Annotated in this window: 42 protein-coding genes (2 of these 42 running past the window's edge); 14 read left to right on the forward strand and 28 right to left on the reverse strand. The window is 58.6% G+C overall.

Annotation, left to right across the window (positions count from 1 at the left end):
* Both ACYASS_RS05440 and ACYASS_RS05445 read left to right on the forward strand, forming a co-directional pair.
* A protein-coding gene (locus ACYASS_RS05440; RefSeq protein WP_463585358.1) for an SDR family oxidoreductase crosses the window boundary here: on the forward strand, positions 1 to 432 show its 3' portion. 306 nt of this gene lie to the left of the window's left edge; 432 of the gene's 738 nt are visible here — the last part of the coding sequence; the start codon falls outside the window, past its left edge; its stop codon occupies positions 430 to 432.
* A gap of 140 nt (positions 433 to 572) precedes the next feature.
* A complete protein-coding gene (locus ACYASS_RS05445) occupies positions 573 to 1,670 on the forward strand; it encodes an SMP-30/gluconolactonase/LRE family protein (protein WP_463585359.1) in 1,098 nt (365 codons plus the stop codon).
* Positions 1,671 to 1,902: 232 nt separating this feature from the next.
* Here the strand turns inward: ACYASS_RS05445 and ACYASS_RS05450 are convergent, their stop codons facing one another.
* From ACYASS_RS05450 to ACYASS_RS05470, 5 genes are all read right to left on the reverse strand, one after another.
* Positions 1,903 to 4,188 (reverse strand): Orn/Lys/Arg family decarboxylase, encoded by a 2,286-nt coding sequence (locus ACYASS_RS05450; protein WP_463585360.1) that lies wholly within the window; start codon positions 4,186 to 4,188, stop codon positions 1,903 to 1,905.
* Entirely contained in the window at positions 4,185 to 5,594 is a 1,410-nt protein-coding gene (potE, locus tag ACYASS_RS05455; protein ID WP_463585361.1) for a putrescine-ornithine antiporter, read from the reverse strand. Before potE ends, ACYASS_RS05450 begins: the two co-directional genes overlap by 4 nt.
* A gap of 263 nt (positions 5,595 to 5,857) precedes the next feature.
* On the reverse strand, positions 5,858 to 6,187 hold the full coding sequence (locus tag ACYASS_RS05460) for a hypothetical protein (protein WP_243248305.1): 330 nt from the start codon (positions 6,185 to 6,187) through the stop codon (positions 5,858 to 5,860).
* Positions 6,188 to 6,298: 111 nt separating this feature from the next.
* Positions 6,299 to 7,129, reverse strand: a complete 831-nt coding sequence (locus tag ACYASS_RS05465) for a DUF1206 domain-containing protein (protein ID WP_463585362.1) — start codon at positions 7,127 to 7,129, stop codon at positions 6,299 to 6,301.
* Between the two features lie 294 nt (positions 7,130 to 7,423).
* The gene (locus ACYASS_RS05470) at positions 7,424 to 8,509 is read right to left on the reverse strand and encodes a tartrate dehydrogenase (RefSeq protein ID WP_463585363.1); all 1,086 of its coding nucleotides are present in this window, start codon (positions 8,507 to 8,509) and stop codon (positions 7,424 to 7,426) included.
* A gap of 107 nt (positions 8,510 to 8,616) precedes the next feature.
* On the opposite strand from ACYASS_RS05470, the gene ACYASS_RS05475 reads away from it, so the two are divergent.
* Positions 8,617 to 9,528 carry a LysR family transcriptional regulator gene (locus ACYASS_RS05475; RefSeq protein ID WP_463585364.1) on the forward strand — a complete coding sequence of 304 codons (912 nt, stop codon included), beginning with the start codon at positions 8,617 to 8,619 and terminating at the stop codon, positions 9,526 to 9,528.
* Between the two features lie 165 nt (positions 9,529 to 9,693).
* Here ACYASS_RS05475 and ACYASS_RS05480 read toward each other — a convergent pair whose 3' ends face one another.
* Positions 9,694 to 9,990: a hypothetical protein gene (locus ACYASS_RS05480; RefSeq protein ID WP_463585365.1), complete on the reverse strand. Its 297-nt coding sequence runs from the start codon at positions 9,988 to 9,990 to the stop codon at positions 9,694 to 9,696.
* A 172-nt stretch (positions 9,991 to 10,162) separates the two neighbouring features.
* On the opposite strand from ACYASS_RS05480, the gene ACYASS_RS05485 reads away from it, so the two are divergent.
* Both ACYASS_RS05485 and ACYASS_RS05490 read left to right on the forward strand, forming a co-directional pair.
* Entirely contained in the window at positions 10,163 to 11,200 is a 1,038-nt protein-coding gene (locus ACYASS_RS05485) for an ABC transporter substrate-binding protein (RefSeq protein ID WP_463585366.1), read from the forward strand.
* Positions 11,201 to 11,209: 9 nt separating this feature from the next.
* Entirely contained in the window at positions 11,210 to 12,913 is a 1,704-nt protein-coding gene (locus ACYASS_RS05490) for a GMC family oxidoreductase (protein ID WP_463585367.1), read from the forward strand.
* Between the two features lie 165 nt (positions 12,914 to 13,078).
* Here ACYASS_RS05490 and ACYASS_RS05495 read toward each other — a convergent pair whose 3' ends face one another.
* Positions 13,079 to 14,506, reverse strand: coding sequence for an aldehyde dehydrogenase family protein (locus ACYASS_RS05495; RefSeq protein WP_463585453.1), 1,428 nt, complete (start codon positions 14,504 to 14,506; stop codon positions 13,079 to 13,081).
* 150 nt (positions 14,507 to 14,656) lie between these two features.
* On the opposite strand from ACYASS_RS05495, the gene ACYASS_RS05500 reads away from it, so the two are divergent.
* From ACYASS_RS05500 to ACYASS_RS05510, 3 genes are all read left to right on the forward strand, one after another.
* Positions 14,657 to 15,592, forward strand: a complete 936-nt coding sequence (locus ACYASS_RS05500; protein ID WP_463585368.1) for a LysR family transcriptional regulator — start codon at positions 14,657 to 14,659, stop codon at positions 15,590 to 15,592.
* Positions 15,593 to 15,747: 155 nt separating this feature from the next.
* Complete coding sequence (locus tag ACYASS_RS05505; protein WP_243248291.1) at positions 15,748 to 16,452, forward strand: HAD-IA family hydrolase; 705 nt, start codon at positions 15,748 to 15,750, stop codon at positions 16,450 to 16,452.
* Positions 16,453 to 16,512: 60 nt separating this feature from the next.
* Positions 16,513 to 17,796, forward strand: a complete 1,284-nt coding sequence (locus ACYASS_RS05510; RefSeq protein WP_463585369.1) for an NAD(P)/FAD-dependent oxidoreductase — start codon at positions 16,513 to 16,515, stop codon at positions 17,794 to 17,796.
* Between the two features lie 168 nt (positions 17,797 to 17,964).
* On the opposite strand, the gene ACYASS_RS05515 is transcribed toward ACYASS_RS05510, so the two are convergent.
* The 14 genes from ACYASS_RS05515 to ACYASS_RS05580 form a co-directional block, all read right to left on the reverse strand.
* Positions 17,965 to 18,456: an Lrp/AsnC family transcriptional regulator gene (locus ACYASS_RS05515; RefSeq protein WP_027900155.1), complete on the reverse strand. Its 492-nt coding sequence runs from the start codon at positions 18,454 to 18,456 to the stop codon at positions 17,965 to 17,967.
* Between the two features lie 40 nt (positions 18,457 to 18,496).
* Positions 18,497 to 19,183 (reverse strand): HAD family hydrolase, encoded by a 687-nt coding sequence (locus ACYASS_RS05520; RefSeq protein WP_243248288.1) that lies wholly within the window; start codon positions 19,181 to 19,183, stop codon positions 18,497 to 18,499.
* Positions 19,184 to 19,292: 109 nt separating this feature from the next.
* Complete coding sequence (gabT, locus tag ACYASS_RS05525) at positions 19,293 to 20,582, reverse strand: 4-aminobutyrate--2-oxoglutarate transaminase (protein WP_463585370.1); 1,290 nt, start codon at positions 20,580 to 20,582, stop codon at positions 19,293 to 19,295.
* Between the two features lie 349 nt (positions 20,583 to 20,931).
* Positions 20,932 to 22,017 (reverse strand): ABC transporter ATP-binding protein, encoded by a 1,086-nt coding sequence (locus tag ACYASS_RS05530; RefSeq protein ID WP_463585371.1) that lies wholly within the window; start codon positions 22,015 to 22,017, stop codon positions 20,932 to 20,934.
* A gap of 130 nt (positions 22,018 to 22,147) precedes the next feature.
* Positions 22,148 to 23,608 (reverse strand): NAD-dependent succinate-semialdehyde dehydrogenase, encoded by a 1,461-nt coding sequence (locus ACYASS_RS05535; RefSeq protein ID WP_463585372.1) that lies wholly within the window; start codon positions 23,606 to 23,608, stop codon positions 22,148 to 22,150.
* Between the two features lie 224 nt (positions 23,609 to 23,832).
* Entirely contained in the window at positions 23,833 to 24,630 is a 798-nt protein-coding gene (locus tag ACYASS_RS05540; RefSeq protein ID WP_122664731.1) for an ABC transporter permease, read from the reverse strand.
* Positions 24,631 to 25,560: an ABC transporter permease gene (locus tag ACYASS_RS05545; RefSeq protein ID WP_243248281.1), complete on the reverse strand. Its 930-nt coding sequence runs from the start codon at positions 25,558 to 25,560 to the stop codon at positions 24,631 to 24,633. It lies immediately after the preceding gene.
* A gap of 593 nt (positions 25,561 to 26,153) precedes the next feature.
* Entirely contained in the window at positions 26,154 to 27,206 is a 1,053-nt protein-coding gene (locus ACYASS_RS05550) for an ABC transporter substrate-binding protein (RefSeq protein ID WP_463585373.1), read from the reverse strand.
* A 281-nt stretch (positions 27,207 to 27,487) separates the two neighbouring features.
* Positions 27,488 to 28,276: an ABC transporter ATP-binding protein gene (locus ACYASS_RS05555; RefSeq protein ID WP_463585374.1), complete on the reverse strand. Its 789-nt coding sequence runs from the start codon at positions 28,274 to 28,276 to the stop codon at positions 27,488 to 27,490.
* Positions 28,273 to 29,358 carry a FecCD family ABC transporter permease gene (locus tag ACYASS_RS05560; protein ID WP_122664727.1) on the reverse strand — a complete coding sequence of 362 codons (1,086 nt, stop codon included), beginning with the start codon at positions 29,356 to 29,358 and terminating at the stop codon, positions 28,273 to 28,275. The genes ACYASS_RS05555 and ACYASS_RS05560 overlap by 4 nt, the downstream gene beginning before the upstream one ends.
* 9 nt (positions 29,359 to 29,367) lie before the next feature.
* Positions 29,368 to 30,513 carry an ABC transporter substrate-binding protein gene (locus ACYASS_RS05565; protein WP_463585375.1) on the reverse strand — a complete coding sequence of 382 codons (1,146 nt, stop codon included), beginning with the start codon at positions 30,511 to 30,513 and terminating at the stop codon, positions 29,368 to 29,370.
* A gap of 345 nt (positions 30,514 to 30,858) precedes the next feature.
* Entirely contained in the window at positions 30,859 to 32,655 is a 1,797-nt protein-coding gene (locus ACYASS_RS05570; RefSeq protein ID WP_463585376.1) for a methyl-accepting chemotaxis protein, read from the reverse strand.
* A 107-nt stretch (positions 32,656 to 32,762) separates the two neighbouring features.
* On the reverse strand, positions 32,763 to 34,457 hold the full coding sequence (locus ACYASS_RS05575; protein WP_463585377.1) for a sensor domain-containing diguanylate cyclase: 1,695 nt from the start codon (positions 34,455 to 34,457) through the stop codon (positions 32,763 to 32,765).
* A 75-nt stretch (positions 34,458 to 34,532) separates the two neighbouring features.
* Entirely contained in the window at positions 34,533 to 34,961 is a 429-nt protein-coding gene (locus ACYASS_RS05580; protein ID WP_463585378.1) for an NUDIX hydrolase, read from the reverse strand.
* A 486-nt stretch (positions 34,962 to 35,447) separates the two neighbouring features.
* On the opposite strand from ACYASS_RS05580, the gene ACYASS_RS05585 reads away from it, so the two are divergent.
* The 4 genes from ACYASS_RS05585 (at position 35,448) to ACYASS_RS05600 (ending at position 39,794) form a co-directional block, all read left to right on the forward strand.
* Complete coding sequence (locus ACYASS_RS05585; protein ID WP_243248270.1) at positions 35,448 to 36,011, forward strand: TRAP transporter small permease; 564 nt, start codon at positions 35,448 to 35,450, stop codon at positions 36,009 to 36,011.
* Positions 36,008 to 37,288 (forward strand): TRAP transporter large permease subunit, encoded by a 1,281-nt coding sequence (locus ACYASS_RS05590; RefSeq protein ID WP_243248269.1) that lies wholly within the window; start codon positions 36,008 to 36,010, stop codon positions 37,286 to 37,288. The genes ACYASS_RS05585 and ACYASS_RS05590 overlap by 4 nt, the downstream gene beginning before the upstream one ends.
* Positions 37,289 to 37,340: 52 nt before the next feature.
* The gene (locus ACYASS_RS05595; RefSeq protein ID WP_463585379.1) at positions 37,341 to 38,366 is read left to right on the forward strand and encodes a TRAP transporter substrate-binding protein; all 1,026 of its coding nucleotides are present in this window, start codon (positions 37,341 to 37,343) and stop codon (positions 38,364 to 38,366) included.
* 174 nt (positions 38,367 to 38,540) lie between these two features.
* Complete coding sequence (locus ACYASS_RS05600; RefSeq protein WP_243248266.1) at positions 38,541 to 39,794, forward strand: OprD family porin; 1,254 nt, start codon at positions 38,541 to 38,543, stop codon at positions 39,792 to 39,794.
* Between the two features lie 145 nt (positions 39,795 to 39,939).
* On the opposite strand, the gene ACYASS_RS05605 is transcribed toward ACYASS_RS05600, so the two are convergent.
* The 7 genes from ACYASS_RS05605 to wecB form a co-directional block, all read right to left on the reverse strand.
* The gene (locus ACYASS_RS05605; protein ID WP_463585380.1) at positions 39,940 to 40,722 is read right to left on the reverse strand and encodes an alpha-amylase family protein; all 783 of its coding nucleotides are present in this window, start codon (positions 40,720 to 40,722) and stop codon (positions 39,940 to 39,942) included.
* 77 nt (positions 40,723 to 40,799) lie between these two features.
* Entirely contained in the window at positions 40,800 to 41,774 is a 975-nt protein-coding gene (locus ACYASS_RS05610) for an alginate O-acetyltransferase AlgX-related protein (RefSeq protein WP_463585381.1), read from the reverse strand.
* Positions 41,775 to 41,788: 14 nt separating this feature from the next.
* The gene (locus ACYASS_RS05615; RefSeq protein WP_463585382.1) at positions 41,789 to 42,442 is read right to left on the reverse strand and encodes an alginate O-acetyltransferase AlgF; all 654 of its coding nucleotides are present in this window, start codon (positions 42,440 to 42,442) and stop codon (positions 41,789 to 41,791) included.
* A gap of 8 nt (positions 42,443 to 42,450) precedes the next feature.
* Entirely contained in the window at positions 42,451 to 45,018 is a 2,568-nt protein-coding gene (locus tag ACYASS_RS05620; protein WP_463585383.1) for an NfrA family protein, read from the reverse strand.
* Positions 45,015 to 47,129: a glycosyl transferase family protein gene (locus ACYASS_RS05625; RefSeq protein WP_463585384.1), complete on the reverse strand. Its 2,115-nt coding sequence runs from the start codon at positions 47,127 to 47,129 to the stop codon at positions 45,015 to 45,017. The genes ACYASS_RS05620 and ACYASS_RS05625 overlap by 4 nt, the downstream gene beginning before the upstream one ends.
* A 12-nt stretch (positions 47,130 to 47,141) precedes the next feature.
* Positions 47,142 to 49,352 carry a hypothetical protein gene (locus tag ACYASS_RS05630; RefSeq protein WP_463585385.1) on the reverse strand — a complete coding sequence of 737 codons (2,211 nt, stop codon included), beginning with the start codon at positions 49,350 to 49,352 and terminating at the stop codon, positions 47,142 to 47,144.
* A 40-nt stretch (positions 49,353 to 49,392) separates the two neighbouring features.
* Positions 49,393 to 50,625 carry a non-hydrolyzing UDP-N-acetylglucosamine 2-epimerase gene (gene wecB, locus ACYASS_RS05635; protein WP_463585454.1) on the reverse strand — a complete coding sequence of 411 codons (1,233 nt, stop codon included), beginning with the start codon at positions 50,623 to 50,625 and terminating at the stop codon, positions 49,393 to 49,395.
* Positions 50,626 to 52,209: 1,584 nt separating this feature from the next.
* Here wecB and ACYASS_RS05640 point away from each other — a divergent pair.
* Positions 52,210 to 53,910 carry a ShlB/FhaC/HecB family hemolysin secretion/activation protein gene (locus ACYASS_RS05640; protein WP_463585386.1) on the forward strand — a complete coding sequence of 567 codons (1,701 nt, stop codon included), beginning with the start codon at positions 52,210 to 52,212 and terminating at the stop codon, positions 53,908 to 53,910.
* 21 nt (positions 53,911 to 53,931) lie between these two features.
* Positions 53,932 to 57,671, forward strand: the 5' end (the start) of a protein-coding gene (locus tag ACYASS_RS05645) for a hemagglutinin repeat-containing protein (protein WP_463585387.1). Its footprint extends 4,984 nt past the window's final position; only the first 3,740 of its 8,724 coding nucleotides appear in the window; the start codon lies at positions 53,932 to 53,934; its stop codon lies off the right edge, out of view.

The raw sequence follows: 57,671 nt of genomic DNA on the forward strand, positions 1-57,671 counted from the left end.
AAAGTCTCGGAATGGGACCGGATGATCGACGTCAATATTCGTGGCGTGCTGCACGGTATTGCGGCGGGGTTGCCGCTGATGCAGAAACAGCAATCGGGGCAATTCATCAACATTGCGTCCATTGGTGCCTACACCGTCAGCCCGACTGCTGCCGTCTACTGCGCAACCAAGTTTGCTGTGCGGGCGATTTCCGAAGGCTTGCGTCAGGAGGCGGGCGCAGACATTCGCGTCACGGTGATTTCGCCAGGCGTTACGGAGTCGGAGCTGGCGGACAGTATTTCCGACGAGGGCGGACGAGCGGAAATGCGCGAGTTTCGCAAGATTGCCATACCGGCACAGGCCATCGCCCGGGCAATTGCCTATGCAGTAGAGCAGCCCGCCGACGTCGACGTCAGTGAGCTGATTGTGCGCCCAACCGCCAGCCCTTACTGATTCGCTTGGCCTGCGTCCCGCCATCAAGGGTTAGCTGGACAATATTTATCCTGCAAACCCTTGTTCTTAACACTTGTACGATGACTTGAGTCGATGTACAACGAGCGTCCCGTCCAACAATAAAATAATGGAGATGCACGATGGATTCATCGCAACGGGATACAAGTGCCGACCATGGCCGCAGAACATTCCTCAAAACTTCGCTGGCGGTATCGGCCGGTTTGGCTGCCCTTGGCAGCGCTGCGTTGCCTCGTCTGGCAAGCGCCGAGCCACTGAGTCAGCGTTATCCGGATCCGCTGGTCAATATCCTTGATGACAGCTTCATGGAGTTGCGCATCTTCAATGCCAGCGTTGAGCGCCTGGCCACCGGCTTGCGTTGGGTCGAAGGTCCGGTCTGGGTCGGTGACGGCCGCTACCTGCTGGTCAGCGACATCCCCAACAACCGCATCATGCGCTGGGACGAAGTGACCGGAGGCTTGTCGGTTTATCGCGATAACTCCAATTTCTCCAATGGCATGTGCCGTGATCGCCAAGGCCGCCTGTTGGTTTGCGAGGGCTCGACGACCTCTAAAGAAGGCCGCCGCGTGACTCGCACCGAGTACAACGGCAGCATCACCGTGCTGGCCGATAACTACGAGGGCAAGCCGTTCAACTCGCCTAACGATATCGTCTGCAAACGTGATGGGTCGGTCTGGTTCACCGATCCGCCATTTCAGACCGGCAATAACTATGAAGGCCATAAAGTCACCCCGGAACTGCCTCACGCGGTGTATCGCATCGACGGCGCCAACGGCAAAGTCACTCGGGTGATTGATGATCTGGCAGGCCCGAACGGACTGTGTTTTTCGCCAGATGAAAAAATCCTTTATGTCGTTGAGGGGCGGGCCAAGCCCAATCGCATCATCTGGGCAATTGCCGTGAATGACGACGGCACGCTGGGGCTGCGTCGCAAGCACATCGAAGGTTTGGAGTTCGCGGGCATCGACGGCATCAAGTGCGATGAGAGCGGCAATCTGTGGTGTGGCTGGGGCAGCAACAGTGACCCTAAAGCGGATCCGGAAAAACTCGATGGTGTGCGTGTATTCAACCCGGAGGGCAAGGCCATCGGGCACATCTCTCTGCCCGAGCGTTGCCCGAATCTGTGCTTTGGCGGTCGTGAAGGCAACCGGCTGTTCATGGCTGGCAGCCACTCGATTTACTCATTGTTCGTGAACACCCGCGGCGCGACCTTCGTTTGATGGGAAAGAAGCTGCCGTGCCTTCGCGCAGCAAACAGAGACCCGTAGGACCGGCCAGTCCTACGCAGCGCCTATTTATCCAGTGGGTTAGTTTTTGTTTGAAGAGAGCTGCCGAAGGCTGCGAAGCAAGCGTCCTGACACAACGCCATCGCAGCCTTCGGCAGCTCCTACAGGCAATGCATTCCAAATTGAACGGATTGATTGCTGTTCGACAGATCCCTTCATCCCCTCCATCACTTCAGCACCAGCAACCGGTAAACCCCCGCGTCACTTTCGATGCCGTGGGTGTCATGGGTAAAGCCCGGAAAGGACGTATCAAAACTCTCCAGCGCTTTCAGGTAGGCCAACAACGGCCCATCGGCAGGCCCTGCGTTTTCGCCGGGCATCAGCAGGGGAATACCTGGTGGATAGGGCACGATGCCGGTCGCCACGATACGCCCCGCAGCCTGCTCCAGGGTCACCAGTTCAACCTGGTTCTTGACCAGTTTCTCGTATGCCTGCACCGGGCTGAATTCCGCTTGCGGCAACATGCCGAAGGCCTGCGCCATGGTTGCGGTGGTGCGATGTTTCTTCATGGCGGTGAAGATTTCTTCGGCCAGATCTCTGAGGCCCATGCCGGTGTAGCGTTGCTGGTTGGCGGCCAGCAAATCGGGCAGGCACAGTTCCAGTTCGAGATTGCTGTCGTAGTCGCGTTTGAAATCCAGCAGCGCATTGACCAGCGTTCCCCATTTACCTTTGGTGATGCCAATGGAGAACAGGAACAGGATGGTGAAGTCGGTGGTTTTTTCCACCACGATGCCCTGGCGGCCCAGATACGCACTCAGCACGCAGGCCGGAATGCCGAAGTCGAGTAACTGCCCATCGTCGCCCATGCCCGGGCTGAGTACCGAGACCTTGATCGGGTCGAGCATGCAGTAGCCATCCTCGATGTCACCAAAGCCATGCCAGACTTCGTCAGGGTGCAACACCCAGCAATCGGGTTCGCTCTTGAGTACGACCGGGTCGACCTGGTGAAACGGTACGGCGGTGCCCTTTACGCGAACGCTAGGTGGCTGCCAGCATGAGAAGAACCAGTCATCCTCCTTGAGCATCTCGCTTTTCATCCGCGAAATGACCTGGCGGAAAGCGATCGCCTCCTCGATGGATTCAGTGGTCAGGATTTCGCCGCTGGGCGCTTCCATCATGGCCGAGCTGACGTCGCAGGAGGCCATGATCGCGTAATTGGGCGACGTCGAGGCATGCATCATGAATGACTCATTGAAGCGCCCGTGAGGTATCGGATTGCGTCCGTTGCGCACATGGATCATTGAGGCCTGCGAGAGCGCTGCCAGCAGTTTGTGGGTGGACTGCGTCGCAAATACCGTCGGCCTCGATTCATCATGATCGTCAGGGCTGCCGTGCATGGCGAAGCGGTCACGGTACAGCGGGTTGAAGCGTGCGTAGCCGTACCAGGCTTCATCGAAGTGCAGGCGGTCGACACTTTGCCCGAGCAGTTCCTCAACCCGCGTCACGTTGTACGTCAAGCCGTCGTACGTCGAGTTGGTGACGATGGCGTGGATCGGCGTCGGGTCGATGCCTTCACGGACCAGCGGGTTATTGGCGATCGCTGCCTGCACGCCCTCACGACTGAGGGTTTGCGGCAGGATCGGACCAATAATCCCGTAGCGATTGCGGGTTGGCACCAGATAGGTAGGAATCGCGCCAGACAAGGTCATCGCATGCTCGGCGGACTTGTGGCAATTACGGTCGCACAGGGCAATCTGATCCCGGGTCACGCTGGCCATGAGGATGACCCGGTTGGAGGTCGATGAGCCGTTGGTCACGTAATACGTGCGATGCGCGCCAAAGACTTTCGCCGCGTAACGTTCGCCCTGACCGATGGGGCCGGAATGGTCGAGCAGCGAACCCAGCTCGCCGACTGAAATCGACAGGTCGGAACGCAGCAGGTTTTCCCCAAAAAACTCGTAAAAGGCACGTCCCGCCGTGCTTTTCAGAAAAGCGGTACCGCCCGCGTGGCCGGGGGTGTGCCATGAATATTCATAGCTGCGGGCAAACTTCAGCAGGGCGCCGAACATCGGTGGCAATACTGCCTGGCGATATCGCTCGATGGCGGCGAGTATCCGCCCGCTGAGAAAGCGACTGGTGTCTTCGGGCAGCCAGATGAAGTCGTCGGCATGCTGCATCACCACCAACGGAATATTCGAAGCGGTGCTGCGATCACTGATCAGAAACACCGGGACCCGCGTGTTGCGTTCGCGCAGATTGGTCAGCAGTTTGATGCATTCTTCATGGTTGTCGCTTTTGTCCATTTCCCAACTGAGCAATACACATTGAACGGCCGGGTCAGAGCGCAGAATCGAGTTGGCATCGGCCAGACTTTCGGAAACCAGCACGCTGATCGAGCGCTCTTCAACGTCACTGAGCAGTTGATTCAAGGCACGGCCAAACACTGTGCGTTTGTCGGGTGCGCTGCTGACCAACAGTGCAAGCATGCCGAGCAGGTGGCGGTATTCGGTCATGGTCTTGCCTCCAGTGGCGTGGAATTCAGGCTGTTCACAGGAATGGGTTCTGCGTTGAGGTGCTGAGCGCTAACGGTCTGTACCGGCACGCTGTTATTGATCGCTTCCAGGCGAATCAGGCGATTGTTGACGAAGCCGAAAAGGGTGTAGCCGAAGATGGTGGCCACGCCGCCGAGCATCAGTGCCTGTGCGCCGGAACTGTAGAGCGCCAGGTAGCTGTATGCGGCAGCGATGGTTGCGACGATGTTGGTGATCAGTGCGGTGTTGGGCGGTACGTTGGAAACTTTCTGCATCGTCAGCAATGCCGCCATCGACAGGATGTACGGCACCAGATTGGTCACCACTGCCAGGTTGACCAGCGTGTCGAACTGTTTACTGAGGTCCGGGCTTATCGTCAGGAAGCCCAGTGCCGTCTGCGCCGCCAGTAATATCAGCATGCCGATAATGGGGGTGCCGGCTTTGTTGGCCTTGGAAAAGATGGGGATGAAGTAGCCGGTGTCTGCCGAGCTTTTGAATACTTGCGCGATGGTGAATTGCCAACCCAGCAAGGAGCCAATGCAGGCCAGCACCATCAGGCCCATGACAATGCTGCCAATCATGGGGTTGAACATCTTGGCGAATACCAGACCAAATGGCGCGGTAGAGGCCGCCAGTTCCGGGTTATCGACAATACCGGCGATCACGTTGGTGGAGACGATGTAGATGACTGCGGCACCCAACGTACCGCCCAGGACCGCAATCGGGACGTTCTTTTCCGGATTTTCCACTGCGTCGGTGTTGGCGCACGCCGACTCCAGCCCGAGAAATGCCCAGAGGGTAATTGCCACTGATGCGCCTGCGGCTTCAAACCATCCTTTGTCATGAGGGTTCCAGCCCGCGGCGTAGACGCTACTGTCGAACCAGAACCAGCCGATGGTCGACACTAATACCACCGGCGCAATAACTCCCCACACAGTCACGGCGCCTATTTTGCCGGTGATGCTGGCGCCGCCAAAGTTGGCAAAGGTGGTAACCCATAGCAAGGCAATAGTTGCCAGCCCGACTTGCATGGAATCAAGTTGCACATTGAACAGTACCTGGATATAGCCTACGGCAGTAATGCTGATTGCTACGTTGGCGATAAGTAGCGATAGGCCATAAGTGTAGTTGGTCAGGTAGTTACCGGCTTTACCGAAAGTATATTCGGCGTAACCGCCCATGCCACCGGTCTTTCGGCTGAGCATGCCGCAACGCGCGAAAGCGTAGGCCAAAGCAAGAGACCCCGTGGCGGTGACGAGCCAGGAGAGAATCGAGATAGCGCCAACTTCGGCAAGTTTGGAAGGGAGTAACACAATGCCAGAGCCTAACATGTTGACGGCAGTCAACATTGTTAGTTGGCTAACGCTCATTTTCTTCGCGGCTGACATTCCATTGCCTCTGTGAGAGAAAGCGGGGAAGTGTTAGCTATAGCAGAGCATTGAAGCGGTGCAAGTAATTAGTTGGTTAGTGGGAGAGGGGGCCTGTCAAATAACACGAACCTGGAAGTTGAACCCTGTTCTGTAGGAGCTCACCGAGGTTACGAGGCCAGCGATGGCAGTGTGTCAGGCAAGCCGCTATCGCTGGCCTCGTAACCTCGGTGAGCCCCTACGGGTCCTGTGCTGTGCGAAAGCGGCGCTTCAGGAGAGAGGAATCAGCGTTTCGCCAGCTCGTGCTTGATGCATTGCTCGTAGTAGGTCTGTTTGATGGCCGCAGGTTTTAGCCGCGAGGCGCTTTTGTAGGTCTGTTCGGTAATGCCCATGGCTGTCATGCGCATCCAGGGTTGGTTGAACTTGCGACCCTGAAGTTTCTTGCGTGCACCGTAAAGGGTGATGCCAGCCAGTTTCGATTCCTGAGCGCCTGCCGCGATACCTGAACCCCACGTGCATATCGAACGGCCGCTGGAGGTGACATCTTTGGCTTGGGCCACCCACGAAATACTGGCCAGCACAAACGCCGCTACGGTTAAAACAAGAATCCGCATAAATGCCAGCCCCTAAGCTTCTGAAAAGAAAGCAAGTTTGCCAAGCTCGGCTGGAGGCTAGGGGCCAGCAATTGGTTTTATTTCGGGACAAAATCAGCCAGGACTTTTACGTTAGCTGAAATGCCTGGTGACGGCATGTGGCGCATCGGGTACGTCCATATTGATCTTGCGCCACGCGGCTTCGGCGAAGCTGTAAACCGAAAATGCGATCAGACCCAAGGCCACGATCATCAACACCATGCCGCCTGCGGGTAGATCCTGCAGGCCGTTCAGCGCATCTTTCAGGCCGGGCGGGTGCATGGCCTGGTAGCTGGAACCGCTTATCGCCAGCAATGCAGCGATTTCGATAAACGCCACGCCACGGGCAATCAGGCCAAAGCGCGATACCGGACGCACGTAGCGCATGACGTCTTCATCGGCGTCGAAGTACTTTTCAAAACTGGCTTTCCAGCCCTTGATGATGTGAGTGATACCCACGCCGAGCGGTATCAGCGCGGCTAGGTACACCAGGATGTTCGAATGGTCCCAGGACAGAATGGACGCGAGCAGGTCCTCGGTTTTGCCACCTGAATCGCCAGAGCTTTTGAGTGCGCTGATTAACAGTCCCAAGGCGAAGAACGCCAGTGCGCCATAGGTCACGCCACCCACCAGCAGGCCCGTGCGAATGACCAGGCCTTTGACTTCCGTCCCGTGGTGATCCACATCACGCGTGGCTTGCAGGACTCGCCATGCAGCGAAGGCCAGCAGGCCGACCACCACAATCGCGACCATGACATTGCCAAAGGGCTGGCTCAACAAGGCTTCAAGGCTACTGTGACTGTCTTTCGGCTGCGACGACCCTTGAGCGGCAAGCAGGGCGAAGATACCAATGATCAGATACACGACGCCGCGAGCGGCATAGCCGCCGCGAGCGAGAAGAGTGAGGCTGCGTTGCGCGGACATAAAGGGGATCTTCCTGAAAGAGATACAGGAGCAGACCGATGTCGGCACGCGGGGTTCGCTTTAATTGGTGTGTAGCCGGTTCTACAAACCATCCCCGTGGAGCTCGCCCAGTGCTCCTGACATAACTCGGTTCCCATGTGGGAGCGGTGCTTGCCCGCGATACATGAGACGCAGCTCGAAGACATACCGCGTTATCGTTTATCGTCGGAATGCCGCCCAGGGCAAGCACCGCTCACACAAGATCGTATCTATCCCGTGGTTTGCATTTTGTTCGATAGCATATGCCGATCTTCCCTATCCGGCACACGCAGCCGCGATGGCTTTGCCCAGTGCTTCAGTATTGCCCTTGCCGCCAATATCAGCCGTCAGCGGTGCATTTTCCGGCCCCATAGCCAGTACGGTTTCGATAGCGTTGAGCACTGCCGCTCCGGCTTCCGGGTGGCCAAGGTGTTCAAGCATCATCGCCCCACACCAGATTTGTCCGATCGGATTGGCGATGCCTTTGCCTGCGATGTCCGGAGCTGAGCCATGCACAGGCTCGAACAGGCTCGGGAAGTTGCGTTCAGGGTTGATGTTGGCCGAAGGCGCGATGCCAATGGTGCCCGTGCAGGCCGGACCCAGGTCAGAAAGAATATCGCCGAACAGGTTGCTGGCCACGACGACGTCAAACCAGTCCGGGTGCAGGACAAAGTTCGCGGTGAGAATGTCGATGTGATACTTGTCGACGTTGACCTCCGGGTAGTTCTTGCCCATTTCCACGACGCGCTCGTCCCAATACGGCATGGTGATCGCTATCCCGTTGGATTTGGTCGCGGAGGTCAGGTGCTTTTTCGGCCGGCTCTGGGCCAGCTCATAGGCAAACTTGAGAATACGGTCGACGCCCACCCGGGTCATGACGGTTTCCTGCAGGACGATTTCCCGGTCGGTACCCGGGAACATCTTGCCGCCGACACTGGAATACTCACCCTCAGTGTTTTCCCGCACGACCCAGAAATCGATGTCACCCGGTTTGCGATTGGCCAGCGGCGCTTTAACGCCCGGCATCAAACGGCAAGGGCGCAGGTTCACATACTGGTCGAACTCGCGACGGAACTGCAGCAGCGAATCCCACAGGGAAATATGATCAGGCACGACGTCCGGCCAGCCCACCGCGCCGAAGTAAATCGCGTCGTAGCCTTTGAGAATCTCGAACCAGTTGTCGGGCATCATTTTGCCGTGGGCCAGGTAGTAGTCGGCACTGGCAAAGTCGAACCAGTCCCACTGCAACTCCAGATTGTGCTGTGCGGCCACCACGTCCAGCACGCGAACGCCTTCGGGCATGACTTCCTTGCCTATGCCATCGCCAGGGATGACGGCAATTTTGTAATGGGGCTTGCTCATGAATTCGACTCCAGGGTTGATGGTGGACGAAGCTCAGTGTATGCAGTGTCTCTGACTTAATAATTAGTCATTTGCGAAAGCCATTCTTAGATTCAAGGAAACAATCGATGAGCATGATCGATGACCTGAGCTTCTTCCAGCAGGTGGCTACACGGGGCAGCCTGACGGAAGTGGCGCGGCAACTGGGGTTGTCGCTGCCAGCGGTAAGCAAGCGCCTGAGCCAGCTGGAAGCGCGCCTTGGCGTGCAACTGTTGCAGCGCACGACGCGCCGGTTATCGTTGACTCCCGAAGGTGTGCTTTATCTGGAAGGCGGGCGGCCGATCCTGCGTCAGCTCGACGAACTGGAAAGCGCGCTCAATAATCGCCAGCCGACCTTGCAGGGGCGCTTGCGAATCAACGGCACACTGGGTTTCGGACGACGGCATCTGGCACCGGTTGTGTCGAGCTTCGCCCGGTTGCATCCGGCGCTGGAGATCTCTCTGGAGCTGACCAGTCAGCCGGTGAGCCTGCTGGATGATCAGTTCGATATCGGCGTCTTCATGGGCGAGCCTCCGGATTCGCGGCTTATCGGCATTCGCCTCCTGGAAAATCCGCGGATCCTCTGTGCGTCACCCAATTATCTGGAGGGCAGGGCGCCATTGACTCGGGTGGCTGATCTGGCTGAACACAACTGCATCTTGCTGCGTCAGTTCGGCAGTGACTACGCGATCTGGCGCTTTCGCAAGGAGGGGCAGGATTACGCCCATAAAGTCAGCGGCACGCTGTCGAGTAACGATGGTGAGGTGGCGTTGAGTCTTGCGCTCGACGGGCACGGTCTGATCCTGCGTTCGCGCTGGGATGTGCAAGCGCATCTGGAGAGCGGACGGCTACAGGCGGTGCTGGAGGATTATCAGCCGCCACGGGGCGATATCTTTGCGGTCTACCAACACCGACGGCATATCCCGCAGCGCATCTCGCTGTTCACCCAATACCTGGCTCAGGAACTGGTCCGGCGCCTGCCGTTTGCCGATCCAGGGTGAATGGCGCACCTTGGCCGACTGTAGGAGCCGCGCTTGCTCGCGATGAACGATGATGCGGTCTTGCCTGAAGCTGTGGTGTTCTTATCGCGAGCAAGCTCGGCTCCCACAGATTCGGGATAACTGAAGATCATGTCAGCAATGTTTGCCTGGCAGGCCCGGCCGGTGTTACGCAGTAGCGCTGTCTTTGTAGGAGCCGCGCTTGCTCGCGATGAACGATGATGCGGTCTTGCTTGAAACTTCGGTGTTCTTATCGCGAGCAAGCTTTGCTCCCACAGATTCGGGATAACTGAAGATCATGTCAGCAATGTTTGCCTGGCAGGCCCGGCCGGTGTTACGCAGTAGCGCTATCTTGTAGGAGCCGAGCTTGCTCGCGATGAACGATGATGCGGTCTTGCTTGAAGCTGCGGTGTCCGTATCGGAAGCAAGCTGTGCTCCCACAGATTTGTCATAACCGCAGATCATGTCAGCAATGATTATTCGTGCATTGCCGGATTGCCCCGGGCTCTTGTAACGTCCAGCCGACCCGCTCGGTCACTATAAAAATTCAAACCTGAGCATGCACGAGGGTTTTTACAGGGTGTTCAGGAAAGGTTTTTGAAGCTGCCGATCATTTCTACGTTCAGGAAGATTTGCCATGAAAACCGTTTCATTGGGTTCAGTCTTATCCCTGTTGTGCGTGTCGGTGTCGTTTGCGATGTCAGTCTCGGCAGAAGAAATCACCTTTGTTTCACAGGGCGGGGTGTATCAGGAGGCCCAGACCAAGGCGATCCTGGATCCGGCAGCCAAACGCCTGAACATCACCATCAAGCAAGACAGCGTCCCCGATGCCTTACCCATGGTCAAAGCCCAGGGTTCAGCAGGCAAGCCGGTCTGGGACGTCATCGATACACCGCCCTCCAACTGCATTCGCGGGGGTAACGAAGGCCTGATCGAGAAACTCGACCTGAGCAAAATGCCCAATGTTCAGGCGATGCCGGAAGCCTATCGCACACCTTACTCCGTCGCTTACGAGTTCTATTCGTCGGTGTTGGGCTATAACACCAAAACATTGAAGAAGGTTCCGCAGAGTTGGGCCGATTTCTGGAACGTGAAAGATTTTCCGGGTACACGCTCATTGCGCAATGACCCGATGGGAACCCTCGAAGCAGCGCTGTTATCGGACGGTGTGCCTCGCGACAAGTTGTACCCGCTGGATGTCGACCGTGCCTACAAGCGCCTCGAACAGATCAAGCCGGATATCGCGGTCTGGTGGAGTTCAGGCGGGCAGTCGGCACAACTGCTCAACGATGGTGAAGTCGACATGCTGATGATCTGGAACGGTCGCGCCAGTGCGGTGCGCAAGGACAACCCTGACGTCGCTTTCACCTATAACGACGGCATCCTGCAAAACACCCAGCTGTGCATCCTCAAAGGTGCTCCGAATTACGCCACAGCGGTCAAGTTCGTGAACGAAGCGCTGTCGCCGGATCTGCAGGCTAACTTGCCGCTCTACATCGACTATGGCCCTGGCAATCCGGCTGCGTTCAGTACCGGGAAACTCACCGCAGAGCGGGCCAAAGAGCTGCCGAGTTCCCCGGATAACGCTGCGAAGCAGGCATTGATGTCCGAGGAGTGGTGGTCATCGCCTGCCGGTATCGCGGCCAAGGATCGCTGGCTCAAGTTTGTTCAGTAGGCTGAGCGCGTGAAGGTGATCGACTATCTGATCCTTGGCGGCGGTTCGGCAGGCTGCGTGCTGGCGGCACGACTGTCCGAAGATCCTGACAAGCGGGTGTGCCTGATTGAGGCGGGGCGTGATATCTCGGCGGGCAATATGCCTGCCGAAATTCGCAGCCGTTATCCCGGTCGCGCCTATCTGGACGCGAGCAACATCTGGCGTCAGTTGACGGCACTGATGGGCAAGCGTTCCAGCGAGCGCCGATACGAACAGGCACGATTGTTGGGCGGTGGCTCGGCTATCAATGCGCTGATGACCAACCGCGGCGCTCCTGACGATTACGATGAGTGGGAGCGACTTGGTGCCAGCGGCTGGAACTGGGACAGCTGTCTGCCGTACTTTCGCAAGCTGGAAACGGATACCGATTTTGACGGACCGTTGCACGGTAGTCAGGGACCGCTGAGGATCCGCCGTACAGCGCAGGCGTTTCTTTCACCCTTCGTCAGGGCCGTCATGAGTGCGTTGGGCGACGGCGGGCTGGCGACGAAACCGGACCAGAACGGACTCTGGGAGCCTGGCGTGTTTGTCGGCGCCATTGGCGTCAGTCCTGAAGGGGAGCGAATTCCCACCTCCGTGTGCTATCTCTCTGATGAGGTGCGTCAACGCAGCAATCTGAACATACGCACTGAATGCCTGGTCGACCGTGTGCTGTTCAAGTCTCATCAGGCCGTGGGGGCAAGGATTATCGCTGCGGACGGCACCACAAGTGATGTTTTCGCCAAGGAGGTTATTGTTTGCTCAGGGGCAATCCACAGCCCGGCAGTGTTAATGCGCAGCGGTATAGGCCCCGCGGATGAGCTGATTCAACTGGGGATTTTTGTCGTGGCGGATCGTCCGGGTGTCGGCGGCAATCTCATGGAACATCCCTCAATTGCGGTCTCCGCCTTGCTCAACAAAGCGGGCCGCACTGCGTTCGTCAATGAACATCACGAGCAGGCTATCGTGCGCTTTTCCTCGGGCCTGCCGGACACCGTGCCTTGCGACATGCACGGTGCGATTCTGTCGCGCTCAGGTTGGCATTCGCTGGGCTATCGCCTGGGGACGATGTTCTTCTGGGTCAACAAGTCGTTTTCCAGAGGTCGCCTGCGTTTACGGTCCAGTGATCCGGCTGAGGAGCCTGAGGTGAGCTTCAACATGCTCTCTGATACCCGGGATCTGGAGCGCCTTAAACAGGCAATGAAGTTTGGCGCCGCGACCTTGTCAGCGTCTTCGCTCAAGACGCAGTGCAGCGTGGTTTTCCCGTCCAGTTATTCGCCCCGAGTGGCCAAAGTTGCGCAGCCAGGTGTGCTCAATGGCATGCTGCGCGGTGCCTTGAGCTTGCTGCTGGATGTCGCGGGACCGCTTAGGGCGTGGCTGATTCACGGCCTGGTTACTCAAGGGGTCACGCTGAAGAAACTGGTTGCCGATGACGCGGCTTTGACCGAGTTCGTGCGGCGCAATGTCGGCGGTACCTGGCATCCTTCCGGCACCTGTCGTATGGGGCGCGTTGATGACTCGCAGGCCGTTACCGACAGCGATGGGCGCGTGATTGGCGTCCGCGGGTTGCGGGTGTGTGACGCTTCGTTGATGCCGTCGATTCCGTGCGCCAACACCAACGTGCCGACGATCATGATTGCCGAGCGCATGGCTGATTTGATCAAGGCTGAAAGCGCGCGGAACACATCCCGGTAGACGACTTGCGCGAAGCTACCATGGGACCTGTAGGAGCTCACCGAGGTTACGAGGCCAGCGATGGCGGAGTGTCAGGTAAACCGCTATCGCTGGCCTCGTAACCTCGGTGAGCTCCTACAGGATCGGCTTGATTCTGGAAGATTTCAGTTCGATGTCTTGGGACCCTCAGGGGTGGAAGCCCACAATTGCCTTGGTCTCCAAAAACGCTTCCAGCCCCCATTCGGCATATTCCCGGCCATTGCCCGATTGTTTGTAGCCGCCAAAAGGTGCTCCGGGGTTCCAGTCGGGATGGTTGATGTACACGCCGCCGACCCGCAGTTGCAAGGCAATGCCTCGTGCCCGCTGCAGGTTGGACGACTGCACATATCCGGCCAGACCAAACACGCTGTCGTTGGCCAGAGCGACCGCATGCTCATCGTTGTCATAGGCCTGAATGACCAGCACCGGGCCGAAGATTTCTTCCCGCGCGATGGTCATTTCCGGCGTTACCCCGGCGAATACCGTGGGTTTCACGTAATAACCACGCTCCAGACCTTCAGGCTTGCCCAGCCCGCCGCAGACCAGTTGCGCACCTTCTTCAATGCCGATCGCAATCATTCGCTGAATGGCCTGGAACTGTCGTTCGCTGATGACCGGCCCCATTGTCGATTGCTCATCCGTAGGCGCGCCGACGTGATGGGCGAGGGCAGCACGACGCGCAATTTGCACCGCCTGATCATGCAGCGCAGCGGGCACCAGCATGCGAGTGGGGGCGTTGCACGACTGGCCACTGTTGCCAAAGCAGCCGTTGACGCCGGAGGTCACGGCTTTCTCCAGGTCCACATCATCAAGGAGGATGTTGGCCGATTTGCCGCCCAGTTCCTGATGGACGCGTTTGACCGTTGGCGCAGCCAGGCGCGCGACTTCAATGCCCGCGCGGGTCGAACCGGTGAATGACACCATGTCCACGTCGGGGTGGGCTGCCAACGCTGCGCCTACGGTAGGGCCGTCGCCATTGATCAGATTGAACACCCCGGCCGGGACGCCCGCTTCGTGCATGACTTCAGCAAACAGCAGTGCGTTCAGTGGTGCAATCTCGCTGGGCTTGAGAACCATGGTGCAGCCCGCGGCCAGCGCCGGTGCAACTTTGCACACGATCTGATTGATGGGCCAGTTCCATGGCGTGATCAGCGCAACGACACCCACGGGTTCCAGATTGATCAGGGTGTTGCCGTTGGTTTTTTGAAAGGCAAACGTGTCCAGCGTGCGCAGTAACTGTTGCAGGTGACGTTTGCCGATCCCCGCTTGCCAGTCATAAGCCAGAGCTCTGGGCGCGCCGACTTCGGCCATGATCGCCTCGGCAATCTCGTTATAACGCTGCATGAACACGTCCAGCACCTGTTCAAGCAGGGTGATTCTCTCGGCCGGTGAAGTGCTGGCGAAGGCCGGGAACGCGCGACGGGCCGCACTCACGGCGGCGTCCACGTCGGTCTGGCTTCCCATGGCAATCTGGCTGAATGGCTGTTCAGTCGCCGGATTGATCACCGGCAATTGAAAGTCGCTCGCCGGGTTTACCCAGCGGCCATCGATATAAAACTTCAGGGTGTTTTCGATCATCTGGTGCAGCCTCATCAAGGCGAGCGAAAAAAGGGCGCGCAGCGGGTTAACGGTTTCTGAAAACTGCACCCGGTCGCTCGCAAGAATAAGCACCTGTTTACGCATCCGGCAATTTACTAATAGTTGTTTCAGGCATAAGCTCAGATCATGTCTAATCTTCGTCGAAAGCTCCCCAGTTCCAGTTCTCTATTCGTCTTCGAGGCGGCTGCGCGGTGTGGCAGCTTCACACGGGCGGCGGATGAATTGTGCGTCAGTCAGCCAGCGGTTAGCCGCATGTTGTCCCGGCTTGAGGAGCATCTCGGCGTGCAGCTATTCGAACGCACTCGCAGTGGTGCGCGACTTACCGAAAGCGGCAGCATTTTGTACCGCAGGGTGCAGGAAGGCTTCAGCACTATCGAGTCGGCTATCAGCGAAATTGAATCCCGTGCCACTGGCATAGAAACGGTGACACTGTCAGTTTCAACCGCGTTTACCACCCATTGGTTGATGCCGCGCATGAGCCGTTTCAGTCAACGCTTTCCCAGTGTGGACATGCGTTTTCAGTTGATGTCCGGGCGGATTGGCGGCCCGTTGGTGGACGTGGATCTGGGCATGCGCTACATCGACGCAGGCAGTCTGAAGGCCACGGATACACTGGTTCTACCTGAAATAACCTTACCTGTCTGCAACCCGCTGTACCTCAAGCAAGTGCTGCGTGATGAGGCTAAAAAGCAGTCCCCCACGCTGATCTGCATGGACAATCAGGATCGCGACTGGACGCTGGAATTCGGTTCGTCAGGGCGTACGGAAAATGCCTTGATATTCTCTGATTATGCGGTGGTCGTGCAGGCTGCCTTGTTAGGGCAGGGAATGGCCCTGGGCTGGTTGACGGTGGTGTCGAACAGCCTGGTCAAAGGCGAATTGGTGCCTGCTACCGAACAAATCCGGATCTCGAATCGGCGCTGTTGCCTGGTCACTCCGGCGAATCGTCCGGTGCGTCCGGTGGTGGAAAATATCCGCGACTGGATCATCGAAGAGATGCGTTCCGACATCGCTCAAGTGCATGAGCTTTACCCCGATTTAGGCTTGGCGAAGCTGCTCTGATCAAGGCCCTGAGTCAAGGTGTGCCGCGCATCCTGAAAAAACCGTAGGTTATGCTTCGAGGTGCGCTCAAAACGGAATATTTCACGAGAAGTCAGGGCAGATAATACCTCTAGCCAGACAGCTTTCCCCTCATGAATAATCTTGCGGAGCGCCTTATGTCATTCAAGCAGTTCAAAGCCCTGACGTTCGATGTCGTCGGCACGCTCATTGATTTCGAAGCCGGCATTCTTGCTCACGTGCGTGAAGTCGCGGGCGAAGCGGGTAAAAACCACAGTGACGACGACATCCTCAAGGCTTATCGCGAAGCGCGTGCCTCGACTGATTCGGGATGGTGGCCGGATGACCTCGAACGCTGCTACCACGTCATCGCTTCGAAGCTGAATCTGCCGGATAATGATGAGTACGCCAAAGGCCTCAGCCTGGCGGTGAAGAACTTCCCGGCGTTCCCGGATTCGGTTGAAGCACTGAAACGTCTGCGCAAGCATTTCAAACTGGTGGCCACCACCAACTCGCGGATCTGGGCACTGGATTTCATGGCCAAGACTCTGGATGAGCCGTTTGATGTTCGCGTAACCGTGGACGATGTTCGCTTCGAAAAACCCGACCCGCAGTTTTTTGCCTACACCCGTGGTGTGCTGGCAACTCAGGGCATCCTGTTTGAAAACATCCTGCATGTCGCGCAAAGCCAGTACCACGATATCGGCGTGGCGATGCGTCTGGGCTATCAGACCTGCTGGATCGAGCGTCGCTTTGCACAGAAGGGCACCGGCGGTACGCTGGAGTCCGAGCGCGTCGAACCGCATTATCACTTCACTTCGCTGGCGCAACTGGCCGACGCAGTCGAGAAAGAACTGGGTTGATGACCTGGACGCCCGGTTTTCGTCGCGGGCGTCATTCCTCTTTTTAGCCGGATGCTGGTCATGACTGTTCAGAGCCTGTGGGCGGCAACCGCCCAACCTTGTCCCGCCCTGCAATCCCTCGAAGGTGACCGCCAATGTGATGTGGTGATCATCGGTGCAGGTTATACCGGCCTGTCGGCGGCACACCATATTGCCCTGAGCGGTCGCGAGCCGTTGATTGTCGAGGCCAATACCCTGGCCTGGGGCGCCAGCGGGCGTAATGGCGGTGTTGTCTCGCCTAAGTTTCGGGTAGGTTTTCCGACGCTTATGGAGCGCTTTGGTCGCGACATCGCGTTGCAGATGTATCGCACGGGTTATGCGGCGGTCGACAGCCTGATCGAGATGGTCGACAGCTTGGGGCTGACCGGCGCTCAGCTCAACATGGGCGGGCATATCGCTGCTGCGCATAATGTTCACGCCCTTGGCGGGCTGGAATCCACCGCGAACTGGATCAAGCGCGAAACCGGTGGCGCGTCCTCGGTCATGATCAGCGCCGCACAGGTGCAGGAAATGACCGGTTCCACGCTTTTTGCCGGTGGTCTGCTGACGCCAAAGGCAGGCGGGATTCACCCCATGAATTACGCCCGTGGCATCGCGCAAAGCCTGACGGAGCGGGGCGTCAGGTTGTTTATCAATAGCCCGGCCGAAAACGTGCGTCATGAGGCCGGCCGTGTGATTGTGCAAACGCCTCAAGGGCGGATCAGTGCGCGTCAGATCATCTATGCCACTAACGGTTATTCCGATCAGACGCGCGTTACCGATACCTTGCATCGACGTCTTATTCCGTTTCGCAGTGCAATCATTGCCACCGAACCGTTATCGCCTGATGTGCTGGCGCAGATCATGCCCGGCGGACAGGTATGTGGTGACACCAAGCGCATGTTGCGCTGGTTTCGGGTAGTCGGTGACAGGCTGATCTTTGGTGGACGCGGGGCGTTCGGCAAGAACGATTCGCAGAGTGCTTTCCGGACCCTGCAACGCAGCATGGGCGAGGTCTTTCCTGTTCTGCGGGACTGCAAGGTCGATTTCCGCTGGTCCGGTCTGGTCGCCATGACGCTAGATTATCTGCCCCATGCCGGACAGCTGGATGAGCGCAGTTTTTACGCCATCGGATACAACGGTGGTGGTGTCGCCATGTCGACCTGGATGGGCACTCAGTTGGCGAAGATGACCGCAGGCGAGAAGGTCGACCTGGGCTTGCTCAGCGGCGACAAATTCAACCCCATTCCCCTGCATACCTTCCGTGCGCCCGGTGTTCGCCTGGCGGCGGGATGGCAGCAGTTTCTGGACGTTATTGGCCGGTGAATGGCCGCAGAAAGGATCTGCTCCTGTCGAAAAAAATTGAACCGATCCTGTAGGAGCTCACCGAGGTTACGAGGCCAGCGATAGCGGAGTGTCAGACAAGCTGCTATCGCTGGCCTCGTAACCTCGGTGAGCTCCTACGGATCCAGTGTTGTTACAGATCCAGTGTTGTCAAACCGCCCTGACCAGACTGCGCAGCGGCACTGTGCTTTTCACTACGGGTGACTTGATTACGATGTAGCTGAAGTATTTTTCGATGCCGATATTCTTGTCCAGGATCGACTCCATCAGCTCCTGATAGTGCTGGATGCTGCTGCACAGAAAGCGCACCAGATAGTCGTAGCCGCCGCTGATCAAATGGCACTCAAGCACTTCATCGATGTTGCGGATGCTCGATTCGAATTTCACGAAGTCGCCACGCTTGTGGTCCGAGAGGGTCACTTCGGTGAAGACGGTGACTGAATTGGCAAATTTGGCCAGGTTGACGTGCGCTTCGTAGCCGCTGATGTAGCCAGCCGACTCAAGACGCTTGACCCGCTGCAAGCAAGGACTGGGAGACAGGCCGACGGCTTCGGCGAGGCTAACGTTCGTCATTCGCCCGTCTTTCTGCAGTTGGACCAGGATGTTGATGTCGATACGATCGAGCTTGGTTGCTGCGTCCATGGTTCAGTCCTCGCAATTTCAAAATCCTGGCTGTCACGCCTCAGGCATGCAGCGCTTTTTGATGCGCATGAACGAGGTCTGCCAGGCTGGCGTATTCACAGCGCTTGCCGTCCAGAGCCTGCGGGGAGTGATTCCACGGCTGGCTATGACCCCGTTGCAACGTACACACCGGAAAATCCACCCGCTCATTCCAGGGATCATCCGTTTCCGTACTGCGCACCGGTAACAGTTCTGATCGCTCCAGCTCCAACTGGAGTAACGCGGCATCCAGACTCATGTGCCAGTCGTTGCTGCTGGGTTCGATAACTGCGTCGAACGTCACCGGCAGGCGGCTGGTCAGCGAGCTCATATCGATACCGTGCGGTGGGGCAATCAGTATCAAACGGTAGAACTTGCTCAGGTACTGCAAGGCACCCGGAACATCTTCAAATATGGGCCAGTGGTCAGAAGAGCTACTGAAAGCAACACTCTGATCCCAGTCAGGAATGGTATGCAATTGGTGAGCCAGACGTTGGTACAACTGACCGTGGAAAGCCCTTGGGCTAACGCCTGAGGTACTGGTGATAAGCTCTTGAGCTGTGTGTCGATAAGCCTGTAACAGTTGCTCGTCACTCGGGGTGGGGGTGCTCTGCACCGCCAGCGGTCGAAGTCCCTCCAGGATGCCCCGTTCTCGATCAACCAGTGTCCCAAAGGAAAAACCCAATGCCTTGTACTGGGTGACTTTCATGATTCGCTCCTGAGTTACAGCTGTCGGTTCCGTCATGGTTCAGCCCCGGATCTGATCCGGGCCCCGGCGCTGCAAGGGCAGGCCGGGCCAGGTTGCGTACCGCGTCATTTCAGCAGGCGGCAGCCAGTGCGGTGTCGAGCATCTGCAAGGCTTCTGCCACTTGCTCAGGTGTTGTCACGAGCGGAGCGAGGAAGCGCACCACGTTGCGGTGCACGCCGCACTTGATCACCAGCAAGCCAGCGTTGCGGGCTTCGTCGATGACTTTTTGCGCCAGCGCGGCATCGGGGCTCTGCTTGCTGTCGGCGGCGACCATTTCGATGGCTTGCATGAAGCCCAGACCGCGTACATCGCCAATGCGCGGGTAGCGGGCTTGCAGGGCCAACAGGCCTTCGCGTAACTGTGCTGCCAGTTTCTCGCCCTGGCTCAGCAGATCCTGCTCTTCGAACAGATCCAGAACCGCCAGCGCCGCAGCACACGCCACCGCGTTACCGCCATACGTGCCGCCCAGACCGCCAGGCGTAGGCGCGTCCATGATTTCGGCGCGACCTGTCACGGCAGACAAAGGCATGCCGCCCGCCAGGCTCTTGGCAACCGTTACCAGATCAGGTTTGATGCCTGCGTGCTGGAAGCCGAACATGGTGCCGGTACGCCCGAAGCCAGCCTGGATTTCATCGAGGATCAGCACGATACCGTGCTGGGTGCAGCGCGCTCGCAAGGCCTGCAGAAACTCATTGGATGCGGCGATGAAACCGCCGTCGCCCTGAACCGGCTCGATGATGATTGCGGCCACACGATCGGGTGCGACATCAGTGGCGAACAGCTCGTCCAGTTCGGCCAGTGCGTCATCGCTGCTGATGCCGCGATACGGGTTCGGATAGGTGGCGTGATAGATCTCGGCGGGGAAAGGCCCGAAGTTCTGTTTGTAGGGCTGGCTCATGCCGGTCAGGGTCACGCCCAGCAACGTCCGGCCGTGGAAGCCGCCACGGAAGGAGATCACCGCGGTGCGATTGGTGTGGCCCCGGGCAATCTTGATCGCGTTCTCGACCGCTTCAGCGCCCGAGGTGAACAGCACGCTTTTGTAGTGTTCATCACCACCAATCAGTTTGTTCAGGCGTGAGGCCACTTCGATGTAGTTGGGGTAGGCCACGACCTGGAAGCTGGCATGTGATATTTCGCCCACCTGACGACGCACGGCCTCAACCACCCGCGGATGGTTGTGACCCACGTTGAGTACGCCGATGCCGCCCACGAAATCCAGATAGCGCTTGCCGTCTACGTCCCACAACTGCGCACCTTCAGCGCGAGCAGCCACAACCGGATGAGCCGTAATGATGCCGCGCGGGACGTGTTGCTCACGCAGGGCGAGCAGGCGTTGGTTTTCAGTCAGTGCAGAATTCATCTCAATCTCCGTGAACGCCGGGGTGGCAGGTGATGTGTTCAGGATAAGCACTGGCCAGAACCACAAGCACTGAAGTTGCCCGGGCCAGCGCTGTGATCGACTGTTTTAGGGGGAGGTTACGGAATATTTCGCTGTGGGGGGCTGCAGGCAATTCTGGGTGCGCCGCAAACCCCTGTGGGAGATTCTATGTTGGCCTGCAATCCCGTAGGACCGGCTATGTGGGGGCTGAGCTTGCTCGCGATGAACGATTACGCGGTGTGGCTAATGGCTGCGTTTCATGCATCGCGGGCTAGCCCGGCTCCCACAAAGTAATAGCCTTTCAACTGGATAGGTATGTTTGGTTCCTGGCTCAAACCACTGCCCGCGGCACCACGATGGTGTCTTCCGGGTGCAGGCGCATGAACATAGGCGAGCCAATGGGCGGCAGGCTCAGATTGCCTTCGTGATGGCTTGGCTGACGCAGGCTCACGGTCGGGCCGCCTTCAAGATCGACGAACACCTTGAGGCTTTCGCCCTGGAAAACGATGTCCGAAACACGGCCGCGCAGGCGGTTCCATTCCGGGCCTGAGGTCTCGTTGTCCAATAGCAGTTTTTCCGATTGCAGGGCCAGAAACACATCGCCGGAAGGCGGGATCGGACGAGTCGTGCGCAGGGCCGTTGCGCCCAGCGTGAGGCCGTTTTCGCTGCGCTGCAGGGGGACCAGGGTACTTTCACCGATGAAGCTGGCGACGAAGTCGTCAGAAGGGTGGTCGTGCAGACGGCGAGGGGTGTCGACCTGCACCAGTTGACCGCCGCGCATGATCGCAATGCGGTCGCTCATGGTCAGGGCTTCACGCTGATCGTGGGTCACGTAAATCATCGTCGCACCGAGGCGTTTGTGCAGGGCGCGCAATTCGATCTGCATGGTCTCGCGCAGTTGTTTGTCCAGCGCCGAAAGTGGCTCGTCCATCAGGATCAGCTTGGGTTCGAAGACAATGGCGCGGGCCAGTGCTACCCGTTGCCGCTGGCCACCCGAGAGTGCCGCAATCGAGCGGTTTTCGTAGCCGGTCAGCTCAACGGTTGCCAGCGCCTGCTTGACCCGCCCCAGGCTTTTCGACGCGCTTTCACCTCGGGCACGTAGCGGGAAGGCAACGTTCTCGCCCACGGTCATGTGCGGAAACAGGGCGTAGTTCTGAAACACCACGCCGATCTCGCGCTTGTGCGGCGGCATCAACGTCACGTCGCGCTCGCCAAATAAAATGCTGCCGGAGCTGACCCTGATGAATCCGCCGAGAATGCTCAGCAACGTAGTTTTGCCCGATCCGGAGGGGCCCAGCAGGGACATGAACTCTCCCGCTTCGACCTTCAGGTTCACATTGTTCAATGCCTTGAGGCTGCCGTAATCCTTGCAGACCTGATTGACGCTGACCGATTCAAAACCTTCGTTGAAATTCATGAAGCGTCCTCCCGTGCAGAGCGAGTGTCTGCATCCATCTGAACACAGGCGCTGGCCGTGTTCGTGCCGTTTTGAGCCGCCGGGAAAACAGGATCTGCTGCCCGGCGGTATCTGTCGCTAACGCTGGCCGTCAGTCCAGGCCGCCGATATGCCAGGCTTTGACTTCGAGGAACTCGTCGAGGCCGTACTTGGAGCCTTCGCGGCCGGTACCTGACTGCTTCATGCCGCCGAAAGGAGCGACTTCCATGGAAATGATCCCGGTATTCAAACCGACCATGCCGAACTCCAGGCGCTCGCCCACACGCCAGGCGCGGCGCATGTCCTGGGTAAAGTAATAGGCGCCGAGCCCGTAAGGAGTCGCATTGGCCAGTGCCAGTGCTTCGGCTTCGTCCTTGAAGCGGAACAGCGGCGCAACAGGGCCAAAGGTCTCTTCGCTGGCCAGCAGCATGTCGGCCTTGGCCTCGCGCAGAACGGTCGGCTGGACATACAGGCCGTCGCCCTGAGGTGCGCCGCCGATTACCACGCTTGCGCCTTTTTCCAGCGCGTCGCCGATATGACGGGCTACTTTGTCCACCGCTGCGGCGTTGATCAGCGGACCAATCGTGACGCCGGTTTGCAGGCCGTCACCGACTTTCAGTTCGGCGACCGCAGCGCTCAGGCGTTCTGCGAAACGGTCATAAATGCCGTCCTGAACCAGAATCCGGTTGGCACAGACACAGGTTTGCCCGGCGTTGCGGAATTTGCTTTGCATGACGCCGGCGATCGCCAGGTCCAGGTCGGCATCATCGAAAACGATGAAAGGGGCGTTGCCACCCAGCTCCAGGCTCAGGCGTTTGATCGTGCTCGCGCATTGGCTCATCAGCAGTTGCCCGACCCGAGTCGAGCCTGTAAATGACAATTTGCGCACTGCAGGGTTACTGGTCATTTCACCGCCAACCCCGGCAGGCAGCCCCGTCAATACGTTGAACACACCTGCGGGAATACCGGCGCGCTCCGCCAGTACCGCCAGTGCCAGGGCCGACAGTGGCGTCATTTCCGAAGGTTTGACCAACACCGGACAGCCCGCCGCCAGCGCAGGCGCGCATTTGCGGGTGATCATCGCGTTGGGGAAGTTCCATGGCGTAATGGCGGCCACCACACCAATCGGCTGCTTGAGCACAATGATGCGTCGGTCAGCCACCGGCGACGGAATAGTATCGCCGTAGATACGCCGCGCCTCCTCGGCGAACCATTTAACGAAGCTGGCACCGTAGGCGATTTCACCTCGGGACTCCGCCAGAGGTTTACCTTGTTCGGCGGTCATGATCAGCGCCAGGTCTTCCTGATTGTCCATGATCAGCTTGAACCAGGCTTCCAGCAGCTTTGCACGTTCGGCCGCGGGGACCTCGCGCCAGGTCACGAAGCGCGCTTCAGCCGCAGCGATGGCGCGGCGGGTTTCAGCGGCTTGCAGCGCGGGAACCCGGGCAATCACGCTACCGTCGGCAGGGTTGGTGACGTCCAGCGTCGCGCCGTCATCGGCATTGATCCACTCGCCATTGACGTAGGCGCGCTCGACAAAAAGAGAAGGGTCACGCAGGGTATTTTTCAACATGATCAAGGTGCCTTGAAGGTCCGAACGGTGGACTCATTGTAAAAATGTCTGCCCAGCGACCGATGCCGAGATGGCCATTGGAACGGGCGATAGATGCTGAATTCGAGGTGCTGGCAGCAGATGTTGCTCTTGGCCGATCCCCTGTAGGAGCTGCCGAAGGCTGCGAAGCGGCGTCTCAGATAAATTGCCTTCGCAGCTTCGGCAGCTCCTGCAAGGTGGTGGTGTCAGCTTGGTTTGTTGCGCCCCGCAATCACCACCAGCAACAGCGAAGCCAGAATCAGAATCGAGCTGATCGCTGCAATCGTCGGGTCGATTTCATCGCGCAGGGCTGTAAACATCCGCTTGGTCAGGGTCTGGTTGTCACCACCGGAAATGAACAGCGCAACCACGGTTTCATCCAGCGAAGTGATAAACGCGAACAGCGTGGCGGAAACCAGGCTCGGTTTAATCTGCGGCAGGGTTACCGCCATGAACGCGCGGAAGCGATTCATGCCCAGGCTGCGTGCGACCATTTCCTGCGACATGTCGAAATTACGCAGGCCAGCCAGTAACGCGATGATCACGTACGGCAGCGCCAGCATGATGTGCGCCAGAATCAGGCCGGTCATGGAGCTGATCAGGCCTACTCGGGCGTAGACGAAAAACACGCCGGCTGCGATCAAAATGATCGGCACCATCATGGGCAGCAGCAGGATGATTTGCAGCGTGCGCACCACCTTCAGGCTGGAGCTGTTGATGGCGTAGGCGGCAGCCATGCCAATGGGCAGGCTGACCAGCGTAGTGACCGCAGCGGTGATCAGGCTGACGCGTGCCGCCGACATCCATTCGGCGCTCTGGAAAAACGCCGCGTACCAGCGCAGCGACCACTCTTTGGGCGGGAACTGCAGGAAGCGTGCTTCGGAGAACGACATCGGCACCACGATCAGCACCGGCAGGATCAGGTACAGCAGAATGGCTGCCACCAGCACCGTGAAGAGCAGGTGGGAGAGACGGACCTGACGCAAATAGGCAACCAGTTTCATTTAGCGCGCTCCCAGGATGCGTTCAATCGGGATGAACTTGTTGATACCCCAGAAAATCAGGAACACCACAAACAGCAGCACCAGACCCACGGCGCTTGCGGCCCCCCAGGCGTGGTAAAGCTCGACGTTACGCTGTACCAGCATCGACACGAGGATGGTGCGTCCGCCACCGAGCAGTTCAGGGGTGATGAAGAAGCCCAGACAAATCACGAAGACCAGAATCGAGCCGGCCATGATGCCGGGGGCGGCCATGGGCAAAAATACCCGGCGGAAGGTATAAAACGGCTTGGCGCCCAGGCTTTCCGAGGCTTGCATCAAGTCTTGCGGGATTTTTTTCATCACCGAATACAGCGGCAACACCATGAACGGCAACATCACGTGCAAGGTGCCGATGACCGTACCCGTGGTGTTGTGCATCAGGTTCAGTGGTTGATCGATGATCCCCATGTCCATCAGTGTCTGGTTGACCAGCCCGCGACGTTGCAGCAGGACCAGCCAGGCATACGAACGCACCAGCACGCTGGTCCAGAACGGGATGATCACGCAGATCAGAATAAGGTTTGCCCAGAAGCCGTGCAGGCGTGAAGCGGCGTAGGCGATGGGGAAGCCCAGCAGGATCGACAGGACGGTCACGATGAAGCTGATCTTGAAGGTCAGCACGAACGTGTCCCAGTAAATCCGCTCTTCAAAGATGCGAAAGTAGTTGGCCAGAGAGAAGCCTTCTTCGGTCTGCACCGACTGAAAGGCCAGCCAGCACATCGGCAGAATCAGCAGTACCGCCACCATCAACAGCGCAGGAGTGAGCAGCAGCATCATCGAAGTGTTTTCCTTGCGCTCTTCACGGGCAAGGGCATCGGCGCTGGTCAGCGGTGGCTGTTGCTTGTCGTTATCGGATTCGGGCAGGGACTTGGCGAGATAAGCATTGGACATGTCTTTCTCCCGTCACTGGCTGAAGCGCTGAAAGGCGCAATGCTTGAGTGTTGGCATGTGAACGACTCCCGAAGGGTGGGGGCAGGTGCTGAAAGCAAGCGTGTTTCATGTCCGGTCGCTCTGCGGGACCGTGCCATTTCTAATGTACCCAGATGCGGGCAAATGAAGCCGCTGAAATGCCCTGCGCCGAAGTGCTTTATTGCGTAATGGAGGGTGCTGGCGGCATGTCCTGCGTCGAGGCTTCTGGCACGGGATTGGTACAGTGGCCCAGACGCTGCCACGTGCCAGGGTTTGACGCGGTGTTTCAGGCTTACCGCGTACCAGGTAGGAGGCAACTTGTTGGCGATGGATTGACGCGGTGGTTCAGGCTAACCGCGTGCCAGGTAGGAGGCAACTTGTTGGCGAGGGATTGATGCGGTGTTTCAGGCTTGCCACGTGCCAGGTAGGAGGCAACTTGTTGGCGATGGATTGATGCGGTGTTTCAGGCTTGCCACGTACCAGGTAGGAGGCAACTTGTTGGCGAGGGATTGACGCGGTGGTCATGCCAGCCGCCTCGCGAACAAGTTCGCTCCTACCGGGTGAGCGTTCCGGCGTTACTTCTTCTGCACAAACGACAACCAGCGCTCTTCAGCCTTGATGCCATCTGCAGATGCCCACCACTTGGCCGACAGCAAGGCCTGGCGGGAGATGTTTTCTGGCGCTGAAGGCAGCTTCGCCGCACGTTCTGCCGGGATCGTTCCGGTCTTGAATGCTTCAGGGTTGAGCGGGCCGTAATCAATGATCATCGGCAGCGCAGCCTGCAGCTTGGCGTCGATGGCTTCGTTGACGAACTTCATGGCCGCCACCTTGTGTGGAGAGCCTTTGAGTACGCAGAGCGAATTGGTCTCCAGCACGCCCTGGTTGTAATCGAAGGCGACCGGTGCGCCGTCAGCCTGAACAGCGGTGATGCGGCCATTCCACGCCTGGATCATGTCCACTTCGCCGTCGCTGATCAGTTGTGCCGACTGGCCACCCGAGGTCCACCAGGTGGCAATGTGCGGCTTGATTTCTTCGAGTTTCCTGAAGGCCCGTTCCACATCCAGTGGGTACAGTTTGTCGGGCGCGACACCATCGGCCAGCAGGGCGATTTCCAGGGTTGGGCGCGGCAAGTTGCGCAGTGAACGTTGCCCCGGGAATTTCTTTGTGTCCCAGAAATCCGCCCAGGTCTTCGGCGCCTTGTCGCCCTTGAACGCGTCAGTGCGATAGGCAAGTACGGTGGAGTAGCTGATGTAACCGACGCTGTAGTCATCCTTGAGGTCCGCAGGCAATTGCGCTGCGTTAGGAATCAACGCTAGATCGAGCTTCTCGAACAGGCCTTCCTGCTGGCCACGAACGCAGTCACCGGTGGGCAGGTCAACCACGTCCCAGGTGACTTTGCCGCTTTCGACCTGGGTCTTGATGATCGGATAGGCTTTGGGTGAGCTGTCCTGTTTGAGGGTCAGGCCGAGTTTCTTCGCAGCGGGTTCCAGAATCGCTTTGCTCTGGGCTTCCTGATAGGCGCCGCCCTGGGACACGAATGTGATGTCCTCTGCGAACGCCATGCTGGCGCAGCCGGTAAGAATCGCCAGGCTCGCCAGCTTGAAGGTACGGATACTGGAAACTGTCATGTAAAGGACTCCCGATGGTTGGCAGATTTCGTAAGCGAGCTGGGGATTTTTGTTGCAGGTCGCTCTGCGGGACCGTCCAGTTAATGTACTGGCATGTCGGGAAATGAAGCGGGTACAAATACGCTGCGCGAAAGTGCTTTATTGCGAAAAAGGCAGGAGGTGCGGCATGTCGTGCGCTGTGCAGAGGTAGAAGCCGACCCTGTAGGAGCTGCCGAAGGCTGCGATGGCGGTGTGTCAGAACAAATGCTATCGCAGCCTTCGGCAGCTCCTACAGAGAGGTGTCAGCCTGCAGCTTTAAGCACCGACACCGGATAAATCGCCGTAAACGCGCCGTCATCAACGCTGATCGCCCGGCAATCAACCCCGTACACATGAGCCAGGTTTTCCGGGGTCAGGGTGCTACGGGTCGGGCCGCTGCAGTGCACATGGCCGTGATGCAACATCAGGGTATCGTCGGCGTAGCGACTGGCCAGATTCATGTCATGGAAAATCGCCAGAGTGACGATGTTCTCTTTGCGCGTGTAGGCGCTGACCGCATCGAGAATCTGCAGTTGATTGGCCAGGTCCAGCGCAGAAGTCGGTTCATCGAGCAGCAACAGGCGCGGGCTGCGCACCAGTGCCAGGGCCAGAGAAATCATCTGCCGCTCACCGCCGGACAATTGCCCCGGCTGACATTCGGCGAAACGCTGCAACCCCAGCAGCTCAAGCATCTCGCTGGCTTTGCGCTGGGCATCCTTGCCGGTTGCCCAGCCGCGTGAGCTGCCGTGCTGGGCAAGTAGCAGCAGTTCGTAGGTAGACAGGCGTACATCCAGATGCGCCAGGTCCTGGGCGACATAGCCGATCAATTTGGCCCGAACAGCGGGAGATGAACCCAGCAGGTCGATACCGTCGATGGTCGCCGAGCCGTGCGCCTTGGTCAGCCCGCACAAGCCCTTCATGAACGTCGACTTGCCTGCGCCATTGGCACCCAGTAGCGCCAGGGTGCGACCTGCCTCGGCCTTGACGGCCAGCCCGTCGAGAATAGTCCTGCCGTGAATAGTGACGCGGTAGTCAGCAGTGGCGAAGCTCATCGGGATGTCAGTCTCCGGTCACGCAGGATAAGAATAATGAAGAACGGCAAGCCAATCAGCGAGGTGACCATACCGATGGGCAATACTGCGCCCGGCACGATCAGCTTGCTGGCCAGCGAGGCGAGGGTGACGAAGATGATCCCGCAGGCAATGGTCACCCCAATGGTAAAGCGCTGGTCTTCACCTACCAGCAGGCGCGCCACGTGCGGCGCAACCAGACCGACAAAGCCGATAATGCCGACCACCGAGGTCACTGCACCGGCCAGCAGCGCAGCGAGCATCAGCATCACAGTCCGAATACGTCGCACCGGAATACCGAACACCACCGCCTGTTCGCCAAAGCTGCGCAGCGCCGTCAATGCCCACGCCTGAACGAGCACCACGGGAATGGCGATCAGCGCGATGATCGCGCACAGCGTGACCTTGTTCCATGTCGCGTGGAGCAGCGAACCCATGAGCCAGAACACAATGCTTTGCAGTTGATCGACGCTGGCCACGTACTGCACCAGACCCAGCAACGAACTGAACACGAAGTGCACCGCGATACCCAACAGGGTGATGGCTTGCAAGCCAACGTGACCACGGGTCAACAGCAGGATGATGCCCACTGTCAGCAAGGAAAACAGAAAGGCGTTGCCGGTAACCAGCAAGTCGGCACCGAACCCCGGCAGTGCGTTGCCCAGCGAAAAGTTGAAGGCCAGCGCCAGTGAGGCGCCGAATCCTGCGGCCGAAGAGATACCCAGGGTAAAGGGCTCGGCCAGCGGGTTATCGAGTACCGTCTGCATCATCAGCCCTGCCAGCGCCAGGCAGGTGCCCGCTAGCACTGCCATGAGCGTCATGGGCATGCGCAATTCCCAGAGGATGACGCGCGTGCTGGCATCGACACTGTCGGGCTGCAGCAGGCCGCTCATGGCCTGGCCGAACGTCAGCGTCCCGGAGCCGACGATCAGGTCGGCAATAAAAGCCACCACAGCGATCACCAGCAGGCTGATCAGCAATACCGTGCGTTTCCACACGGTATGGGTGTAGCGGGTCTGATAGCTGCTGGCGTCGGATGAAGCGTTACCGATAGAGGTCGTCATGAGTGCGGGTCATTTACCGGTAGCAGGCGCAGGCGCGTACAGAATCGCAGGGACTGCCTTGATACCGGTCAGGCCGAACAGCGCTTTGAGGCTGGCAGCGGCGTCGAGCTGTTTGGCGCTTTCCGGGTAGAACGCCTGATTGAGGTTTTCTACCGCCAGAATGTTCCAGCTGCTGGCGTAGAACTGGTGGTAGACACCATAAACCCGACCATTCTGGCTGGCTTTGAGCTGGGCGAAGCCGGGGCGTTGCTCCAGCAGTTTCAATTGGCGCTCGATCGCGTCGAGTTTGACGCTTTCACCGAAGCCGAAGGGTGGCGACACCGAGGTGTTGCCCGGGAACTGGGTGCCGGTCATGACATACACATCAGGCTGTTTGCCCAATACGGTTTCCAGGGTTACGTCGCCTGTGGCGCCCGGCAGCAGTTGCGAGCCGAGGTTCACGCCACCGGCAGCCTGTACCAGCTTGCCCCAGTAGACATCTCCGTGCGTGAAGCAGCAGGCAGATGCGCCGCCCTGGCCAGCTTTGGCTTCCACGAACACCAGGGGCTTCTTGTTGTGCTCCTGGGTGATGGCTTCGACTTTGGCCAGTCGGGACTTGTAGAAGTCGACGTAGGCTTTGGCTTCTTCTTCGCGGTTCAGCACTTGACCAAGCAGCGTCACGGTTTTCTGGCTGTTGACCACCGGGTCCAGGTCGCTGTCGACGAACAGCACCGGGATTTTCAGTGCGGCCAGTTTCTGTGCCACACCGGCATTTTCCAGCGAGGCGCGTGCGCGGGTCTGGAACACCAGCAAATCAGGACGGGCCGCCACAACGGCTTCGAGGTTGAGATCGCCGTCGTCACCGAACTTCATGTCAGTAGCCTGATTCGCGGTTTTTGGCCACTGGTTTTCGAAGACTTTCCAGGTGTTGGGGTCGGAGCGCTTGACGATGTTGTTCCACGCTACGATGCGCTGGAACGGGTCGGCACGGTCGAGCAGGGCCAGGGTGAAGAGGTCACGGCCATCCTGCAACACAATGCGTTTGGGTTCGGCGGGGATCTCGACCTGGCGGTTGGTGAGGTCGGTTACGGTGACTGGATAGGTGGTTGCGAAGGCCAGGGTTTGACCGGCTAGCAGCAGGCTGACACCGGCCGCGAGATGTGTGAACAGGCGCATTGAATTACCCATACCGAGAGGTGAGGACGAATCGGCCGCAGGCAGCACGACATATCCGCCGTAAAAAAGTGCGCACAGGGTAACGGAATTGTTCTCATTCGTCAGGTTTTACCATTCACACTGGGCAATGTGCCTCTGCCAGCCTGAAATGTAATTGTGGGAGCCGAGCTTGCTCGCGATAAGGCGTATGCGATCTAACATGGACCGCGTTCGGCTTTATCGCGAGCAAGCTCGGCTCCCACAGGTCCGGCGTCTCGCTCGGATAATGGTAGCCATATCATGCCTGGGGCCGGTCGGCATCGAATCTGCCACAGGGGGGGGGCGGGGTTATCGCCGACGATCTGATTACTCCGCCAGTAACACCGCCGCATCAAACCCCATCCGCAAGTTGCCCCAATGACGTCCGTCAAAGAAGAACGGAACATCGATCTCGGTCATGATCTCCCCGGTATCGCGTAGGTACGTCTGTAGCAGGAAGCGTTGGGTGTTGCCCGCTGCACGCAGGCCTATAGGGTCTGCGAACATCCGCTTGTTGCGGCACACAGGCAAGTCAATGGCGCGATCGCCCGTAGGCTGCTTCGATACCCAGCTGTTGTTCACCGGGCAGTAACCCTTGGTGTCGACAATGAACGAAACCTTGCCGCCCTTTGTGCCCCTGGTCAGTTTGTCGCATTCCTCCTGGCAGGCCTGAGCGAAGCGCTCCGTATAGCTCGTCATGTACTGCTTGGGGTCGGTGCCGGGGATCAACTTGTAATTCTGATCAAACAGATTAAGCCCGCCACGGTGCAGCTCCGCAAGGCGTTCCTGCAGCAGATCACGGCACTGGCTGGCACGGGTAATCGCCGCATCCAGGGCGCCATGCCCCAGCACAAACTTGCCGAGCATGGTTTGCACTCGCTCCGCGACCCCTGACAGGTCCCGGGTCGCCGTGGCGGAATGTTGCATGCGTTGATCGATAGACTGGCTGTCGGCGTAGATCTGCGTCACACGGTCATTAATGCCGTTGTTGCTTTCCGCGAACTGCAGGATATGTTCGGCGATGTCGGCAAGCTTGCCGTTAGTGGACTCGAAGTCGCCGATCATCGTCTCGAAATGGCCGGACGCTCGCTCAACGACCTTTTGCGTTTCCCGTGCGCTGTGGCTGATCTGGGTGGTCTGCTCATGAGTGGAACTGACTTCTCTGAGCATTGCGTCAATGTTCTGCGAAATATCTTCGGTGGCTTTGCTGACGTTCTGTGCCAGCGTGCGAACCTCATCGGCGACGACCGCAAAGCCTCGACCGCTTTCTCCGGCACGGGCCGCTTCGATGGCCGCATTGAGCGCGAGCAGGTTGGTTTGCGAGGAAATCTGCTGGATCAGACCCACAATGGACTTGATGCTCGACGAGCGCTGATTGAGTGCAGAGACCAGTGTGCCGAATTCGTTAAGGCTGCTGGAAATCTCGCTGATATTGCCGGTGACCTCCAGCAGCTCGGCGTAGGAGTCGCGGGCCATGCTCAGGTTTTGCGCGGTGGTGCTGGAAATGCCCTGGGTTTGCTGGGAAACCTCCTGGATATTGCCCACCGCCATGTTGCTTTGATCCATCACTTCTTTGGCGAAACGTGCCTGATGGGTTGCGCTGTCGCTGGAATCACTGATGTTTTTCAGCGAGCGAGCCGACTCCACGGCGATGTGCACGGTCAGTGCCTGCACGTTGCTGATGATTTCCCGTTGTTTGCCCAGAAAGCGGTTGCAGGTGCTGGCCAGCACGCGTATCTCGTCGTGGGTCAGCAGCGGCAGATCTCTGGACAGGTCACCTTCACCATTGGCGATCTCTGCAAGGGCATTGGTCATGTGCGTCACCGGTCGCACGATCAGGTGCCGGAAATACCAGACCATGAAGCTGACCATGAACAGGGTGAACAGCGTACTGAACAGAATCGCATTGCTCAGGCCGTTCAGGCTGCCCTCAATCTGGCTCAGCACGGCGGCATCCAGTTGTGCGCCGCGCAGTTGCTGAACAATGTCGGCGCGAATGCTCAGGGCTATCCAGTACAACAGCCCGCTGACGGCGACCAGCAGGAAAAGGCTTGAGAGCTTTTTGGTCAGCGAATCGAAAAATTGCATTTCGATAGACTCATACAAGGCCTTGAACATCCGCATCCCGCTGCTCCTCTGCAAGTTTATAAATTATTCTTTAATAGGTAGTCGTCGACCGCAGGGGGCAAAGCTTTAACGTGACCTGGCCCGGCGCGATCGTTGCGCGATTTTTATGTGTCGACGATAGCCTTGCTGGCCACTCTGTTTCGGCCTGAAGCCTTCGCCTGATAAAGCTGCTGATCGGCCCGCTTGATGAGCGCCGTGGTATTGGCATCCGCGGCGTCCGCCACGCCGATACCAATGCTGACGGTGACTTGCCCAACGAGGTCAAAGGTCGCCTCGGCGACGGCTTTTCGAATTCTTTCGGCGACGACTTCCGGGCTTTCTTCGCCGTCCGCTTCAGGCAATAAAACGGCGAACTCTTCTCCGCCATAACGGGCCACGAAATCAGTGGCGCGTGTGTTTTCCTCAATCAGCTGTGCCAATTGGTGCAGCACGTCATCACCGGTGGCATGGCCGTAGGTGTCGTTGACATGTTTGAAGTGGTCGGCGTCAATGAACAGCAAGGCAAAAGGCCGTTTTGTACGCTCGAACAGTTGGCTGCACTCAAGCAGCTTTTCGTCAAAACGCCTTCGGTTGTAGACCCCGGTCAGCGCGTCGTGGGTCGCCATTTTCAGCAGGTCGGCGTTGGCCTGGGTAAGTGCCGCGGTGCGTTGTTTGACGGTGGCCTCAAGCGAGGCATTGGTATCTTGCAGCTCGCGTTCCTTGTCCAGAAGCGATTCGGTCATGCTCTGGATGGACTGGCCCAGTTGGGCAATTTCCCGTACTGAATGCTCCTGAGGAAATTCAGCACCGGGCTGTTTGGCCTGTATCCGTTTGGCTGCGCGTGCCAGTTGCTCGATAGGGCGACTCATGTGCTGGGCCAGATAGTAGGCCACCACGCCAAAGGCCAGCGCGGCCAGAACACCGAGTATCAGCAGTTTGTAGAGCAGGATCCGCGCAGGCTGCAGCGCTGTTTCCAGAGGCTGGCGAACCACGATGTACCACGCCAGGTTGGCGGAGGGTGGAGTAGGGACCTTCAAGACGCTGGAGAGGTAGTCAGCGTCTTCGGACCATTCCGGCGCGCCAGCGGCTTTTCCCGGAGTTGAAGGTTGCTGTGTCGCGAGCAGCTCGGGACGTTTCTGTCCGGTCAGTTGTTGAGGGTAGAGCACCGTCCCGTCGCCATTGACGATGAGCACTTCAAGGTCAGCGGTGACACCTTCGCGCAAAATGGCCGATTCGACGATCCGGGTCATCCAGTTCCAGTGCACATGGGCGCTAAGGACTCCGACCACCGTACCGTCAGCGGTGCGTATCGGCGCAGCAAAATCGATGAAGCGCAGCAATTCACCACTGGCGTCGGCGGGCAACAGCTTGGCCAGCAAGACGGCTTCATGAGGATCGCCGGTATATGGGCCTTGCAGGCCGGCTTTGAACCAGGGCCGCTCTAGCACTGACTGATTGAGCAACAGGCCTTTTACGCCTTGCCGGACTTTACCGCTGGTATCGGCAACGCCCATCCAGGCGTACTCGGAATGAGACTGGGTGCGCAGCTCCATCGACGGCAAGATGTCCGGGTCATCCAGATTGCCGCGCACCAGATGCGGTTCGCGGCTGAGCAGAAATATCTCCAACTGACGCTCGCGCAACTGCGTGCCCAGCATCGTCGCGGCTGACTTCGCAGTGCTGAGCAGGGAGCTGCCGCTGGCTTGCTTGATTTGTTCGGTGGCGATGTGGCCGACATAGAAACCCACGCTCAGTAAGGCGAGCAGCGACAGTCCGGCGAACCAGAGTGTCAGGTGGCTGCGCAAGCTGGCTATTATCATGGGTGATATCTGGCTATATGGAATCACGGCATGTTATGCGCAACTTGCATCAGCCGCCAGTATCACTTTAGTGCGTTAAAAGCTGACTTGAAGCAGGTACTCCCTTAGTCGCTGCTGAAAGTGCTTTATGACGCTGCTATTAGATAGAAAAGCTTCTACCGTGGTGACCTCCCAGCGCTGGCCTTCATCGCCAAAACGGACAGTAGCGAAAGTGCCGGGCGATACTTCGGCCACAAAGAACCAGGTGTCCAGGCCATTTGCCCCCTGGCCGGGATAAACCCGCGTCCAGACCACGCAGGCGGGGTCAACCGTCAATCCGAACTCTTCCTCTGTTTCGCGTAACGCGCATTCCAGCGGCGTTTCATTGCCTTCGCGACCGCCGCCGGGGAGGTCCCATAGTCCGGGCCAGGGGATGTTGGTTTTGTCATCGCGCAGATAGATCAATATCTGACCTTCGCAGAGGAGGGCGATTTTGGCTCCGGAAAACGGCGAATGTTCGGGCATGGACAACCTCCTGAGCGAGGACGCTGATAACAGTAGAGGGCTGAATTAATCAGAAAATAATCGATAATCGCACGCTTTTGTTTTTGATCGCTGGTTGTTTAGATAAGGAATTTTTCCGCTGATTTGCTGTTGATAGCGCCTGATGGCTTATTTTTCGAAGATTTTGACGGTAAATACATGTGCGCTTCGTCCTCCAAATCCCCGATCAGGTTAATTTTTTGATATTGACCGAATTAACCGGTTAGTACATTTTCCATCTCATAAACCTTGGCCATCAGTGCCGAGGAACAATAAAAACAATGGAGACACCCTCATGCGGTCGCAATTGTTCATCTTCGAATTCCCCGTCACGCAACCATCTGTTGCTCGTTTGATCTTGCGCGATATCCGCGTGTGCACCACGTCTCAGTCAGCGCCAAACCGGTAGTTGCCTTCGCCGCGCTACGCTCATTGCGTCGGGTTCAGGGTTTCTGCGAGGTATCAATAATGAAAAGAATAGTCGGCCTGTACTTCAAACTGCTCAAGCTGCTGATTGTGTTGTGCATGATCGCCATGCTCTTGCTGGTGTTCGGTAATGTCGTGCTGCGTTATGCCTTCAACTCGGGCATCAGCGTGTCGGAAGAGCTGTCGCGCTGGTTGTTCGTCTGGATGATCTTTCTCGGCGCGCTGGTAGCGCTCAAAGACCGTGCCCATATGGGCTTCGACAGCCTGGTCCGGCGTTTGCCCGCTGGTGGCAAGCGTTTCTGCCTGGTGGTAGGGCACCTGATGATGCTTTACATCTGCTGGCTGGTGTTCATCGGCAGTTGGCAGCAGGCGGTCATCAACATAGACGTGGTCGCACCCGCGTCAGGTTTATCCATGGCGTTGTTCTACTCGTCGGGGTTGGTGTTTGGTGCCAGCGCTGCGGCGATTCTGGTGTATGAGTTGTACCTGGTGATGACCGGCAAACTGGCGGATGACGAGCTGGTAATGGTCACGGACAGCGACGCCTCCGAGGAAATCAAACAGATCCACAGCCAGCAACCGCCTGTTGAGAGAACCCATCCATGACTCTGGTTATTTTTCTCGGTTCGTTGATCGGCACCATGGCGCTGGGCATTCCAATCGCGTTCGCTTTACTGCTGGTCAGTGTCGCCCTGATGGTGCAACTCGACCTGTTCGATGCCCAGATCATTGCGCAGAACCTGCTCAACGGGGCTGACAGTTTTCCCTTGATGGCCGTCCCGTTTTTCATGCTGGCGGGCGAAATCATGAATGCGGGCGGTCTGTCCAAACGGATCGTCAACATTGCCATGGCGCTGGTGGGACACAAGCGCGGTGGTCTGGGATACGTGGCCATTCTTGCGTCGTGCTTGCTGGCATCGCTGTCGGGTTCTGCGGTGGCCGACGCTGCGGCGCTTGCAGCATTGCTGGTGCCGATGATGGTGCGTGCCGGGCACAACCGTGCTCACTCGGCGGGGTTGATCGCTGCGGGTGGGATCATTGCTCCCGTGATCCCGCCGAGCATTGGTTTCATCGTGTTTGGTGTCGCGTCCGGCGTTTCGATCTCCAAGCTGTTTCTGGCCGGTATCGTGCCGGGGCTGATGCTCGGTGCATCGTTGGCAGTGGCGTGGTGGTTCGTTTCCCGCAAGGAAAATATCGAGCCGCCCCCAAAACAAAGTGCCGCGCAAGTCATGCGCACCCTGATCGAAGGGCTATGGGCATTGGGTTTGCCGATGATCATCGTCTTCGGCCTGAAGTTCGGGATTTTTACACCCACAGAAGCGGCAGTGGTCGCCGCGGTTTACTCGCTGTTTGTTGCGTTGGTGATCTACCGGGAAATCAAGATCAATCAGCTGTACGACCTGATTCTGGCCTCCGCGAAAACGACTTCTGTGGTGATGTTTCTGGTCGCTGCCGCCATGGTGTCATCGTGGCTGGTGACCATTGCCGAACTGCCGGACCAACTGGCTGGCGTGCTTGAGCCGTTCATGGACAACCAGACGATATTGCTGATCGTCATCATGTTGCTGGTGATTGTGGTCGGTACGGCCATGGACATGACCCCGACCATCCTGCTGCTGACCCCGGTGCTGATGCCTGCTGTGGTCATGGCCGGTATCGACCCGGTGTATTTCGGCGTGCTGTTCATGATCAATTGCGCCATCGGGTTGATCACGCCCCCTGTGGGAACGGTGCTGAACGTCGTGTGTGGTGTTTCCAAAATCAGCATGGATGAAATCATTCGCGGTGTCTGGCCGTTCATGCTGGCCCAGTTTGTTGTGCTGTTTCTGCTGGTGCTGTTCCCTTCGCTGGTGCTTGTACCGTTGAAGTTTTTCACCGGCTGATACCGGTGTGCATTCCCGTAACTCGACTTCTAAAAACAATATGGAGAGTGACATGCAAAAACTGATGAAAACCCTGCTGGCCGGGGCCTGCGCCACAGGTCTGCTGCTGGGCAGCATGGCCAGCCATGCGGCTGAAATTCGTGAGCGCACGCTGCGCTTCGCGTTCCAGAACGTACAGGAACATCCACAAGGGCAGGGGGCTCAGAAGTTCGCCGAGCTGCTGGCGCAAAGCAGCGGTGGCAAGATCAAGGTCAAGCTGTTTCCGGGCGGCACTCTGGGCGGTGACGTCGTGACGGTTTCCGCGTTGCAGGGCGGTACCCTGGACATGACCGTCCTCAACTCCGGCATTCTGGCTGCCCAGGCGCCGGACTTTGCCATGCTCGACTTCCCGTTCCTGTTCAATAACATCGAAGAGGCCCACGCTGTTATCGATGGCCCGGTCGGTCAAAAGCTCGCCGCGCAACTGGACAGCAAAGGGCTGGTCAGTCTCGGTTACTGGGACCTTGGGTTTCGCAACGTGACCAACAGCAAGCACCCGATCAACAAGCTGGAAGACATGCAGGGCCTGAAGATCCGCGTGATCCAGTCGCCGATCTATCTGGACACCTTCAACGCGCTGGGCGCAAACCCGGTAGCCATGGCCTTCCCTGAGGTCTACACCGGCCTGGAGCAGGGCGTTATCGACGGTCAGGAGAACCCGCTGACGGTGATTCAGGGCAGCAAGTTTTATGAAGTGCAGAAGTACATCTCGACGACCGGGCATATCTTCAATCCGCAGTCTTTCATCATTGGCCAGAAAACCTGGAACAAGCTGAATGACGATGAAAAGAAGCTGGTTAAAGACGCTGCGGTAAAAGCTCAGCAGTATCAACGTGAAGTGACTGCAAGCAGCATGGACAAGGCCCGTGGTTATCTGGAACAGCAGAAAAACGTAGCCGTGAACGACATTTCTGCCGAAGAGAAAGATCGTTTCCGTGAGCGCGTTCAGCCGGTGATCAAGAAGTACTCGGAAAAACTTGATGGCGGGCTGGTGAAGTTGATGTACGACGAAATCGCCAAGGTGCGTGCCGGGCAATAAGTCCTGCCGGAAGGGCCATAAGCTGGCATCGCCGCTTATGGCCGCCACTTGAAATGAGTTACGCATAATCCCGTCACGCAAATCCCGTGACGGTTAACCACGTTGAACCGGTAATACGGGCCTTTTCAGGTCGCGTATGACTGTGCTCGTCCAACTGAAATGGGGATAACAAAAATGGCTAAATTAAATACCCTTGCAGCGAACGTTCTCGGTTTCACCACAACGGCATTGGGGCTGTCGTTGATCGCGCCGGGTGGCGCAATGGCTGCGGGTTTCGCTGACGATGCCAAGGTCACTCTGGGCTTGCGCAACTTCTATATCAATCGCAACTTCGTTGACCCGACTAACCCGCAAAGCAAAGCTGAAGAATGGACGCAGAGTTTCATTCTGGATGCCAAGTCCGGTTTTACTCAGGGCGTGGTGGGGTTTGGTGTTGATGTGTTGGGCATGTGGTCGGTGAAGCTGGACGGCGGTGGCGGTACTTACGGTACGGCGTTGTTGCCACGCCACAGTGACGGACGCCCGGCCGATGATTTCGGTCGTTTGGCAGTGGCGGGCAAGGCACGGATCTCGAAAACCGAGTTGAAGGTCGGGGAGTGGATGCCGGTATTGCCGATCCTGCGTTCGGATGACGGCCGCTCGCTGCCTCAAACCTTCCAGGGCGCGCAGATCACCTCCAATGAAATCGATGGCCTGACCCTTTACGGCGGCCAGTTTCAGGGCAACAGCCCGCGTAACGACGCAAGCATGGAGGACATGAACTTCGGTGGTGGTGTGTCTGATCGATTCAACTTCGTCGGCGGCGAGTACAAGTTCAATCAGAATCGCACCATGGTCGGCGTGTGGGGCGCGGAGCTGAAAGACGTTTATAACCAGCAATACCTGCAATTGGTGCACAGCCAGCCGTTGGGCGACTGGACGCTGGGGGCAAATCTGGGGTTCTTCAAAGGCGGGGAAGACGGGCGCGAGCTGGCCGGTAATCTGGATAACAAGACGTATTCGGGGTTGTTCTCCGCCAAGTATGGCGCTCATGTGTTCTACGTGGGTCTGCAAAAAGTCAGTGGCGACACCTGGATGCGGGTCAACGGCACCAGTGGCGGTACGCTGGCTAACGACAGCTACAACGCCAGCTTCGATAACGCCGAAGAGCGCTCTTGGCAAGTCCGCCACGATTATGACTTCGCCGGGCTTGGCGTCCCGGGCCTGACCTTGATGAACCGTTACATCAGCGGCGACAACGTCAGAACGTCAGCCACCACCGATGGCAAGGAATGGGCGCGGGAAACCGAGCTGGCCTACACCATTCAAAGCGGCGTCCTGAAGAAACTCAACCTCAAGTGGCGCAACTCCACCATGCGCCGTGATTTCAGCAACAACGAGTTCGACGAAAACCGCCTGATCATCAACTACCCGTTATCGATTTTGTAATCAGTAGTACGGTTTAAAACGGAACTCTGTAGGAGTGAGCTTGCTCGCGATTCGATGTTTCTGTCGATAAGTGTTCGCCTGACCTGTCGCCATCGCGAGCAAGCTCACTCCTACAGGACCTGGCAATCCGGCTGATTTGCCAGCCTCACTTCAACAGCTGCTTCACCAACTCCGGCGTCACGTAGTGCGGGCCGTCGAACAGGTACAGCGGGTAGCCGTCATACGCTTCCAGCTGCGGTGTGAGCTCCTCGACGGTGGCGGAGCGGAAACCGCCGCCGTATTGCGGCCGGAAAGCCTCGGCGATGATTCGCACGCGGTCCTTGCCCAGTCTGTCGCGCAGCGCATCGGCATAGGTCCGAGCCACCGGGGCTGTGCGGGCGTAGACGCCGACGCCGTCCTGGAAGAACACGCCGATGTCGTCGGGTAGCCATTGCTTGAGCCAGTCAGCCGTAGCAGCAGGGCCGATATTGGCGCCATCGTAAACGCTGATCCATAAGGGCCTTGGCAGTTTGGCCAACAGTGCAGGCAGCTCCTTGGCCTTTGTCCAGCTGGGATCGACCTCGGCTGGAAAGTAGTAGCCCGTGACGTTCAGCGGCAAAGAGAGTTTGGCAACGCGCTCTGAAAGTTTAGCCAGTTGCTCAACGTTATCCCGGGAGCGATTCTCGCTGAAATACCCGGCCAGACCGACGATAACGTCTTTGGCCCAAGGCTCTTTACCGATCCGTACCCAGTCAGGCATGACCGGCACGCCGGGCAAGCCAGTACCCGGAACAAACGCCTGATCGTCGACCACCGTCCACTGCACCAACAATTCCCGTGCGCCGAGTTTGTGCCAGTCTCCCTTGATACCCACCGTGGCGTTGTCCGGTTGCCAGACCATACCGACGATTCCCGGATTCAACGGTTTAACTGCGTTTGCTATCAACATGGCGATCCCTGTCCCTATCATGGCTGCAAGCAGCAGAGCGGTCAGAGTCGCACGGTTTAATGGCCTGCCTGTAATCCTCACGGTAGCGCCTTGTTGATGCGCTGATGCCACTGGCTCAACGAAACCACGCCTTTGGCGTTCCAGTTGGCCGACGCATCAGGGCCTTGATGAAACTGGCCTTCGTTGAATTGCCAGACGATCACCTGAGGTTTCTGCTGGGCAAAATCCGCTGACTGCAAGTATTGCAGCAGGGTGGCCCAAGGTCCGACATCTCCCGGGTTCCAGGTCAGCGTCACCGGTCGGTCCAGCGCGTTGGACAGCTTCTGCGTGAAGCCCAGATAAGGCTGTACAAAGCTGTTGCCAATCACATGAACTGGCGCAGGTGCATCGTCGATCAACAAGTCTTTTTCCACCTGATGACGCACGGTGTAGATGTCCCGGCCAATGGCTTTGCGTTTGACCGCAGGCAGGAAGTTACTGGCCAGATCGCCAAACGCTCGCTTATCGAACCACTCACCGAGTACGGCGCCGCCACCGGACTCGCCCTGCAACGTATAGCGTTGCTTGATCAGGTTTGCCGTGGCGTCGGCCGTGTTCTCGGCACTCCAGGCCGTCCAGTGATAGTCGGCGCGGTAGAACGCCGTTTGATCACCGTGTTCGGTTTGCTGCAGGATCGGCTTGATGTCCAGCGTGGTCAGGCCAGCCTTGTGCATCGCGCCTTGCAATTGCTCGTAACGTTGCGCAACGGCGGGTTTCAACGGCTGATCGGCGGGCAGGCGCTGCGCATAGAACGGCGCTTTCATGGGCACGACCAGCACCACCAGCGCGATCTTGTTGCGCTCAAGTTGCTGCTGCACATCCTTGATCAGCGCGATGCTGCGAGTGGTACCGGCATTGTCGACTTTGTTCAGGCTTTCCCAGGCCGGAAACAACCAGCCGTCTTTGCCGGTAATCACTGCCGAAGCAGCCAGTACCGCAGTGCTGGAGAAGCTCAGCAATAATACGGCGGTCATCATCGCGGGCAGCGGCAGGCGGCGACCGGAGAGGGACATGTTCAGTCGGGCCATCATGGCGCAGTCTGATCGACGAGGCCGACCAGACGCGGCGTCTGGCCCGAGCCGATCAGGAACAGGCTATAGCGATCACCGGCCTTGAACGGTTCCAGTTTGAACGGCAGGCTGGCGCTCTGACCACAACTGGCAATCAGGGTCGCTTGCACCGGATTGATGGTGCGCTGCGCCTGACCCTTGAGTGGCACCTGGCTGAACACGCTGGAGCCGTTGGCCAGTTTGACATCCGCCTTTTCGCAACCGTTGCTCAGGTTGTAAAGGTTCAGCTCGGCACGCAAGTCCTTGCCGCGCACAGGCGGGTCAACCACCAACCGTGGAGCTGCGGCGGGGTTGTTGTCGAGGATCAGCGTGACAAAAGCGTTGGCCGGAGCCTTGAGGTCTTTTATCTCACGGCCATTCACCGTCAGCCGCAAGGGCTGACGGCCATCGACCACCTGAAACGGGCTGGCCAGTGTCGATTGCGCGGACAGGTTGAAGCTCGCGCCCTGATCAATGCGTACCTGCAGGGTGCTGTCGGATGGATTGACCACCCGGACCCAGGCCGAACCTTCCGGCAGTTTTGATTCATACAACTGAGCGATTTCAGACGCGGCCTGGGCCGAGGTGGCAGCCAGACTCATGCCCAGCCACAAGCAGATTCTAGGGTACATATCAGTCCTCAGTAAGAGTAAGTCAGTCGAGCAAACACGCCTTTGGCGCGGTCATCGCCAGACACCTTCACTCGATATTGCAGAGAAAAATCCACGTAGGAGCGCGGCGCGTTGTAAGCGTCTTCGCGGAACCAGTAGCGCACGTTATTACCCACTCCAACGCCTGCCGCGTGGCCCGACGAATAATCAGCGCGGCCATCGGCACCGGTTTTGCTGTTCATCTTCGAGTCGTAGTCGTAAGCGGCCACCACATGCGGGAAGGTGACCCAACGCGAGCCAGTACCGCCGATGGCATAGCTGCGGCCGCCTTGCCATTCACTGTTGAAGTAATTGCGCGAGTCGTTGACGTAGTGACCGGCTTCGGCGAACAGCTGTGAGGTCCACCAGCTTGGCGTATCGACCCGCAGATCGGTGCCGACGCTGGAGCCGTAGCCCAGACGCAGCAGCCAGTCGCCGTCGATGTTGGACGAACCGATCGGAAAGGTTCGTTCCGCGGCGGCCATGACGTTCAGCGACGAAAATGGTTTGACCCGCACGCCGAGTGCGCCTTGCAGGGCGTCCATGCCGGTGTCGGAGTCGCTGTTCTTGGCCCACAAGGTGTCGGTGATTCGTCCGTAAAGCTCGACGAAGCGTGCGTTGCGATAACCCAGTGGGCGCCATGACAGTTCGGTGCTGTTCTGCAGGCTGTCATTGCTGCTGCCACCACTTCCACCGTTGCCATTGCTGCCGGTACTCGGTGCTGAGCTCAGACCGCTGCTGGAGCTGTTGCCGCGATAGCTCGTGGTGCTGATCAGGCCCCAGGTGCGCGAGACGTCGGCCACCGCTCGGCGCGTGTCGAACAACTGCTGCGCAGGCATCTCCAGTTCACCGGAATTTTGCGCGTCGATCACGCGCTTGAAGTAACCCACCGCTTGCTCGTCATCATTGACGCGCATGGCGTTGTACGCCGCATCCTGAGTGGCCGTTGGCGGCAGTGGCGCCTCGGTGTCCGCCTTGAGAAACGAGTCATGTGCCGCCTCGTCGTCACCGGCCTGTACCGAGAGATAAGCCACCTGCAAATTGCTCATGCCTTCCAGCTCGCCTGCATCACGGGCTTGCTGCAAGCGCTCACGTGCCGTCCGGCGCTGACCCAGCGCCGCGTAAAGGCTGGCTTCTTCATACGTCGGCAGGCTGCCGAGCGCCAAGGCCTGGGTGAAGTCTTTGCGCGCCCCGGAATCATCTCCGGTTTGTTGGCGCAGCCGACCACGTTGCGCCAGCAGGCGGGCATCGTCGCCGTTGGCGGTAATGCCTTCACTGGCCGCGTCGATCGCTTCAGGCAGACGCTTTTGTTCAGTCAAAGCACTGACCAGCAAGCTGCGATAAGCCGGGTTTTGCGGCGCGCGGCGAATAGCCTCGCGGGCGAGGGCGGCGGCCGAAGCCGAGTCCTTGCGGGCCAATGCGGCGTAAGCTTGCACGGCAGTGTCTGTTCCCGCATCGCGCTGGTTGCCTGGCCAGATATCGCAGATCAGGCCGAAGGCGCTTTCCTGACAGTTCAATGCCGGGGCAGGAAAGCGCACGGCGGTTTTCAGCCCCTTGCTTTGCTGACGTACCACCACCTGCGCAGCGGCACGGCGACGGGCGACTTCGCCACCTTCGTCTGGCTTCAGCTGTTGCAACTGGTCGAGCGCTTGTTGTGGACTGCCGTTGGCCAGCGCGAGATCCGCTGCGAAGAAACGAATCTCGCGCTCCTCGGAATCCAGCAAACCTTCAATGGCCAGCGCTTGATTCAAGTCTGCCTGCGCTGCTTGAGTTTTACCCTGACGGTCCAGTGCATAGCTGCGCAGCACCCATGGTGCAATTTCGCCGTCGTCCTGTGCCAGTGCACCGGTCGCGGCTTGTTCCGCTGCGGGATAGTCCCGGGAGGCGAGCAGGGCGCTGATCAACAGTTGCTGGTTAGCAGCGATTTCCGGAGCCCAGCCGACTGCCCGGCGGGCTTGATTCACGGCTTCTGGCAGGTTGTTCTGTTCCAGTGCGCGATAACCGGCAATGGCCAGCGGCGCAGCGATTTGACGTCGAATGGCTTCACGGCGCATCAGCAATGCGTCGTCATCCGGGAAGACCCGCAGCGCTTCGGTGGTTGCCTGATCGGCTTCGACCAGATGCTGTTGGCGCTGCAAGGATTCGATCAGCAACAACCGATAATCCATGCGCTTGGGGGCCAGGGCGATGGCTTTGCGAGCGGACTGCGCCGCAACACCGAAGTCATCGCGGTCGTACGCTTTAAACGCTTGAGCAGCGGCCGCGAAGCCGGGGGACTGGCGCGCGTTTGGATAGCGACGCGGATTATCGCGTATGTCCTTGTCACGTTCCGCCAGTTCGATCAGCCGGTTCAACCGGGTCACGTCGGCACGCTGACGCAACGCCTCGCGGGCCTTGGCAATTGCCAGGTCGTAATCTTTGCGATCGTAAGCGCTGTAGGCTTCGTTGGCGGTTTGATAAGCCGGGCCGGTCAACGGCAGAGGCAGCGTTTCGCCGTAGCTTAATGCGGGCAGCAGGCTTGCGCCCGCGACCATCAGGCTCAGCAGAGAGCGTCTCATAATGTCGGCTCCGGCTGATAATGGCTGTGCTGGCGAGCGACCGCCTGTTCGATGGTAGCCCTCGGCAGTACGCCGATATCCACCAGATAATCGCCGATACGGCCGTGTTGCTGCGGTTTGTAATGCAACATCGCGTTGTTGAATACCGTGCGATCCAGCAGGCCCATTTCGATCAGCAAATCACCCAGCAGTGGCGCGCTGGCGTGTGGCAAGGCACGGTCATCGGAGGCATCGAGTTGACGCAATTGGCTGACGATTTCGCTTTCCCGGGCAATCAATTGCACAGGCTCGCTGCCCAACTCGGTGCTGATCTCTTCCAACCCTTCTGCTGACAACGGGCTGGCCACTGCAACTTGTGGACGACCCTCAGGGCTCAACCCCAAAGGCACGACACGCCAGCGCAGGGCAAACTCGTCGGCCAGTACCGGTGCTGCAAGTCCGGCCTTCGACGCGACGTCAAACACACGCGGCAAGTCGTTCTGGAACGCGATGGCTTCGGCCAGGGTTTCATCATCCAGCCAGCCGTTGTTGAGCAGGATCCGCCCCAATGGCAACTGGCGAGTCTGCTGTTCAGCCAGTGCGCTCTGCAGGTTGCTGTCGTTGATGGCCTGCCATGACAACAGCACGCTGCCCAGTTTGCGCGGCGCGACCGCCACCAGATCGGTGGACGGGAAGTCGTGCATGGTTTTATCCCAGACCAGCTTGCGGTTCATGACCTTGCCGACGATAAACATCTTCCAGGCGCGGGAGGCAGCCATGAAGTTGACGAAGTTGCCGACCACCATGCGGGGGATGGACAGTAATGCATGCTGCCAGCCGTACAGTACGCCAGTGAAATAGCAGCGGTGAATGACGCGCCAGGCCAGGGCAATGCCGTTGGCCAGCAACAGGTATTTGATGAAGCCATTGGTTTCAAACGGGGTAGGGAAACTCGTATCCCACAAGCCGCTCTGGCGCAGGATGATCAACGCCAGCAGTTGCACCAGAATCAGATAAGCAATGATGCTGACGAAGGCGGTGATGATGCCTTTGCGGTCGCGAAACAGCAGATAACGGTTGGCCAGCGAGCCGTTCCAGCCCATCTGTTCCCAACCTTGCAGGCCGATGCCCAGTGTCCAGCGAGCTTTCTGGCGAAACGCGGTGCGGAACGTATCGGGGAAAAACTCCCGTACGCACAGCGGCATTTTCAGGGTCGACTCGTAAGGCTTTCTGAACCACGATTTACGCAGCACCCGGTATTCCACCGGGAAGCGCACGAAGATCGCGTTCATGCCGACTTTTGCCAGACGCGCGCCCACATCGTAGTCCTCGGTAAGGCTATCGGTGTTGAACGGCATGTTCTGGGTTTCCCCGGCCAGCACACGTAGCGCCCGGTGCGAGAAACACGTGCCGACACCGGCTGAGGGCACGGTGTCACTCATGCTTTCGCGCACCACCAGGTCTTTGCCGTGCCATTCGGCAAACTCGTCCATGTAGGTGCCGGCGACCCATTCGTACCAGTTGCGCTCAAGCGAGACCACGGGCAGTTGAATCATGTCCTTGCGCGGCAGCAAGTAATTGAACAGGCGCAATTCCAGCGGGTGCAGCACGTCTTCACTGTCGTGCAACACCACACCCGCGAAGGTCATGCCGTGGGTTTGCTCGTGCAGGAAGATCGCCTGAATCACCCAGTTCAGGCAGTCAGCCTTGCAGGTCGGCCCGGCGTGCGGGACTTCTACACGGTGCAACTGCTTGTAACGGCGACGCATACGTTCGACTTCGTCGATGGTGCGCTGGTCGTTGATGTAGGTGCCGACAAACACCACGTAGTTCTGGTAATCCAGCGTCGACACCATGTTTTCGATCATGGGGGCGATGACGTCGTATTCCAGCCACGCCGGGACCATGATCGCCAGAGGCTGCTCATCCCGGGCGATCAATTGCTCGGCGGTCAGCGGCCGGTATTTGCGTCCGGCAGTGAACCTGCGAAATATCCGGCGAGACCAGTACCACAGATCGATGAACAGATCGTCCAGGCTGGAAATCAGGATCAGTATGGCGACCACAATCGTCGCGACTTCCAGGAAACTGTAGTAGTGGGCCAGCCAGTAGGGCCAATAAAGCGACGTCATCTCAGGTTCCCGTTACTGGCGATTGCGACGGGCGCTACGGCCAGCCAGCAACAATACGAGGAACAACAGGATGCCGCCCGGGATCAGCCAGAGCAGGGAAGGCGTGCGCCATGCGTCCAGACCTTTTGGCTCGTCATCATCGATCATCCGGCTACCGTTCGGGTCTTTGCTGTCCACAGTGGTCAGCGCGCCGTTGCTACCCAGAATGCTCGTGTCGCCACGGGTCAGCAGAATCGGTTTGGCGAACTGCGGTGCGTCAGCGCCCAGCGTCTGATAAACCAGACCGTGCTGGCTGCCGGACTCGACCACTTGCAGCGACGCGAGGTTATTCAACTGGGTCACGTCCAGCAGGACCTGATCTTTGTGGATGATGCGCAGACGACCTTGATCATCAACTTGCACGGCCTGCTTGCTGTCTTTGATCGGCAGGGCGAAGGCGAGGAAGGATTTGTCCGGTGTGACTGCGGCTTGCGGGTCGGCGCTGACTTTCAGCTGGGCCCGCAACGGTGAAACACCGCTGGCGCTGGCCACCGAAATCACCTGCGGCAAGCTGCTGGCCGGGTGATCCAGCCAGGCTTGTGGCACCAACACTTGAGTGTCCACCGCGAAACGTGCGGCCATGCCTGCGAAGTCATCGCTCGGCGTGGTTTTCTCCAGCACGATGTGGCTGGTCGGGCGTACTGCAACCGGGAACGCCTGAGGGGTTTCCAGGCAACGGTCGCTGACCGGCTGGCGCTGGAAGGAAACGCGCAGCACGTTGGTCGAACCCAAGGCATAACGCGGGATGCGCGCTTCAATGCGTTGTTTCTCGCCATTGGCTTCCAGTTGCTGCGCGCCAATCAGGTAATCATTGAGGAACAGCGAAGCAACAGGAGCCGTGTCCGAAGCACCCGGCGCGGCAGAGACATCAATCACCGCCTTGACTGGCAAGCGCCCGTCATAGGCGACGGCGCCCAGCGGGAACGAAGCACTCCAGTCGGCCTTGGCCAACACGTCGATGGTGCCCGGCTCGCCGCCCAGTCGCGACAGCGCTACACGGCCATCGGTGTCCAGCGGGGCTTGCGCTTCGCTGATGGCCAACTGGCGAGTACGAGCCAGTTTGTTCCACGCCGAGCTGAACATCGTCAGTGCTTTGGTGGTGGCGTCGGGGGCAATCATCAGCATCGGACGGCTGCCCAGCAAGGCCAGGCGTACGTTGTCTTTGCCGGTTTTCTGGCCTGCGTTGATGTGGCGCTCACGCCACTGGTTCAGCGCATCGGCAGCCGCTGCATCGCGGCCTTGAATCTGGGCATGCAAAGCGTCCAGCGATTCGTTGATTGCCTTGAGCAGTTGCGGATCGTTGATCGCCAGGTCTGCCTGCACGTTCGGCGTCTGGCCCAACACCAGCAACGCACCGATTTGTGCCGGATCGCTCAGGGTTTGCGTGCCTTTGCCATTGAGGCTGGCAAACGCGGGAATATTCAGCAGCTCAGCGGGAACACGCAGCGCGCTCAGGTCGACACTGTCCTGCAAGGCAGGGAAGGGCAGGATGCGTGCGTATTTACCGATGCGCTCCAGCGCCACGCCGATTCGCCAGGCGGCGTCGTAACTTTCAGCAGACAAACTGCCAGGAGCAACCATGATGCCTGGCTTGCCGGGCAGGGCATTCCACGCTGCGCCGATATCCTGCAGATCATTGGCGTTGTAGCTGTAGGTCAGGCGGGTGCTCGGGTCGATGCGCAATACATTGCCGATAACGCGTTCGTCTTCACACAGCACGCGGGAAACAATCGACGACCAGGCAACGCCCAGCCGCACCGATCCGCTGTCACGCGCGGCCTTGTCGACGCCCAATGTGGCATTGGCACTTCCTTGCGGCTCAGTCAGGCCTTCTGCACGCACCGGGTAGCCATCCAGCGACAACAGCATGGTGTTGCGTCCGCCTTCACCATTCAGGTAACTGGCATCGAACTGCAAGGTCGCGTCAGTCAGCGGTACCCCGGCCGGAACCGGCAGATACAGCTCGCGCCGCGAATCGGTGGAGCCGAGGATTATCGGCGTATCGATACCCAGATCACTCAGGCGAATTTCGCGCTGTTGTTGGGTATCAGTGTTCAACCGATTGATCGCCTGAGTGAGCGGGCTGTCAGCGGCCAGGGCAAAGTTGGGCATGAGCGCGAGCAGGCTCACGCCACAGGCAAGGGCGCTGAGCGCGCCCGATTGGGTGGCAACGGAAGACTTCATTCAGGCAGATCTCGGGTTGTTGGGGGCGAATGTTTAATGTTTATTGGAATGTGGATACCGGACGGTTCAGGGCGGTATGGGTAATGACCTGTGGGATATCGATGTCGCGCGGTGGCTTGCCCACCACAAACTCATGCATGGGTCTGCCCAGCAAGACGTCGACAATCCGCGAGCTGGCCTTGCCATCGCCGTAAGGGTTAGCCGCCAGGGAAGCGCGCCGCCACAGCAGGTCGTCGTCGTAGAGCGCGGACACGCCGCTGACGATTGATTCAGGTGAGGTACCGACCAACCGCACTGTGCCAGCGGCAACCGCTTCCGGCCGCTCGGTCACTTCGCGCATCACCAGCACGGGTTTACCAAGGGAAGGGGCTTCTTCCTGCACGCCGCCCGAGTCGGTCAGGATCACGTGAGCACGCTGCATCAAGCGCACGAACGCCAGGTAATCCAGCGGCTCAATCAGGTGCACATTGTCCAGGCCGCCCAGATGCTCGTTGACCGGGCCTTGAACATTGGGGTTCAGGTGCACGGGGTAGACGATTTGAATGTCATTACGGCTCGCCAGCTGGCGCAGGGCTTTACAGATATCCAGGAAGCCATCGCCGAAGTTTTCCCGGCGGTGACCGGTGACCAGCAGCACCTTGCGACCAGGCTTGATAAACGCAAACTGGCTATCAAGACGGTCGCGCAGCGCGTTGTCCTTATTGATGCGCTCTGCAGTGAGTTGCAGCGCATCAATCACGGTATTACCGGTGACGAAGGAGCGACCTTGCAGGCGTTCGCCGAGCAAATTGGTGCGCGACTCAAACGTCGGTGCAAACAGCAGGTCGGCGCCCAGATCAATACAGCGGCGGTTCATCTCTTCCGGCCACGGCGAGCGGATGTCTCCGGTACGCAAACCGGCTTCCACATGGCCGACGGGGATGCGCCGGTGGAACGCAGCCATCGCCGCAACCATGGCTGAGGTGGTATCGCCGTGTACCAGAACGCGGTCTGGCTGGATCATGTCCAGTACCGGATCAATCGCGTCGTACAGCGAGGCCGTCAGCGTATTGAGGTTCTGGTTAGGCTTCATCACGTCGAGGCTGAAGTCAGGCGTGAGATCGAACAGATCCATCACCTGTCTGAGCATGGTTTGATGCTGGCCCGTTACGCAGATGAGCGAGTGGACACCTGATTCAGCCGCAAGCGCTTTAACCAGTGGCGCCATCTTGATGGCTTCAGGCCGCGTGCCGAAAATCGACAGGACTTTAATCCTTGAATGACTGCGAGCGATGATGCCCTCCTCGCGCAATTTTATTGCGCCGCACAGTAGCCGACCCAAGGCGCGGAGGGCGCTTGAGTGAACTAGCGAATGAGTTTTAGTAGACCGGGGTTAAATCAGAATGGAGACATGATTATTCACTTCGTGTGATATGGCGCATTGCCTTGCTTCCCGGAACAGGGCCGATTATTAGCAGCATTCGCAATGAGTGCAAAGATTTATATACACTTTTTATGTTTAATTTCGCAGGGCGAAACTTTTGGCTTATCGATGAGTCTTTAAAAGGTTTTGGGTGAATTTGACGGAGGGCGTCTGGAAGGGTGTTACTTGGTTTAAGCTGTTGTATTTAAAGTGTTTTATATTATCTGCTTACCGCTCGTCACTGTGGGTTGAATCTTTTGTTGAGGCGGCTGTCGCTCTGAATTCTTGACAACTTGCGAGTCGGTTGAATGACGCCTGTATATTGTCGGCAGTGCAGAGTGTCCGACAATACTGCATGAATCACAAGTGTAGTTCGATAATTGTTTTGAACCTGAAAGATTTTCTCTGGTCAGGCGCGCGAACACTACATCGGTTCCGGACTGCCTGCCACACTTCAATCACCGGAATAGCCGCATTCCTATATAGAAGGTCGTGTTGTGTGCCTTACATCACACCAATGAAGTGAAGAGGATCGCCCCGCGCCCCTGACATTGCTCCTCTGTTTAAAAATCATCGCCTGACCGGGTGCGATCGCGAGCAAGCTCACTCCTACAGTTAAAAGCATTCCAATCATAGAGTTAGTCGTTACTGCCAGGAGCTGCTCCAGCGTCCCTGACACACCGCTTTCGCGTGGCAAACATATGCCTGTAGGAGCGAGCCTGCTCGCGATAGCGGCAGCACTGTTTTAAAAAACATCGCCTGACCAGGTGCGATCGCGAGCAAGCTCACTCCTACAGTTAAAAGCATTCCAGTCATAGAGTTAGTCGTTACTGCCAGGAGCTGCTCCAGCGTCCCTGACACCGCGGGCCCTGTAGGGGCGAGCTTGCTCGCGATAGCGGTAGCACTGTTTTAAAAATCATCGCCTTGCCGGGTGCTATCGCGAGCAAGCTCACTCCTACAGTTAAAAGTATTCCAATCATAGAGTTAGTCGTTACTGCCAGGAGCTGCTCCAGCGTCCCTGACACCGCGGGCCCTGTAGGGGCGAGCTTGCTCGCGATAGCGGTAGCACTGTTTAAAAATCATCGCCTGACCAGGTGCGATCGCGAGCAAGCTCACTCCTCCAGTTAAAAGTATCCCAATCATAGAGTTGAGTTGTTACTGCCAGGAGCTCCCCCAGCGTCCCTGACACACCGCTATCGCGTGGCAAACATGTGCCTGTAGGAGCGAGCTTGCCCGCGAAGGACGATCATGCGTAGAGAAAGTGCCTCTTTGCATATAGAGCGGCATACCGCCAGATGCCCCCGCGCAGAAGCATCTAGCGCACCGTTGATCGGGCAATGTAGTAGGTATGTATCGCTAACGTATCAGGGCCGTACATTAATATTGACGCCAAAGTTATGACTGCATAGTATCGCGGCCGGTTGCGATATCAATGAGCCATCACAAGGACGTCCCGTGTATTTTCCCGTTACAAGAGCCACCTTGCTGCTGGTGTTGATCGCATTGCCATTCACCGCTTACGGCGCCCCCACGCCGGGTGAGCAAGACCTTATCCGTGACCGTCAGGATCGCCTGCTCGAAGAGCAACGCCGTCGCCTTGAAGAACTCAAGGACTTGCCCGGTCGCCAGCAAACGCCAACAGCCCCGGTGGCACCCGCCGATACCCGTTGCTTCCCGATCAAGAACATCGAACTTAAAGGCGCGGCCTCGCTGTCCACCCGCGAGCGTGATGCGCTGCTTGAACCCTTCATCGGCCAATGCCTCGGGGTGGCGCAACTCAATGGCGTACTCAAAGCCATCACCGATCACTACATCGATAAAGGCCTGGTGACGACCCGCGCCTACCTGCCGCAACAGGACCTGTCCCAAGGCACGCTTCAAGTGCTGGTCGTCGAAGGCAAGCTGGAAAGCCTCAAGGGCGACACGGGCAGCGGCTTGTCTCCACGCGAGCTGGCCATGGCTTTTCCGGGGCGCGAAGGCCAGGAGTTGAACCTGCGCCAGATCGAGCAACTGCTCGATCAGCTCAACCGTCTCCCTTCCAATCAGGCAAAGATGGAGCTGGCTCCCGGAAGCGCCGTGGGTGGCAGCACGGTGTTGGTCAAGAACACCCCGCAAAAGCCCTGGCGCGCCACACTGGCCCGCCATAACGATGGCCAGAAAAGCACGGGTGAACAGCAGTGGGGCGTTGGTCTGGATTGGGACAGCCCTTTGGGCCTGGCGGATCAATTGAACCTGCGTGGCGGCCGCGACGCGGTCAGCGACCATCAGCGCAGCTATTACAGCAGCATGCTCAATTACAACCTGCCATGGGGCTGGTGGAATTTCAGTTACACCTACAGCGACAGCGACTACCGCACCCTCGGCCAGGGCGTCGGGTTCGACTTCAAATACACCGGTGAAAGTCAGACCCACCAGTTTCGCGCCGAGCGCGTTATCCACCGTGACGCCAAAGGTAAAACGGCCTTGAGCGCCGGTCTCAGCCATCTGCGCACCCGTAACTTCATCGAAGACAGCGAACTGGCCAACGGCGGCCAGCGCATCACCGAAGCCCAGTTCGGTTTCAGTCATGGCCGTGTGGTGGGCAGCGCGTTCGCCAACCTTGAACTGGGCATGCAGCAGGGCGTTGGTGCTCTGGACGCCATGGGCGAAGGCGAGCGCGCCAGCAACGAACCCACCGCACGCTATCGCAAATACACCGCCACCCTCAGTTATCTGCAGCCGTTCCAGATCGGTGACGAGCGCTTCAGTTTCAGCAGCCTGGCCACCGGTCAGCGCAGTGAAGACATGCTCTACAACAGCCAGCGTTTCAGCGTCAGCGGCCAGTCAGCCGTGCGCGGCTACAAAGAGCAGTTTCTCTCCGGCGACAGCGGCGGCTACTGGCGCAACGATTTGCGCTGGACTCGCCCGGTCACCCTCGACTGGCTGCAGCCGGTCTTCCAGCAATACAGCCTGGGTGTCGGCTACGACCAGGGCGTGATTCGCCGCGATGACAACAGCGGCGGCCAGAACGGCCGGGTGTCCAGCAACTCGCTGGAACTGTCCGCCCGTGGCAAACACGTGTCTGCCAGCGTGACGTTCGCGCACTCACTGGAGCGGCCTGTGGCCCTCAGTGAACGTGAAGCCCCGATCTATTTCCGCCTCGAACTTATTCTCTGATCCCGCCAAGGAACCCTCTGCATGGACGTTAAGCAACTGGCCTTCCTGGCACGTCAACCCTCTGCCGCACTCAACACGCGGGAGCGTTTCTGGGGCATGCCCAAGCGTGGCATTGCCCTGATTCTCGCCAACGCGATGTTCTGGCAGCCATTGATGGTGCAGGCCGAAGGCATCGCGGTCAGCGGCGGCGGAACCAGCCTGACGACGGCGGGCAACGGCGTACCGGTGATCAACATCGCCACGCCCAACGGCAGCGGTCTGTCGCACAACACCTTCGATCAATACAACGTCGGTAGCCAGGGCGTCATTCTCAACAACTCCACCGCCCAGACCCAGAGCACCCAACTGGGCGGGATCATCATCGGCAACAGCAACCTGCAGGGCACTGCGGCGACCACCATTCTCAACGAAGTCACCGGCACTAACCGCACCCAGCTCAAGGGCTACACGGAAGTCGCCGGGCAAGCGGCGCGGGTCATCGTCGCCAACCCTTATGGCGTGACGTGCAACGGTTGCGGCTTCATCAATACCCCGCAGGCCACCCTGACCACCGGCAAACCGGTGCTGGATCAAGGCCGTCTGGATCACTTCCAGGTGGATGGTGGCGACATCTCCATCGAAGGGGCAGGCCTTAACGCCAGCAACATCGAACAATTCGACCTGATCACCCGCTCGGCAAAACTCAACGCCAAGCTCTACGCGAAAAAACTCAACGTCGTCACCGGCCGCAACAAGGTCGACGCGAATACCCTCGACGCAACAGCCCTGGCCGATGACGGCAGCGTCAAGCCGTCTTTGGCGATCGACAGCAGCGCATTGGGCGGCATGTACGCAGGCTCGATCAAACTGGTGGGTACCGAGCAGGGCGTGGGCGTCAAGCTCGACGGCGAGATGGCGGCCAGTTCCGGTGATGTCAGCATCGATGCCAACGGCAAGCTGACCATGACCACCACGGCCGCGAGTGGCGCAGTGACCGTCAAGGCGCAGAGCCTTGACGCCAATGACGCCTTGTACGCAGGCACCGACCTGAGCATCACCACTGACGACGACTTGTTCAACCAGAAGAGCATCGCCGCCGGTGGCAAGGTGATGCTGGCCACCAAAGGCCAGTTGACCAACCTTGGCGCCATCGAAGCCGGCGTCAATACCGATAACACCCGCAATACCAAAGGCGATGTGCAGATCGATGCGAAAAACCTGACCAACTCAGGCCAGGTCATCGCCACCCGCGATCTGCAGCTCACCGTTGAACAAGCCCTCGATAACCGCAATGGCAAGCTGATTGGTGGGCAAGTCACCACCACTGCGACACGCATCGACAACCGCAAAGGCCTGATTGGCGGTAGCCTCGGCACCGCCAGTGTCAGCGCCAGCGAGCACCTCGACAATACAGAAGGCACGGTGCAGGCCGAAACCGCTCTGGTCGTCACCGGCGGGGAAGTGGTCAACCAGAACGGCACTCTGCTGGGCAAGACCGTCACCATCACTGGCAGCAGCCTCGATAACAGTCAGAAGGGCAGCATCATCGCCGACAGCGGTGCCTTGAAGGTGACGGTCACTCAGGCCGTCAACAACCTGGAAGGTCGCCTGCAATCCACCGTCGGCGATACCACGCTGACGGTCGGCAGCCTCGACAACCAGTTGGGCATCATCGTCGGTGAAAAAGTCGCTGTGACCGCGACCTTTGGCGGCCTTGATAACCGCGGCGGTCAGGTGCTCGGCACACGCCTTGATGTAGACGTAAAAAACCTCATCGACAACCGTGACGCGGGCCAATTGGTCGGCGGCAGCGATGGCCTCAAACTCACCGCGCAACAGATCCAGAACCAGCAAGGCACGATTCTCGCCGGGGGCAGCCATGCACAACTTGATCTGGGGCAGGGCCGTCTGGATAACCAGGCCGGCAGCATCAGCGCGAGCAGCGTCAGCCTGACCGCAGGCGACGCCGACAACAGCGCGGGCACCCTCACCAGCCTGGACGGCAACCTGCAACTGACCGTGGATCGTATGATCAACCAGGGCGGCTTGATCGAAGCCAGCCAGAAACTGCTTCTCGACGGGCAGACGCTGGACAACAGCGCGGGCGGCCGCATGCTTGCCCATCTTGGTGACCTGAGCCGCATCGCGCTGCAAGGCGATCTGGATAACCGCAATGGCCGCATCGCCATCGGCAGCCAGGCGTTCAGCCTGCAAGCGAACACGCTGTTCAACAGCGGCGGGCAGATCGAGCACGCCGCCACCGGCCAGTTCAGTCTGCGTTCGGCAAGTTTGCTGGGCGCTCAGGGCCAGATGGTCGGTCTGGGCGCTGGCGACTGGAACGTCACCAACGTCGATGGCACCGGCCTCTGGCATGTCAACGGTGCGCTGGACCTCACCGGCCTGCAAAGCATCACCCTGCAAGCGGGCGACCGCATTGCCAGTGCGACCAGCCTGAGCCTCGAAGCCGCCAACCTGACCAACGCGGGCGAACTGCTCAGCGACGGCAACCTGACCCTCAAGCTGACTGGCGACCTGATCAACCAGGGCCTGATCTCCACTCTACAAACCCTGAACATCCAGGCCGCCAACCTGACTCAGGACGGCGGCCGGATCGCCAGCGCCGGGGATGCCGGGCTGACCATCACGGGCACTCTCGATAACCTCGGGCGCCTGACCTCCAGCGCTAACCTCACGGCCACTGCCGACCGTATCGTCAACCGCGGTACCCTGGGCGCGCAGCAGCTTCTCAAGCTGACCGCCGTCAAAGACATTGATAACCAGCAAGACAGCCTGATCTTCGCCGGTGCCGACATGACCCTGCGCGCCGACAGCCTGTTCAACAAATACGCCGACATCTACAGCGCGGGCAACTTCAGTTTCGCAGCGGCGGACGGCACACGCGCCAGCCTGCTGAGCAACCTCTCTGCCAGTATCGAAAGTGCGGGCGATATCGACATCAAGACCAAAGAGCTGGATAACTCCAAGGCCGATTTCGAAGTGACTCAGGCGGCGGGCAGCCGCTCGATCGTCATCAACTGCACGGACTGCAGCGGCGGGACCCACTCGGGTTATTACATTGTTCAGACGGTTTATCAGGGCAAAGTCCTCAAGGACTCTCCAGCCTCGCGTCTGCTCGCCAACCGTGATCTATTGCTGGATGCCGTGACCGTCACCAACGGCCAAAGCCTGCTGGCGGCGAACCGCAATGCAACGGTTACCGCGACCAACTTCACTAACCGCGGTTTCACCCTCGACAACCGTATCGAGAACGTTAACTACCACCTCGATGGCGTCAGCAAAAGCGCCTATCGGGAGACAGAGGCCGCCACCAACGAGTGGAACGCCTACTACGCCAACGCCCCCATCGCCAACCAGGCCGCGATCCCTACTGCTGTCACGAAATACGGCATTGAAAGCACCAACAGCACACTGCTACCCGGCAACGGCGCAACCTACACCGGCACCGTCCAAGCAGGCGGTACCCTCAAACTCAACATCAGCAACACGCTGGTCAACGGCAGCCTGACTGATCAGGGCAACGCCCAGTTGATCGGCGCCACCCTCGACAGCAGCACCTTTGGCCCCGGTGGCCGCGAGGTCATTCTCGGCACGCCCGTCGGCAGCCCCGGCCCGCTGAAAGACGTCAAACGTGTCGAAACCACCGCCGCCGACGGCAGCGTGCACGTCAGCTTCGTGCCTGTGGATTTCACCGGCGCACCTTTCGTCAGCGTTGACCCCACCGCACTGTCCAGTTTCCGTTTGCCTCAGGGCGACTACGGCCT

It is taken from the genome of Pseudomonas sp. HP_14 (genome assembly GCF_055283875.1).

What these genes read in the sequence shown, in the direction of transcription:
- ACYASS_RS05570 (WP_463585376.1), bottom strand. Translation starts at nt 32,655, where the DNA reads ATGCGGATGTTCAAGGCCTTGTATGAGTCTATCGAAATGCAATTTTTC.
- ACYASS_RS05595 (WP_463585379.1), top strand. Translation starts at nt 37,341, where the DNA reads ATGCAAAAACTGATGAAAACCCTGCTGGCCGGGGCCTGCGCCACAGGT.
- ACYASS_RS05505 (WP_243248291.1), top strand. Translation starts at nt 15,748, where the DNA reads ATGTCATTCAAGCAGTTCAAAGCCCTGACGTTCGATGTCGTCGGCACG.
- ACYASS_RS05620 (WP_463585383.1), bottom strand. Translation starts at nt 45,018, where the DNA reads ATGAGACGCTCTCTGCTGAGCCTGATGGTCGCGGGCGCAAGCCTGCTG.
- ACYASS_RS05510 (WP_463585369.1), top strand. Translation starts at nt 16,513, where the DNA reads ATGACTGTTCAGAGCCTGTGGGCGGCAACCGCCCAACCTTGTCCCGCC.
- ACYASS_RS05615 (WP_463585382.1), bottom strand. Translation starts at nt 42,442, where the DNA reads ATGTACCCTAGAATCTGCTTGTGGCTGGGCATGAGTCTGGCTGCCACC.
- ACYASS_RS05610 (WP_463585381.1), bottom strand. Translation starts at nt 41,774, where the DNA reads ATGTCCCTCTCCGGTCGCCGCCTGCCGCTGCCCGCGATGATGACCGCC.
- ACYASS_RS05470 (WP_463585363.1), bottom strand. Translation starts at nt 8,509, where the DNA reads ATGAGCAAGCCCCATTACAAAATTGCCGTCATCCCTGGCGATGGCATA.
- ACYASS_RS05605 (WP_463585380.1), bottom strand. Translation starts at nt 40,722, where the DNA reads ATGTTGATAGCAAACGCAGTTAAACCGTTGAATCCGGGAATCGTCGGT.
- gabT (WP_463585370.1), bottom strand. Translation starts at nt 20,582, where the DNA reads ATGAATTCTGCACTGACTGAAAACCAACGCCTGCTCGCCCTGCGTGAG.
- ACYASS_RS05450 (WP_463585360.1), bottom strand. Translation starts at nt 4,188, where the DNA reads ATGACCGAATACCGCCACCTGCTCGGCATGCTTGCACTGTTGGTCAGC.
- ACYASS_RS05520 (WP_243248288.1), bottom strand. Translation starts at nt 19,183, where the DNA reads ATGAAAGTCACCCAGTACAAGGCATTGGGTTTTTCCTTTGGGACACTG.
- ACYASS_RS05560 (WP_122664727.1), bottom strand. Translation starts at nt 29,358, where the DNA reads ATGACGACCTCTATCGGTAACGCTTCATCCGACGCCAGCAGCTATCAG.
- ACYASS_RS05465 (WP_463585362.1), bottom strand. Translation starts at nt 7,129, where the DNA reads ATGTCCGCGCAACGCAGCCTCACTCTTCTCGCTCGCGGCGGCTATGCC.
- ACYASS_RS05480 (WP_463585365.1), bottom strand. Translation starts at nt 9,990, where the DNA reads ATGATCTGCGGTTATGACAAATCTGTGGGAGCACAGCTTGCTTCCGAT.
- ACYASS_RS05475 (WP_463585364.1), top strand. Translation starts at nt 8,617, where the DNA reads ATGAGCATGATCGATGACCTGAGCTTCTTCCAGCAGGTGGCTACACGG.
- ACYASS_RS05580 (WP_463585378.1), bottom strand. Translation starts at nt 34,961, where the DNA reads ATGCCCGAACATTCGCCGTTTTCCGGAGCCAAAATCGCCCTCCTCTGC.
- ACYASS_RS05550 (WP_463585373.1), bottom strand. Translation starts at nt 27,206, where the DNA reads ATGACAGTTTCCAGTATCCGTACCTTCAAGCTGGCGAGCCTGGCGATT.
- ACYASS_RS05600 (WP_243248266.1), top strand. Translation starts at nt 38,541, where the DNA reads ATGGCTAAATTAAATACCCTTGCAGCGAACGTTCTCGGTTTCACCACA.
- ACYASS_RS05565 (WP_463585375.1), bottom strand. Translation starts at nt 30,513, where the DNA reads ATGCGCCTGTTCACACATCTCGCGGCCGGTGTCAGCCTGCTGCTAGCC.
- ACYASS_RS05445 (WP_463585359.1), top strand. Translation starts at nt 573, where the DNA reads ATGGATTCATCGCAACGGGATACAAGTGCCGACCATGGCCGCAGAACA.
- ACYASS_RS05485 (WP_463585366.1), top strand. Translation starts at nt 10,163, where the DNA reads ATGAAAACCGTTTCATTGGGTTCAGTCTTATCCCTGTTGTGCGTGTCG.
- ACYASS_RS05540 (WP_122664731.1), bottom strand. Translation starts at nt 24,630, where the DNA reads ATGAAACTGGTTGCCTATTTGCGTCAGGTCCGTCTCTCCCACCTGCTC.
- ACYASS_RS05555 (WP_463585374.1), bottom strand. Translation starts at nt 28,276, where the DNA reads ATGAGCTTCGCCACTGCTGACTACCGCGTCACTATTCACGGCAGGACT.
- ACYASS_RS05590 (WP_243248269.1), top strand. Translation starts at nt 36,008, where the DNA reads ATGACTCTGGTTATTTTTCTCGGTTCGTTGATCGGCACCATGGCGCTG.
- ACYASS_RS05585 (WP_243248270.1), top strand. Translation starts at nt 35,448, where the DNA reads ATGAAAAGAATAGTCGGCCTGTACTTCAAACTGCTCAAGCTGCTGATT.
- ACYASS_RS05545 (WP_243248281.1), bottom strand. Translation starts at nt 25,560, where the DNA reads ATGTCCAATGCTTATCTCGCCAAGTCCCTGCCCGAATCCGATAACGAC.
- ACYASS_RS05625 (WP_463585384.1), bottom strand. Translation starts at nt 47,129, where the DNA reads ATGACGTCGCTTTATTGGCCCTACTGGCTGGCCCACTACTACAGTTTC.
- ACYASS_RS05575 (WP_463585377.1), bottom strand. Translation starts at nt 34,457, where the DNA reads ATGATAATAGCCAGCTTGCGCAGCCACCTGACACTCTGGTTCGCCGGA.
- ACYASS_RS05630 (WP_463585385.1), bottom strand. Translation starts at nt 49,352, where the DNA reads ATGAAGTCTTCCGTTGCCACCCAATCGGGCGCGCTCAGCGCCCTTGCC.
- potE (WP_463585361.1), bottom strand. Translation starts at nt 5,594, where the DNA reads ATGTCAGCCGCGAAGAAAATGAGCGTTAGCCAACTAACAATGTTGACT.
- ACYASS_RS05530 (WP_463585371.1), bottom strand. Translation starts at nt 22,017, where the DNA reads ATGAATTTCAACGAAGGTTTTGAATCGGTCAGCGTCAATCAGGTCTGC.
- ACYASS_RS05500 (WP_463585368.1), top strand. Translation starts at nt 14,657, where the DNA reads ATGTCTAATCTTCGTCGAAAGCTCCCCAGTTCCAGTTCTCTATTCGTC.
- ACYASS_RS05515 (WP_027900155.1), bottom strand. Translation starts at nt 18,456, where the DNA reads ATGGACGCAGCAACCAAGCTCGATCGTATCGACATCAACATCCTGGTC.
- ACYASS_RS05460 (WP_243248305.1), bottom strand. Translation starts at nt 6,187, where the DNA reads ATGCGGATTCTTGTTTTAACCGTAGCGGCGTTTGTGCTGGCCAGTATT.
- ACYASS_RS05535 (WP_463585372.1), bottom strand. Translation starts at nt 23,608, where the DNA reads ATGTTGAAAAATACCCTGCGTGACCCTTCTCTTTTTGTCGAGCGCGCC.